Below are 57,671 nucleotides of genomic sequence, written 5' to 3'. Positions count from 1 at the left end.
TTCGTGATTTTAATTTCATCAGGTTTAACGACCACGATTTCGCCATCATGTAATTCCAAGAAATCTTTCGTTTGGTCTAACATCGCTAAACTATCTGAGCAGACCACGTTGAAGCCTTCGCCGACCCCAATTAATAATGGACTCTTATTCTTTGCGACGTATAAGGTGTCAGGATCTTCCTTATCCATCAGTAAGAACCCATATGAAGAATGGCCGAGTAGCCCTAACGTCTTACGGAAAGCGGCCAACGTACTCAAGCCTTCCTTGGTGACAAACCGATCGACTAATTGAACAATGACTTCTGTATCTGTTTGAGACTTAAAAGACACGTCACTTAAATAAGTCTGTTTTAAGTCTTCAAAGTTTTCGATCACGCCATTGTGAACTAAGTAGAAGCGGCCATCCGCAGAAACTTGAGGATGCGCATTGGCAACACTCGGTTCACCGTGAGTCGCCCAGCGAGTATGCCCAATCCCGGTCGAACCATGAACAGCTTCGCCTATTTCTTTACGTAAGTCATCGATCCGACCCTTTTCCTTAACTAAATAGTCATGACCATCTTGATCATTGACATAGATACCAGCTGAATCATAGCCTCGGTATTCCAACTTTTCCAATCCGTTCAATAAGATTGATACTGCACTATCTTTACCCGTTACACCAACAATTCCACACATAAATTAATCTTCCTTTACTGTTTGAATTGTTTCTAGCTGCGTGGTCAATATATCTGTCACCAACCTCACAGTCGGTTTTTGTAATTGACCTGTAGAGTGCAGTCCCTGACGTCACCCGTCGATTATCGATAAACGTCATCCTCGTCAACTTTAGATTCTAAAGTCCTGGCGCTATTCCGCTTTAACCAATTAACAATTGGTCTAGTCTAACCTCCAATTGGTATATTTCCTAGAAACAAGTTAACTTTACCGTTACATCTAATAAAAGTCAACAATGTATTATATTGGTATACGTGTTAGTTAGCGTGTATACCAATCTCAAACGCTTATAAATCAAGGGCATCACGAATTTTCGAATTTTTTGTAACTTTTTTGCGGTCAAATTGGTTTGGGAGGCACTGGGTCCCCTGACAGTCGCCAGTTAACCGCATTTAGCAATAACCGTTCGTTTCATGGCAACAAAAAAGTCGCAACTCTAAGAGTAACGACTTTTTTTGATGATCGGTCTGATCACTTAATTATTCAACGCCAACTTCAGCTTTGACCACATCGACGATCCGATCTACATAAGCGCTAACCAGTTCGTCGGTCTTCGCTTCTGCCATGACCCGCAATAAATCTTGGGTTCCAGAAGGCCGTACCAAGACGCGACCATCACCGGCCATTTCATCTTCAACGTCCTTGATAACTGCCTTGATCTTATCATTGTTCAAAGCGGCTTTCTTGTCTTGAACCTTAACATTCACTAACTTTTGTGGGTAAGTCGTCACTTCGGCGGCTAATTCAGAAAGCTTCTTACCCGTTTCCTTCATGACGTGCAATAACTGAATTCCAGTCAACATGCCATCACCCGTCGTGTTAAAGTCTAAGAAGACCACATGACCAGATTGTTCACCACCAAGGTTATAGCCGTCCTTCAACATTTCTTCGACAACGTAGCGGTCACCAACTTGGGTCTGCTTGCTGTGCAAACCAGCTGCTTCTAAGGCCTTGTATAAGCCCAGGTTACTCATGACCGTTGTGACGACCGTATCCTGCTTCAACTTGCCTCGTTCACTGAGGAATTTTCCACAGATGTACATAATCTTGTCACCGTCAATAATGTTTCCAAGTTCATCGACTGCGATACAACGGTCACCGTCTCCATCAAAGGCTAAACCAACTTGAGCGCCTTTTTCAACGACGAATTTAGATAATGCTTCGGGATGCGTTGAGCCGACCCCTTTGTTGATGTTCAATCCATCTGGTGCCGTAGCCATCGTATCAAATTCCACGTTCAAATCCGCAAAGATCCGGGAAACTAAGTTACTGGTAGAACCATTGGCACCATCGACAGCCAAATGAATGCCACTTAAGTCATCTGGAATCGTTTGTTCCAAGAATTGTGAATATTTAAGATTACCCTCTGGAAAATCAGCAACTGTCCCCAGACCTTCTGCTGCTGGCCGTGGTAAAGTGTCTTTCGGTTGATCCAGTAATTCTTCGATTTCTTCTTCCTTGGCATCAGACAACTTGAAGCCGTCGCCACCGAAGAACTTGATCCCGTTATCTTCAACTGGATTGTGAGAAGCCGAGATCATGACACCCGCGTCAGCATCTTGGATCCGTACTAAGTAGGCCACTCCTGGCGTCGTAATTACACCGAGACGTAAAACTTCAATTCCGGCTGAAAGCAAGCCGGCAATCAAGGCTTCTTCCAGCATTTGGCCCGAAATCCGGGTATCGCGTGCAACTAAAACGCGTGGTTGCGTACTCTTGTTTTCCGCATGTTCCGTCAATACGTAGCCACCAGCACGACCTAAACGAAAAGCCATTTCAGGTGTTAAGCCTGAATTTGCAATTCCCCGAACACCATCAGTACCAAAATATTTCATTATAATTTACCTCATTTCAAAAGTGTCATGATTAATCATTTTTAACTGTAATTTTTACTTTGACCGACGTCGGGCTAACTGACGAGATCCCATCCTCATCGCTAGTCGAAACATCGACCGTCTTAGTCGTGGTTGAATCAACATTCGTCACATCAACATTGACTGGCAAAGATTTCAACTTCGCCAATGCCGCCTTCGTGCCAGTAACCGTCACTGACTTCGTGTCAGATGAGAATGAATAACTGGTGTCCGCCGCGGTCTTGCCACTGGCTTTCAAATCGATTGGCACATCTTTCGTCGTTGTCGCCTGCGTAATGGGAATATACACCGACGTGGTCGAAGGCGTCAAGACAACGTTCAAATTTTGACCGTTGGCATCTAATGCTTCAATGATAGCCTGCTGGTTCACGGATTTCTCTAAATTCTTGTTGGTATTAACGACCGCAACGACTTTCGCGACTTTGCTAACTTCGCTGACGGCGCCCGTAACTTTGACAGATGATGTTCCGAGCCGTGCCGATCCAACTTCATAACCATCTGCTACGTTGGCTTTATTGAAGTCTGCGCTGACCTTATAAGTAGCCGTTCGTCGTGGCTGAATATTAACATGAATGTACTTTTGACTAAGTCCATAACTCAATTCTTTATTCAAGCCATCGACTTCAACTTTGACACTGTGCCGCCCAACTGCCAACTTAGATAAATTAGCATAAACTTTAAAATTCTGCGTGTTAGCCGTAGTTGTGACTAAAGCAGACGGCCCTTCGATCGTAACTTTAATATTTTCGGGATAGCCCGTTACAAAATATTTCGTACTATTCACGTTCAGTTCTAAGGGCGCGCTAATGGTCACTTTACGGTTAGATGTCAATGTCGTTTTCGATGAACTATTCGTCAAAATACTGGCGTTATGCGTTGTCTTTAACGAATTAACGTAGGCGAAGAGCACCAACGCACACAGCAGTGCTAGTAGCCGCATTGACCAATTGCTATTCATAAATTTTTTCATTTTCGGGGACCTCCTCCGAAAACTCGTCCAAACCAATTTTGAAGCGCGTTTTGCTTGGTTGAATCCTCAGGCGTTAGTAAGACTTGGCGGAAATACCGTAAGTAATTTTCACGCGTCATCCCCCGCATCAGCTCATTGTCCTTAGTAATCGACACTTCACCGGTTTCTTCCGAAATGACGATGGTGAGGGCATCCGTTACCTCACTGATTCCGACCGCGGCACGGTGCCGAGTTCCTAACTCTTTAGGAATCAGATTGCTTTCAGATAATGGCAAGTACGCCGCCGCAACCTTGATTTGATTATCTTGAATAATAACGGCACCGTCATGTAACGGCGTATTTGGAATAAAGATATTAATTAATAATTCGCCGGTGATATCAGCATCTAATGCGATCCCAGTCTCGATATAATCCTCAAGACCCGTGTCCATCTTAATCGACATTAAAGCGCCAATCCGCCGTTTAGCCATATATTGGATGGCCTTATCCAGTTCGGCAATCATCCGCTCTTCATCTTCATTCTGACGCTTACCACGCGCAAACATGGAGCCACGCCCTAAATGCTCCAATCCTCGCCGAATTTCGGGCTGGAATATAATAACCATTGCAATGACTGCCCAGTTAATAATTTGGTCCATAATCCACGATACCGTGTCCAGACCAATCAAAACACTCACAGCTTTAATAATCGCAATGACAACGATCCCGCGAAACAGTTGTACGGCTTTAGTGCCCCTTAGCAACACAATCAGCTCATAAATGACAAACCATACCGCAAGAATGTCAAGGAGTCGGACAAAGTTTTGTAAGGTCAACAAACCGCTCCAATTGAAAGTCATTAGTCTCCTCCTCATGAAAATCATTTACTTTCACATTATAGCACGGCAACCCGGTTCTCGCGGTGCGATTTCAGCAGAGCCTGCGCTTTTTAGCTAGATTTTGAATAAATATTAAGCTTGATGTTATTTAATATTGCTTGATTAATATTTCTGTTAGAATTAGTACCAGAAGGGAAGTGACTAAATGACTAAGTTACAGCGGTGGTTTGTGCGACTCGCATTCTGGGGATTTTTCATCTTCGCAGCAGTCGACTTGCACGGCGCGTTCCATTTTCTATTACTTAATTCAATTTTGGCTTATGTCCCGATCGAGCTGAGTTTTTGGCTGACACCCCGACGTAGCCCGCTATTATTTTGGCTGATTGCGGTCATTTGGTTGCTTTTCTATCCGAATGCACCGTACTTAATGACTGATTTATTCCACCTCAGCCTATTGAAGCCGTATGGCATCAACGGTCTCTTGCGCTTCGACTTACCGATGTGGCGGGATTTCGCTTACTTGGTTGGGCCAATGATGGTGTCTACAATCATTGGTACCTGGGGCGTTGACCGAATTGCCCAGCAACTGACCCAACGTTTACACTTCCAGCGACTCCCTGCTAGTCGTGGTATCATCTGTGCCGCACTCTTCCTATTTGCTAGTGTCGGTGTCTACGTTGGCCGATTCCTCCGACTGCACTCCATCTACTTACTAATTACGCCACAGTACATTGTGAAACAATTAGTTGAAATGTGGTCGCTAAAGATGCTCGCTTTTGTCTTGATGATGTGGTTACTTCAACTCCTCATCTACGCGGCTTGGCGATTCACGATGCCAACGGTTCCTTATCAAACACCGGATAAGTCCTAGCGTAATCAAAAACACCGTTTGAACTGATTTGATAATCGGTTCAAACGGTGTTTCTTATTATTAACTAAATATTAGCTAATTCTTCGTCTTAGGATCACTATATTCGGTATGCCGCCCCCGCTTATCATGCAACCCACTGAAGCCACTGAAACCCAGTTCGGTAGCCTTTTGTTCCGCATCGTTGATATAACGCAACGTATCGCTTGCCCGTTTTTCACCATAGACTTGGACCCATTGATGAAAACGTTCCTCGGAAGCCGTGGTGATTTCCTGTTCCACTTTATGACCAGCAGGTGTTAACGATAAGTACTTGATTCGGCGATCATGCGTATTCGTGGTCTGTTCAATGTACTTCAAATCTAATAACACGTTGATTTGACGTGCAATCGCACTCCGTGAAACCCGCTGCTCTTTCGCAATCTTGACCAACGTCAGCGGCTCCTCACTTGTTGCAATCATCCGCATAACCGTGTAGGCCTCAAACGTTATCTTATACGGCCGGGTCGGCACTGAAACGAAGTCCCCGACATATTTTAAAATATGCATATAAGTGTCCACGAAGCGTTCATGAATTTCTGATTCTGTCATAATGATGTTTCCCCCTGTAAGGCTGCCCTTATTCGTCCGCTTAAGTAATGATTAATTTGCAAACCTAACCATTCACCGTCAATACTACTCTAACATCATTATAACCTAGAACTACTGATTTACAATCTAAAAAGTTAACTAATCTTCATCGGCCTCAATATCATTGAGCATCAATAAGTTCTCCGAGTAATTAATGAACTGCCGTAACTTTGCCGCGGTGCGTAAACTAATTTGTCCACTCTCTAACAAATGCTGTACACCCGCACGTTCGGCACCAAGACTCTTGATGCGTAGTCCATGCAGCTGTTGTTCATAATCATCACGTGATAACGTGTGATCATTTTTCGCATTCTCGATGCGATTCCGGTAATGAACGATCAAGTGATACAGAGCCTGGCGATCAAACTGTTGCTCATCAACGTTGGCCTGTTTGAGATACTGCGACAACGCTTTAATAGCAGCTTTAGAAGCTTCACGCTGAATATCCAACAACGCCACTCGTAATTCTTCGCTATCGCCAGGTGCTAACCATAGTCGAATCCCTTGCATTGCACGCGTCAACAACAACCGTAATGAGCGCAGTGTCGGAAGCCCCTGTCGATGTGTCGCCTGTAAGAAACGTTGTTCGCGCCGATCGACACGCCGCAAGTAGACCTGTCCAGCTAACTTACTAGTTTGTTTATTGGCAATCATTTCTCTAACTGCTGCCCGTTCACCATTCAGTGCCACTAAGCGAAGTTCCAATTCATCTGTCAGCATCGGCGCCAACTCATCCGCAGTCTGCGACGCCACTTCTAGACGCCGAATCTGAAACTGCTGGTCCAGGATCAAATCATAGGCCGCACGTTGGTTAGCTGGCCGCCGATGTTCTTCAATATTTTGAATCGCTAACTGTAAGATATAAATGCGGGCTTGCTTGTATGTTAACTGTGGCAATTGCCCACTGCTATCATCACCGTCATCCGTTCCCTCTGCCAAGACCGCGTCGTCTTCATCCGGACTGGATCCCCGAGTAACAAAGGGGAGTGATTTGGCCGCCATCAATGGCAAAATAGCCGCCGCAGCAACTAAACTTACAATGATGACTCCAGCCGCAATGAACAGTACGAGCGCACGTTCCGGAAAGGCTTTGCCTGAGGCCACCACGGTTGGAATCGTGAAGACCCCAGCCATCGTAATGGCCCCCCGCACACCTGATAAACCGGACAATGCTGCAATTCTGAGACTAGGTTTGGCCTTCTTGTGATGTCGTAACCAGTTGAACAACATGTAAGCGTATGTCCAAGCAACCCGAATCAGTAACAAAATCCCCCAGACGATTAAAACGTCAAAGACCGCATGAAACGTATTTGTATGCGCGCCTTTAATGGTTGCTTGCGTTGCTGCCGGCAATTCAATACCAAGAATCAGGAAGACGATCCCATTCAATAAGTAAACAACCACGTTCCAGACCCGTTCCGTCACTAATCGTAATTCCGGCGCATCTTCACTTTCATGTGAATTTTGCAAGTGCGATAATACCCCGGCCGCAACAACGGCGACAACACCGGACGCGTGGAACCATTCTTCAGCAATGAAATAAATTGCAAACGGCGTGAGAATCTGTAACACCACGTTGAACACGATATCGTTGATACCCTCTCGTCGTAACACGTCCCGAATGAGTTGAATGATCGTGATCAGCGCCAGCCCAACGGCCAAACCGACCAGACTAATATAGAAGAAATCCCCAACAGCTTCACCGAGTACAAACGTACCGGTAACCGCTGCTGCTAACGCATATTTGAACCCAATTAACCCACTCGCATCATTAATCAGGCTTTCGCCACTGACCAAGTGCAAAATTTCTTTAGGTAACTTGACCCCTTCCGAGATCGACTGCACGGCAATCGGATCAGTTGGCGATAAAATGGCCGCCAACGCGATTCCAACAGCGAGCGGAATCGTTGGGATCAATACGTGAATCAAAAAGCCACCGAGAATGGTGGTAATAAAGACGAGGACGATTGCATTCGCAAAAATTGCCCCGCGTAGTTCCCATAATTCCTGTTTTGGAAATTCTCTGCCATCGTTGTACAGCATGGGCGCAATAAAGACGAGCATAAACCAATCCGTTTGCAATTTTACCTGTACATTTAATAATAAAGCCACTCCTAGACCCAGCCCGACTTGAATTAAACTGACCGGGATTGCGACTAGATAGTGGCTCAATACATTCGACAGCAGCACTAAACATGCCAGTAAAATCACTAATTCGATAATCGGCATCTAGTGGTTGCCCCCTTTGTTAAATTGACATAACTAACCTTGAACGACGTCTTCACCAATGATTCGGACTTCCGTCTGAAGATGGACGCCAAACCGTTCAAATACAACTTTCTGGACGTAGTGAATCATATCCATATAATCGGTCGCTGTAGCGTGATCGACATTGATAATAAAACCCGCGTGTTTCTTAGAAACTTCAGCACCACCGATTCGATGGCCCTGTAAGCCAGCATCATGAATCAGTTTACCAGTAAAATACCCAGTTGGTCGCTTAAAAACACTCCCGCATGATGGCCATTCCAACGGTTGTTTGGCTGCTCGCAACGTATTCAATTCGTCCATCCGCGCTTGAATCTTGGTCTGATTACCTGGCTTGAGACCAAACGTCACCGATACGACAATATCATCATAGTCCTGGATCGTACTGTGCCGATAGCCAAAATCTAATTCGTCATGATCCAGGGTTTTAAGCTGACCCGCTGGCGTCAAAACCGTCACCGTTTCAACAACTTCACTCATTTCGCCGCCGTACGCACCAGCATTCATGAAAATCGCACCCCCGACACTACCGGGAATCCCAGCTGCGAATTCGAGACCAGTCAAGCTAGCGCCACAAGCAACCTTAGTCGTCGCAATAATTGCGGCACCCGCTTCAGCAACAACTTTGGTGCCACTCGCATGAATTTGCTTCATGCGGGTGAGAATGATCGTTAATCCACGGATACCACCATCTTTGACAATCAAATTACTGGCATTACCAATCACGGTTAGTGGTAAATTTTGCTCATTGGCAAACGTAATCAGAGCTTTCGTCTCGCTGATTGACTTTGGAAACGCAACGTAATCGGCGGGACCGCCTGTTTTAGTATTCGTATAATGACTTAGTGATTCATTTTTTTTAATTTCGATGGCTGGAAAAGTGGCCAAGACATCTTTGGTCATGGTGAAAAGTTCCTTTCGTGTTTCGATTTAATTCACTTACGTTAATAATCACTTTAACCGCATAGCGTTTTTAATTTAGGCCGACGTATCAAGCACCGCAGCATTGAAACGCTATTGAAACGATATAATCAGGTTGAAATTTGTAAGCCTATCAGTTAATTTTAGCACTTTTTAATCACTTAATAAATGACGGCACACCGCGTGACTGGTAATTGCGCTAGTTGGGGCGATTGGATTAGGCCCGTGCGTTGTTACCGCCGTCAGAAAAGCACGGATCAGCGGTGCAAATCCTCGCTTTTCCAATGTCGGTGTCCAATCCGGAAAAGCCGTCGTGGTAGTTGTTGCCGTCGCCATCACGGTTTTAGTACTTAAATCAGTCACAATCGCACGTTGCCCCGTCGTTTGGACTGTCACTTGTTCCAGGTTGACCCCACCGTACATATTCGTGATAACTTCTAATTGCTCATGAGCCGTCTGCACCGTCAAATAGCCTTGCGCCAAAGCGCCAGTTGCCGTCGTCGTCAACCGACCACTAGTGTGTTCAAGTGGTTCATCTAACAAGAATAGCCCCGTATCGACCATGTGGATCATCAGGTCGAAAACCGCCGTTTCAGGATCTTGACTACCCACTTCGCGAACCTTTTCAGCCACTAACATCCGTTTGTCAGGCAATGCCTTCAATTGCTGATTAAAAGGAGCAAAACGCCGATTAAACCCACAAGTCAATAACAGGTGCCGCGCCGCAGCCAAATCATACAAACTTTGGACCACCTGAAGATCAGTCGCGACTGGCTTATCGACATAAACGTGAATCCCAGCTAATAACAACTGCTTGATGATTGCTGCATGCGTGTCCGTGGGAGTATGCACAAATACGGCCGCCGGTTTAACTGCCATTAATTCCTCAAGGGTCGCATGGGTGTGTTGAAGCCCATACATCGTCGCTAGTTGTGCTCGTTTTTCCGGATTACGCGTCGTTAGATGAAATTCATACTGGTCTTGCATCGCCGCCATGACGGGTAAATACGCCTTTTGAGCAATGTTACCTAAACCAATGACCCCAATTTTTAACATCGATATTCCTCCAATTTTATCATCAATCTTCTTTTAGCTACTACTGATTGCTCCGTGGCACACTGATTTAAATCATTCAGCGTCCAATTCATGCCAGTGATTGTTAGCTGGAAAAACGTGCCATCACTGAAAGTCAAAGATACCCGCTCGGACGCGCTGAAACTAGGCCAACCAAAGACACCAGCATGCTTTGTCACCCTATCGCACATCTATCCGCCGTGTCTGGCTTTAATCACGGCGCACTGATTCAATTGTCATTAAAATAACCAGTGGCTACCGTGTTACAATATGAGTAAATTACTTGAAAGGTCTGAAACTCACGTGAAACTTATCTCTTGGAACGTTAATGGACTGCGTGCTGCTGTCAAACACGGCTTTGTCACGACTTTTAATGAGCTCGATGCCGACTTTTTCTGTGTACAAGAAACGAAATTGCAGGCGGGCCAAATTGAACTGGACTTCCCAGGTTATTATCAATACTGGAACTATGCCGAGCGCAAGGGTTATTCCGGTACGGCGATTTTTACCAAACACGAGCCGCTTAATGTAACTTATGGTATCGGTGTGCCGGAATTCGATGACGAAGGTCGCGTCATCACCCTTGAATATGCGGACTACTACGTCTTGACGTGTTACACCCCTAATTCAGGCGGTGAATTAAAACGTCTCGACTATCGGCAACAGTGGGAAGATGCTTTTCTCACATATATTAACAGTTTGAGTGCCAACAAGCCGTTGATCTTTTGTGGTGATCTTAACGTGGCCCACGAAAACATCGACTTGAAGAACTGGCATAGCAATCACCATAGTGCCGGCTTCACTGACGAAGAACGGACCAAGTTTGACCGCCTCCTTGCAGCGGGCTATACCGACACATTCCGGCATTTCTATCCTGACCAAACCGACATTTACTCATGGTGGAGTTATCGTGGGCATGCACGTGACAACAATTCTGGTTGGCGAATTGACTACTTTATTACGTCACAGCAATTAGACAGTCAGCTCCTAAACGCCCGCATTCATAATGAAATTTTTGGTTCCGATCACTGTCCAGTGGAACTCGATATTATCCTTCCGAACCATTAACTTGAAAATTAACGAGATTCTTTGTACGATAATCCTATTCTTTAGAAACGGTGGTGGCAACTTTGAACTTTGTCGCAATGGACTTTGAAACGGCGAACGCGAAACGCGACAGTGCTTGTTCACTGGCGCTAACGGTTGTCCGTAATAACCAAATCAGCGATGAATTTTACACACTCATCAAACCAGAGAGCGATTTTTTCTGGCGGAACGTCCAAATTCATGGGATTCATGAAGCAGATGTTGCAGACGCACCCAAGTTTCCAGACGTTTGGCAACACATTGAACCATTCTTCCAACGCGACCGCCTCGTAATTGCGCACAACGCGCCTTTTGATATTGGTGTGTTACGCAATACGCTTGCCCACTACGGCATCAGCGCGCCGGAGTACCTATCCATGGACACCGTCAAGACCAGTCAACGGTTCTATCCAGAATTGCCTAATCACAAGCTGGATACAGTCTGTCAAGCACTGGATATCGACCTGCAGCATCATCATAATGCACTAGATGACAGCCTAGCTTGCGCCAACATTTTACTCACCGAAGCGCAAGCTTTTGGAACTGAGCAACTCAAACCTTTCGTTCGCGTTCAGGGTTAAAATTAAATTTATGCAAGTCCAGCAATAAGATGCTGGACTTTTTTGTTTACGCATCGCTACCGATTATCAATACTCGTAGACAGCTTATCAATTCCCCCAACCGACTGGGGGATGAGCCAATCATTCACAAGCAGTCGTCGGTTAGGCCTGGTTCGTCAACGCTTAAATTCCGGCCCATCTACTATCAGAACCTGTTTGCCGTCAGTTCAGCGAATCCCGGATTTCAAACCCAGATTCCCATATCAATAGCTGGAACCCGTTTGCCGGTTGGGTCAACGACATCATAGCTCGTTGCCGTACAATTTTCGAACCCAAGATGCTGGTACAGCTTAACGGCACGCACATTTCGTAACTGGACCGTCAACACGAGGCGTTCCAATGAGCTATAGTTACGCGCCCAATCTAAGACTTCCTCAATCAAAGCAGTCCCCAGACCCATGCCCCAAAATTCTTTAAGTACCGCTACGCCAACTTCACCTTGCGCCGCACTAAAATCCGTACTAGCTTGCACGGTGCTCACACCAATCAACCGTGAATCTAATGTCGCAACGAAAATAATGTTGGTCGTTGTGCCATTGATACGCTCAATTTGCGCCTGTTCATCCGTTTCACTCAAATCCTCAATGCCTTCATCAACAGTGAAAGTATTACTTTCACGTCCGAGCTGAGCTAGTAGCGCTAATAATTGTGCTGCATCCGCGACTTCAGCAGGCCGTACATCAACAACTTCTTCTGCCATGGTTGTCACTCCTTCAATTGATCAACCAGTCGTTGATAGTGTTCACCAATGGGCTTGAAGGTTATTACCCGCTGGTCATCGGCATCAGTGTCCCGGCTAATTGCAATTCGCAAGTAAGTCGTCGGTAAGAGGTCGGCAATAAACTGTGACCATTCCACAACACTAACGCCATCACCATCAAAGTATTCATCTAAGCCTAAATCTTCCGCACCGCCATCTTCCAAGCGGTAAACATCCATATGATAGAGCGGTAGTCGCCCCTGACGATATTCCCGGATGAGCGTAAAAGTCGGACTCTTAACGTTATTAGGAATGCCCAGGCTTTTTGCTAACCCCTTTGTAAAAGTTGTCTTACCAGCACCTAAATCACCATCTAGTAAGATTAAATCACCAGGTTGCACTAATTGGCCAAGTTTGGCCCCGATTGCCATGGTTGCTTCCGGCGACGTTACCGTGATTGATTCCATATTCTTCCAACTCCTCATCCAAATTAACTGTTCTTATTATAGAAAAAACGAAGGAAACTTCAAAGTACAAGCTCTGAAGTTTCCCTCGTTTAACAAACTAAGTGACCGTTTAAGCTAATCCTTGGGCTGCTGTAATAATCGCAACCTTATAAACGTCTTCTTCACTGCATCCACGTGACAAGTCGGAGACCGGCTTGTTCAGGCCTTGCAAGACAGGACCCACCGCTTCAAAATGACCAAATCGTTGCGCAATCTTATAGCCAATATTACCAGACTGAAGCTCTGGAAATACAAAGACATTGGCATGACCAGCTACTTTGGAACCAGGAGCCTTTTGCAAACCAACTTTTTCAACGAAGGCCGCGTCAAATTGAAGTTCACCATCGATAGCCAATTCCGGTTCAGCAGCTTGCGCCTTGGCCGTTGCTTCTTGCACTTTAGTGACCATTTCACCCTTAGCCGAACCCTTAGTTGAGAAGCTGAGCATCGCAACTTTCGGGTCAATATCGAAGACCTTAGCAGTAGCCGCACTCTGAGTGGCAATTTCCGCTAACGTATCGGCATCGGGATCAATATTGATGGCACAGTCAGCAAAGACGTAGCGTTCCTCACCCTTTTGCATGATAAATGCACCCGAGATTCGGTGTGAACCGGGCTTGGTCTTAATAATTTGTAACGCTGGCCGTACCGTATCACCAGTTGGATGGATTGCACCTGAAACCATCCCATCCGCTTTGCCCATATAAACGAGCATCGTGCCAAAGTAGTTTTCATCTTCCAGCATTTTAGCCGCTTGTTCTGGCGTATTCTTACCTTTCCGCCGTTCAACGAGGGCATCAAGCATTGCTTGCTTATCTTCAGCCGGGTATGTCGCAGGATCAAGGACTTGAACGCCTGTTAAATCCGCATTCAAATCGTTAGCCACAGCCTGAACTTTGTCCGTTGCACCTAAAACAATCGGCTTAACCAAGCCGTCTGCAGCTAATCGCGCTGCCGCACCGACAATTCGGGGTTCAGTTCCTTCAGGGAAAACAATTGTTTGATCTTTACCAGTAATTTTTTGTGCTAATGACTCAAATAAATCCATGTGATAACCCTCCAATAAATTAATTAATGCTCAAGATTGACGTGCTCTGGTAACTGCCAATTGATTGGCTGTTCGCCGAAGGATGTTAACGCAATGTTCGTTTTTGAAAATGGTTTGGACCCAAAGAATCCGCGATAAGCTGAAAGCGGACTCGGATGAGGTGCTTGTAGCACGACATTCGTCTGGGTATCAATCAGCTTAATCTTGGACCGAGCCGCCTTACCCCACAAGATAAAGACAACCGGCGTCGATCGTTCCGATAAACGCTGAATGGCAACGTCCGTAAGTCGTTCCCAGCCCTTACCAGCGTGTGAAAAGGCCACACCATTTTGAACAGTCAGCACGGAGTTCAATAACAAGACTCCCTGCTTGGCCCAACTTTCCAAGTAACCGTGGTTGACGGGCGTACACCCAACATCATCTTGCAATTCTTTATAGATATTGACTAGTGATGGGGGCACTGCCACGCCCGGTAACACTGAAAAACTCAGTCCGTGTGCCTGACCAGGACCATGATACGGATCCTGACCTAAAATAACGACCTTCGTGTCAGCAAATGGCGTCCATTCAAAGGCCTGAAAAATATTATACATATCTGGGTGAATATTTTTCGTTCGGTATTCATTTTTCAAAAATTCGTGTAATTGGTGGTAATACGGCTTCTCAAACTCTGGTTTTAAGACGTCCCACCAGTCCGTGTGAATAAACGCTTTCATCCTTAACACCTCTCGTTTTATTGTATCATAACCAAAACCACTAATGATAATAATTCTGTATTCAGACGTAAACATGTTAGAATGTAATTATTAAAACAACTAAGGATGTGACAACATGATTTCGATTATCGCCTCTGATATGGACGGAACGTTACTCAACAATGAAATGGTCGTTTCCGATTTTAACGCTAATGCCATCCGTCAAGCACAACAGCAAGGCGTGCACTTTATCGTCTCCACCGGCCGCCGATTTTCTGAAGCTCAGCCACTACTGGCCGCTCAAGGCATCACGGCACCCTTGATTACGTTAAACGGTGCCGAAGTATACGACGCTTCTGGCAAAATGCTCGACATGGTGCCCATAACCAATAGCGTGGCCCGCACCGTTTTTCACACGCTAACCTCACAAGGTTACTATTTTGAAGTCGTAGGCAACGATGGTATTTACTCTAACAGTAAAGCCAAGCGAATCGAACAAATTGCACATCTCCTAACTAACCTGAATCCAGATACAACGTTCAAAATTGCGGTATCGCTCGCGTCAGCCCGCTTAGAACTTATGGACATCAATTACGTGGACAACTATAACGAGTTATTGGATGATCCGACTAAGCATGTCATGAAGATTATCGCTTTCAGCGAAGAAGGGCCCGCTAAGCTAAAACCCCTTAGTGATGAAATTCTGGCAAAACATTCGTCCCTCAAAATCACATCTTCATCCGCATCAAATATCGAAATCAATAATATTAATGCGCAAAAAGGGATTGCAGTCGAGCGCTATGCGAATATGCTGAATACCCCAATGAGCGATGTCATGGCGATTGGTGATAATAATAATGACGTCTCCATGCTCGAATTAGCTGGCGTAAGTTACGCTATGGGTAATGCCAGTCCCGAAGTCAAACAGTTGGCCCGCTATATCACTGATACAAATGTCAACGATGGTGTCGGCAAAGCAATCTTAGAAGTGCTTGCCAAACAATAGTTTCCGGAAAACGGAGGTTGAAGATGCGTAAATTATATTTCAGCCGCAATAGCTTCGCCCAAGGTGCCCGGATTGTTCGCGATGCGCACAACCAATCTCACTATCTCTTAGTTGGTCGGTGGGGGCGGCGCCAAGACGCGCTCAGTTTATACGCGATCCAAGGTGAGCTACTTGCCGAAATTCGACAAACAACCCTCGGATTGTTGCCAAAATTCGATTTATACTATAACCGTCAAAACGTCGGTTCTATTAGTAAAACGCTGGGCTTCTGGCATGAAATGCTCTATGTTCGCAAGCTTCGCTGGATTATCATGGGAAGCTTGAGTGCCGAAAACTACCGCGTTTATCATGGTACTGAATTAATCATGACGATGCGACCAGTTGTCACCACTAACGGTGAAGCATTTGAATTAGCAATTACTGATCAATCCACAGAACCACTGTGTATTTGCATTGCGGCGATCCTGGATCACTGGCAAAAGCCGATCAACCGCGCGCGGACACCAATTGCGAAAAAGGGACTCAATGTTAGCTTTGGTGAAAGTAATTATACATTGACACCCCGTAATAAGGTGCCCCAACACTAAATAGAACTAGCCATAAAACAACGGCCACCCCTGTTTCGGGATGACCGTTGTTTTTAGTTAAGTTGGCATAACTAGTTTGCCAGCTTAACACCCTATCAAAGTTGACGTGCCGATCAAGTTGCCCATATCACGGTATTCACTAGTTAATCGTCCTCAGAGCAACACCGCTTCATCTGCTATGCAAGCACGTTACTACAGAATAGGCGCGCCAAGAATTAAACCAATTCTTAGCGCGCCTATTTGACGGGTTATTTTATTATGACCAGCCGATACTTAAACGTTGATCACTTTTTGTAAGAAATCTTGTAACCGGGGACTTTGTGGGTGTTCGAATACATCCTCAGGCTTCCCCGTTTCTTGAATCAACCCATCCGCCATAAAGACGACCCGGTCGGCCACTTCCTTGGCAAAGCCCATTTCGTGCGTGACCACAATCATCGTCATACCATCTGCGGCTAATTTCTTCATAACATCCAACACATCCCCGACCATTTCGGGATCCAGTGCTGAAGTTGGTTCATCAAACAACATGATTTTCGGATGCATGGCTAGCGCTCGAGCGATGGCCACCCGCTGCTTTTGCCCACCAGACAAGGACTTAGGCATGGCATCCGCCTTATCGGACAAGCCGACCGTGGCAAGTAAGTCACGCGCTGTTTTCTCAGCTTCCTGTTGACTTTCCTTTTTGAGTTGAGTCGGTGCTAAGGTAATATTTTGTAACACTGATAGGTGTGGAAATAAGTTAAAGTGTTGGAACACCATCCCAATATTTTCACGGACCAAATTAATGTTAGTCCCCTTGTCAGAAAGATCATAACCGCTAATGACAACTTGCCCTTGTGTTGGAACTTCCAAGTCATTTAAGCAGCGTAAAAACGTACTCTTACCAGAACCAGATGGTCCAATCATGCAGACTACTTCGTTATCTTGAACTTCAAGGTTTAACCCTTTCAAGACTTCGTTATCGCCGTAGCTTTTATGCAAATCTTTGACAATTACTTTCGCCATGCTTAGTTAATCCTCCTTTGAACCCAGTTAGATAACCATGTTAATAACGTAATGATAATCAGATAAATAATCGCAATCATTAACCAAATCTTAAAGCCTTCGAAGTTCCGGGCAATAATCAACGTCCCAGTTTGGGTTAATTCAACGATCCCAATAACGGATAGAATTGACGTATCCTTCAGCGTGATAATAAATTGGTTAATGAACGACGGAATCATGATTCGAATTCCTTGGGGCATAATAACCTTGCGCATAGCCGTCCAGTATGGCAACCCGAGTGAACGGGCCGCCTCCATTTGACCATCGTCGACCGCGGCAAAGCCCCCCTTAACAAAGGCTCCGGTATAGGCCCCTTCGTTAAGCATCAACGTAATCATCCCAGCAACGAACGCGGGAATCTTAAAGCCGTGCCCAATCAGGTCTGGGAACCCAATGTAAATAAAGAAGGCCAACACCATCAATGGCATCCCACGGAAAATATAAATAATCGTACTGGAGATGGCCGGACCAAGTTTACCCGGCATAACGCCTAAGACCCCAAGAATCAGTCCGAGGATCGTCGCTAAAATAATTGAAATAACCGTTAATTCCAAGGTCATCCATAACCCTGAGCCAATCGTATCCAAGTTTTGGGTGAACAAGCCAATAAAGGTCCGACTGCTTGCGTCTTCACCCGTTAAGGATGCTTCACTAGACTTCAAGTACTTGTTAATGATCTTTTTGTAAGTACCATCCGCTTTAATCGCTTTGAGACCCGCGTTAAATTTCTTTAACAGTTCCGCGTTTTTACCTTTTTTAACCGCGAAACCATAGTCGCCGGCCTCGTGTTGCTTGGAAACAATCTTCAACGCGATGCCATTCTTGATTCCGTATGACATCACGGGATAGTCTTCAAAACAAGCAGCCGAGTTGCCGACCTTAACATCGTTATACATGTTATTCGAGTCATTGAAATACTTGATTTTGAAGCCGTACTTGCTCTGAATCGACTTCGCATAGGTTGCACCAGCTGTCCCCGTTTTAAGGGCCACGGTCTTACCTTTCAAATCTTTAAACGTTTTGACCTTGCTATCTTTAGCCACAGCCATAACCACCCCGGAAGTATAGTAAGCGTCTGAAAAATCAAACGTCTGCTTCCGTTCAGCCGTAATATTCATTCCGGCAATTACCCCATCAACTTGGTTCGCACTAAGCTGCTGAACAGCGGCACCGAAACTAAGCGCTTTTAATTTATAATTGAAATTTTCTTTTTTGGCAATTGCCTTCAAAATATCGATATCAATTCCCTTATACTTACCACCCTTGACCTGAAATTCGAACGGCGCAAAGGTTGTATCCGTCGCAATCGTATACGTCTTAGCCTGGGCCTGGGTACCAATCGCAAACCAGCTTCCCAACGCTGCTAACAACATGACAACTGCAACTTGCCACTTTCTCATCGACGAGACCTCCTCAAATAGTTTACCGGAACGGTATGTCATAAAATATAACATAATTCATGTCTCGCGACCAATTCAATTTTTTATACTTTTTTAATTTAGCTTTAATGATGTCGCTATCATCAGCTGTTTACTTAATAAAATAAAGTAAATAGTCATTTCTAGCAAAGATTCTGATGAAAGTACCCCCTTTTTATGTTTTAAAATTTTGTTCAAGCATTAATCACTGCTTAACTGAATACTTGACACTAGATTCATCAACCCGCGCAACCAGCCATTAAGTCCAAACAGCAGCAGTTAACAAAACGGACCAATTCAAAATGAATCGGTCCGTTGCAAGAAATCGCTATCAATTTTAGCTAATCGATGGACTTAACACGCCAATCGTACGCTTAATCCTCATGCGTATGCCGCCGACGTCCTAATCCCATTAACCCTAATAATCCCGTTAATCCGAGTACTACCGCGCCTTGTTGTGCTGAGCGGTCGCGCTCGCCCGTCTGTGGCAGTGTGTCAGCAGTCGTGTCAGTTACTCGTGTCACAGGTGTCGCTGCTGCTTTGGCTGCGCTAGTATGCTCATTGTTGGCCGGTAGAGCTGGCTCAGCGGTCGTCTTGACCTTAGTCTGTGCACGAGTAGCCGCGGCCGGTTGTTGCTTTGTCGTAATCCGATCATCAACGCCCCAGTCGACGGTATGACCATCCGAATCGTTAGGTCGCTCACTCGGCTTCGGTGTTTCACTAGGATCAGCGATACCTGCATGATCATTGTTGTCAGGGTTAGTCGTCTCACCATGATCATTGTTGTCAGGGTCGGTCGTGTTAATGTGATCATCTTCCGGCAAGACAACGGTCACCACAGCCGTTTTAGTTAACTGATTACCGGCAACATCAGTATAGTGGTAAGTCAACGTGTACTGGCCAGCGCGTTGCGTGTTGACCGTACCATCGACCGCGATATCGGCTAATGTCAGTGCTTGGCCCTGGGCATCGGTTGCACGTTCAAAATTATCCTGAGCAGTCCAAGCGTTTCCAACGGTCAACTGACTATCACGCACTTGTAGCTGGGCCTGACTAGCCAATACATTGATGCTCGTCGTGACAGTAATCAAATTACCCGCACGGTCCATGTAACTTAGTGTCAGTGGGTAATTGCTGGCCCGCCGTAAGTTCAAGGTACCATCTACAGTCACCCGCTGGCGCTGCGCCGCTGTCAGCAACGTGCCATCCGCTGCCAAACTCGTTGACCAGTCAACACTATCATTCAGTGACCAGGTCGTCTTAGGGCCGGCAATCACGGTAACTGGCCGCGTACTGATTTTAGCCTGCGTGGCAACGGTTGTCACTTGGACCAACGCCGTTTGTTGTTGTCCCAGCGAGTCCGTGTAAACCAGTTGCACAGTTTGTGGCTGCCCAATATGGGCAACCGTTAAGTCTGGCATCGCCACGACTGTAATAGCGGCATTATTGACCGCAATCGGCTGGCCCCAGGCGTCCGTTAAACCAGTGACTAGATCCGCAACCGTTAATTTTCCGACAACTGCAGGCCAGATCACCTGATCAGCACTAGTCGTCATGTGCGCCCGTGAGGCGACTGTTGTGACCTCCGCCGTGGTGGTTTGGGTCAATCCTAATTCATCAGTGTAACTGAACGTAACGACTTGAGGCCGCCCCACCATGGCTGTACTCAAGTCCGGGCCTGTCAAGACTTTAAGATTGGCATCACCGACATTAATCACTTCACCGGCAGCATTCGTCACGGTTTTAAAGTTCGTCTGATAATCCCAATGGGCAGTCGGCCCGGCAACCGGTCGAGCGGTTTGGGTCGTTAAGGCGGCTTGATCAACCGTCACTTGGGCAGTTGTTGTCACCTCGTTGCCGTAATCATCGGTATACGTTAGAGTCACCGTTTGGGCACCAGGCTGGCTGGCATCGACCGCACTCATCTTGACATTGGTCAAAGACGACACTTGAGTGCCATCCGCGCCGGTAATCGTTTGCAAAAAGTTGGCTGGCGTCAGTAGCCCCGCATCTTTGGCCCATACAATCTGTGCCGGACGTGGCACGAGTGCCGCCTGTGATGCCGTTAAGGTCAAAGTAGCTGACACAGTATGTGTCTGTTGTAGATCATCTGTGTACATCAAGGTAACCGTTTGCGGCTTATCGATCATTTTAGCCGTTAGTTGCGGGCCGGTTATGACCGTAATCTTAGCTTGATCAGGATTAAACTGGTGGCCTTGCGAATCCGTAACAGTCGCCAATTGTTGCCGATAATCCCAAGTCATACTTGGCCCCCAGATTTGAGTCCGGTTCTGACTATCAATCTTGGCCTGATCAACCGTTACTTTTACAACGGTACTTACTTCGTTACCAGCCGCATCCGTATAAGTTAATGAGACGGGTTGAACACCTGGCCAGGTCGCGTCTAGCTTAGACATCCGAACGATTTGATAATCAGTCACCTGTTGTCCAGAGGCGTCCGTTAAGCTCGTTACAAGGTCATTAGCCGTTAGCTTCGCCGCGGCATCCGGTTGCACGATAACTGCCGCCTTGGCCGTTAACATAGCTTGTGAGGCCTCAGCTGTCACCATTGCCGTGACCGACTGGGATTTCCCGAGCTCATCCGTATAAATCAGTGTGATCAGCTGTTGTTGCCCGACTGAATCAACATTCAGATCTGGCCTGTTCAACACTTTAATTGTCCCCGGTTGGACGGTAATAAGTTGCCCAGTTGCATTCGTCAACTGACTAATACCGGCTTCGTAACTCCACGTTGCCGTCGGGCCGGCAATTACCGTACTTGGTTTTGTCACTAGCTTTGCCTGGTCGACTGTCACATTGGCATACGCGACGGATTGATTACCCGCAACATCCGTGTAAGTCAACGTCAAACGTTGCTGCCCCGCTAACTTGGAATCCAGCACACTCATTTTGACATTGTCGCGATTTGTAATCAGATGACCTTCAGCATCGTATAAACGATCAACTAAGTCCGTTGCCGTCAGTTGTTTAGCTTGATCAGGCCAAATAATCTGGTCAGCAACAGCCGTGATCTTCGCCTTTGAAAGCGTCGTCGTTACAATCACGTCGGTCGTGTGAATTTTACCCAGACTGTCAGTATAGGTCAACGTAACCGTCTGTGGCTTGCCAGCCTTTGCCGGAGTTAAATCAGGCGTAGTAGCTGTAATGTCAGCAGTATCGACATCAATTGTCTTTCCGTTGGCATCGATGACTTGAGTGACGCTGTCCCGGTAATCCCAAGTCGCCGTTGGGCCGGCAATTGGGTGTGTCGCTTGACCAGTGATTGTGGCCAAATCCACGGTGACAGTCGTCTGAGCAGTCGTCTGATTGCCATACGCATCCGTATACGTCAGTGTCACGGTTTGCGGCCCGATAGCTTTAGGATCAAAACCACTCATCGTCACATCATCAAAATTATGAATTTGAACGCCATCCGCATCGTACAGTGCCGACACTAGTGACGACGCAGTAACCATGTTCGCGTTTTCCGCTAAAATTACTTGCTTGGAAACGGCAGTAATGGCCGCTTTTGAAGCCGTGGCTTCAACATTGGCAGTCTCTGTGTGCACTTGCCCTACATCATCAGTATATTCAAGTACAATTTTATAAGTTCCAGCCACACTTAAATCTGGATGTTGAACGACCGTAATCTTAGCATTGCTTAATGTTAGCGATTGTCCCTTAGAATCAGTGACGGCTTTGATGTTATCAGCATAGTTCCAAGTCGCCTTAGATCCCGCCACTTGAGTGTGATTTTGAAGCGTTAGCGTTGCGAAATCCACGGTTACAGTCGTCGAAACAGTCGTTTGATTGCCATACGCGTCCGTATACGCTAACGTTACTGTTTGTGGTCCGATAACTTTAGCATTAAAGCCACTCATCGTCACATCATCAAAATTATAAATTTGAACGCCATCCGCATCGTACAGTGTCGACACTAGTGACGACGCAGTTACCATGGTCGCTTTTTCTGCCAAAATCACCTGCTTAGAAACGGCAGTAATGGCCGCTTTTGAAGCCGTCACTTCAACATCGGCAGTCTCTGTGTGCGCTTGCCCTAAATCATCAGTATATTCAAGTACAATTTTATAAGTTCCAGCCACACTTAAATCTGGACGTTGCACGACCGTAATCTTGGCATCGCTTAATGTTAGCGACTGGCCCTTAGAATCAGTGATGGCTTTGATGTTATCAGCATAATTCCAAGTCGCCTTAGGTCCTGCCACTTGAGTGTGATTCTGAAGCGTTAGCGTTGCGGAATCCACGGTTACAGTCGTCGAATCAGTTGTTTGGTTACCATACGCATCCGAATACGTCAGTGTCACGGTTTGTGGCCCGATAGCTTTAGCATCAAAACCACTCATCGTCACACCATCAAAATTCGTGATTTTGTTTCCCGCCGCATCAATTAACTCGCTGACCAGGTCAGTTGCCGTCAGCTTTTTGGCTTCATCAGGTATGATAATCTGGTCAGCAACAGCCGTGATTTTCGCCTTTGAAAGCGTCGTCGTTACAATCACGTCGGTCGTGTGAACTTTACCCAGACTGTCAGTATAGGTCAACGTAACCGTCTGAGGCTTGCCCACCTTTGCCGGAGTTAAATCCGGCGTCGTGGCTGTAATGTCAGCATCGCCGACATCAATTATCTTTCCGTTGGCATCGATAACTTGAGTGACGCTGTCACGGTAATCCCAAGTCGCGGTTGGACCGGCAATTGGGTGTGTCGCTTGACCAGTGATTGTGGCGAAATCCACGGTGACTGTCGTCGAATCAGTCGTTTGGTTACCATACGCATCCGAATACGTCAGTGTCACGGTTTGTGGCCCGATAGCTTTAGCATCAAAACCACTCATCGTCACATCGTCAAAATTCGTGGCTTTATTTCCCGCCGCATCAATTAACTCACTGACCAGGTCGGTTGCCGTCAGCTTTTTGGCTTCATCAGGTATGATGATCTGGTCGCTGACAGCCGTAATCTTCGCCTTCGAAGCCACCGTGTTGACAACCGCAGTGACTAAGTGTTCTTTGCCCAACTCATCCGTATAACTGAGTGTCACCGTTTGGTCATGGCCGACCATCGCAACACTTAAATCAGGTTCAGTAACGACTTTAATATCAGCGGTTGCGAGATTATCAAGCAACTTTCCATTTGCATCCTTGACCCATTCCAAACCAGCTAGATAGTCCCATTTAGCTTTAGGCCCCGCAATTGGATTCGTTAGCTTGGTCTTCAAATCTGATTGGTCAACCGTTACTTTGGCATAAGCTGTCACTAGATTGCCAGCTTCATCCGTATAAGTAATAGTAACGGTCTGCGCGCCACCCTTGCTCGTGTCAATTGAACTCATTGTGACATCTGTTAGGTTGGTACTAGTATCGACGGGGTTCCCGTTGGCAGCCGTGATTGTCACCAAATCGGCGACTTTTAATTGAGCAACCTCACTGGGCCAAATCGTTAACGGCGCCTTGGTTGTAACTTGTGCCTGAGAAGCAACGACTGTTACTTGAGTTGGGACGCTGATGACATTGCCCAACGCATCCGTATACGTGAGTGTGACAGTTTGCGACCCAATTTGCGTTAAATCAGGTTGCTGATCAACCACAATGTTAAGTCCATCTAAACTAACCGGGTTCCCATCAAAATCAGTGACACTCGTGACATACTGGCGGTAGTCCCAACTTGAGTTTTTGGGTCCTTTAATGATAGTACTATTACGCATTGTTAAGTCGGCCTTAGTTGCGACCATCGTCACCGTGGTGGTTGTCGTGTGGACCATGCCAGTAGCATCATCCGTATACGCCAGCGTAACCGTTTGTGCGCCAGCTTTACTCGTATCCAAGCCTGTAACCGTAGCCGTCGCGAGTTCGTCAGCACTTAGCTTATCGCCGGCCGCATTGCGGGAGTTGTCCGTGTCGATTAAATCATTAATCGTATACGTTGGCTTAGCACCCATTTTGATCGCCAACGGTTTACCAACTAGTTTGCCTTGATTTACCGCTACCGCAACCGTACTAGTTTGCTGCCATACTTTGCCATACGCATCCGTATACTGCAAGTCAACTTGATAGGTACCGGCAGTTTGAGTGTCGACCGTCGTTACAGCAGTATCGCCGTTCACGCTAATCACTTTGACGACTGTGTCAGCGGTCGCATAAATATCGGTCCCATTCACATCTTTTAGTGTTGCAACACTATCGGCAACTCGCCACGTCGTCTTCGGCCCGGCAATTAATCCGGTTACATTCTTGGACGTGAAATCAGCATAGGATGGGCTAGTTTCCCAGACCCAAGTGATTGTATCGGCTGGATTATCGACGCCATTATACAAAGCCATTAACTCACTCGACGTATACGTCTGGGTGGCATCAGCTTGATTGACCCATTTACCGGTATAGCCAGTTCCAGTTGGAATGTCTGGCAATGAACTACCGACTAAATATGTTTTTGACCCAACCGTTAATGCGTTTAGGTTCATGGGCAACGGATTCCCGCTACTATCTTGATTCAAAAACATATCATGATCTGCAGGTTCCTTATTCATATCAGCTTCAGTGACTGCTGCAAAGTTAGACATGTCCAAACTCGCAATGTTGATTGCCTTTAATCCAGGGGTTCCCTCAAACATAAACTTAGTACTAGTTAACGTACTGCCCGTCTGCCAGCCCGTTATATCAAGATCAGTGAGATTGGTATCATTTAAAAACATCGATGACAACGCTGTAACATTCAACAAGTTCCAGCCATGTAAATCCGCCGTTGTTAAACTCTTATCTCCATTGAATAACCCATCTATATCCGTGACCATCCGCACATTCCAAGTACTTAGATCAATACTGGTCAAGGCCGTGTTAAATGAAAACATTCTTTTTAAGCTCACTGGTTGAACCGTATTCAACTGCCACTGACTTAAATCATAAGATTGAACTCGCGAGTCACTGGCGAACATAGAGTCAAAGGACGTACCAGAACTGACATTCCAATGCGCTAATCCTGAGAAGTCAGCAATCTTAGTTCCCATAAACATCATTGAAAAGTCAGTGACTTTCGAAGTATCCAGATTTTCAAGGCCATCAATACTGGCCAAATTTGGATTATACCGGAACATATAACTAGTATCAGTCCCCGCATTAATTGGACCATCAATCACTACTTTCGTTAACTCACTGCCAAAATCCCCCGGTACGTCGCTGACATCACCCACTCCGGTCCAATCACCAGCATGAATCGTCAACACACCATCATCTGTGTACTGCCAGGCACTTGTTCCCAGAGTCCCAGTTGAGACAACAATTGCGGGTGTGGCGGCTCGCGCTAATAGTGCCCGATTTAACTGGACTTTATCGTTAGTCGTCGTAATTGTATTAGTTGTGGCAGTTACAGCTATCGGACTAGTTTCTGAATCCACAACTTTTTCAGTTTCATTAGAATCTTTCGAGTCTGAGTCACCAATACTGGCCATTGTGCTAGTACTTGGCGATGCGACACTTGAACGATTAGTTTGTAGTGATTCATCAGCCACCACCGTGTCCGTCACATTAGATTGAATGCCACTCTCAGAGCCCGTTCCTTGATCATTTTGATAATCAGAATTTTGTGTTGTGACTTTCTGTGAACTCGATGCGACACTTACTGAGCTGTTTGACGTTTGGTCCAAACTGTCGCCAGAACCAGTTTTAGCCTGACTGCTTGCTGATGCCGAATCAGAGGTACTGAGATTACTGGTTGCGTTTTCATTTTCTCCTACTGCCGTAACCGGTTGTTCAGCCTTGGAGTCAGTAGTGGTGCCACTAACCGCCTGTTTTTTTTGAGCACTAGTATTTGTTGTTGCCGCATTAATCGCCGTCGCACTAGACTGAGTCGTTGCCCCTGTTGTACTAGTCGTAGTAGTCCTTAAAACCTGTGAGTTGGATGATGAGGATGCCCCAGCAGTGGTCGTAGCTGCGGTGGCTGCGGTCGTCGTTTCCGTATCTGCCCGACTTATCAGTGGATTCAGAGTAAAGGTAGCCACGGTAATACCAGCAAATACCCAGAAACGTCCCTTTTTATACATTTTATAATGCTGCTTGCTCGTTATAAATCTATTCATACATGTCCCCCCAAGAATCCATGCAATAAATCATATCAAAATTAACTTATTATCAATTTGAGTTATACTAAATCTGATTAATATCAGAATAATAACATTCTCCAAAGTTTAGTATCAATTATATTTATTGAATCAATTAATAAATAACGCGTTTAACTATCAATACAATTATATGCTAACATAATTACCAGCTAAGTCGCAAGTGCTTGTACCCGACCTTTCGCAAAATATTTATAGCCTGATAACCATTTTGCTAGTATCTAGAACATTTATAACAGTGAGCACTACATCAGTACATATAAAATATATGCTTGCCGTCGTCCGTCCACGGCACAGAACCACCAACAACACATACTAAAAAAGGTCTTCCAAGAATCGAATTAATTCTTGGAAGACCTTTTTATGACGCTGCCATACTCGTTGTATGGTGCAGCGATGCAACGCTAACGTAATCGATGCCTAGTAATGTTTCATAACCCGGTCGATTTGACGCTGTTGTTCGCGTTTCTTGATATCTTGCCGTTTGTCGTATTCCCGTTTCCCGTGAGCGACTCCAATTAAGACTTTCGCAAATCCATGCTTGAGATACATCTTAAGTGGAATAATCGTCACACCCTTAGTCATCGTTGCTGCACCTAGCTTACTGATTTCTTTCTTGTGCAACAAAAGTTTCCGGGACCGCAACGGGTCAACGTTATAACGGTTACCCTCTTTAAACGGACTAATGTGAACGTTTTGCATCCAGGCTTCACCGTTGCGAACTTGAACGAAACCATCCTTTAAGTTGACCCGCCGATCGCGAACGGATTTGATTTCCGTCCCCGTCAGCGCAATGCCAGCTTCATAGGTTTCCTCAACAGCGTAGTCATGGCGTGCTTTCCGATTTTGAGCGAGGGCGGTATCTGGGTGCTTACCGTGTTGTTTGGCCATTGCCGCACATCCCCTTACTTAAAAATTAACGCCGACGATCAGTTGATGACCGCCGATTGTTGTTAGTACTATGATTATTATTGTTGCTATTATGATTATTATTGTTCCGGCGACCATTGCTATTGCCATTACGATGGTTATTGTTGTGGCCACCACGATGGTCGTTATTCCGGTTATTATTGTTCCCATTTCGCCGGTAGTTACCGTTATTGCCACCACGCCGGTTATTACCACGATAGTTATCATGATGTTCCCGCTTTGGCAATAAATCAGTCTTTGGCGCTTCTTCAGGATTCAATAACTTAAAGTCGACTTCTCGTTGATCCTTATCGACCCGCATTAGTTGAACTTTGACGGGCTGGCCGATTCTAAATGTCCGTTTCGTCTTACGGCCAACCAACGCTAATTGTTTTTCAACGTATTCGTAGTAGTCGTCGTCCATCGTACTGATATGAACTAAGCCTTCAACGGTATTTTCTAGTTCAACAAACAGACCGAATTTCATAACGGAATCAACAACGGCTTCAAACGTCTCACCAACGTGATCAGCCATATATTCAGCCTTCTTCATCGAATCAACGTCGCGTTCAGTATCAATCCCCCGCCGTTCATGATCAGAAGTCGTTTCCGCAATATTTGGTAGGTTATCCCGATAACGTGCCCGGGCTTCTTCACCAGTGCCGTTTTCAGCATAATGGCGAATCAAACGATGAACCATCATATCTGGATACCGCCGAATTGGTGACGTAAAGTGAGTATAATACGGTGCCGCCAATCCAAAGTGACCAAGCGACTGGTCAGCGTATCGGGCCTGCTTCATGCTCCGCAGCATCATGACTGAGACCATGGCTTCTTCGGGCTTACCAGCAACCTTCTTCAAAACGTCTTGAAGCATCTTCGGCTTAACATCCTTAGAACTCCCCTTGACACTGACACCAAAGTTAGTGACGAATTCAAAGAAACTAAGCATCCGGTCACTATCAGGCGTTTCATGTACCCGGTAGATAAACGGTACCTTAAGTTGACTATAGTTTTTTGCAACCGTTTCGTTGGCTGCCAACATGAAACTTTCGATCATTCGTTCAGCTAAGCCACGTACCCGTAATTGAATGTCAATTGGGTGACCGGCTTCGTCAACGATAATTTTAGCTTCGTTATCATCAAAATCGATCGCACCACGATGCCGCCGATGCTTGTACAAGATACGGTGTAAGTCGCCCATCGTATCAAACATGTCGACCAAGTCCGCGTACTTTTCACGCGTCTTGGGGTCATGGGCTTCGAGAATCTGATTAACAGCGTCATAAGTCATCCGGGCATGTGACCGAATCACACTTTGGAAAATCTTATGGTTAACGATTTCCCCCGTTTGATCAATCTCCATCTCACAACTCATGGCTAATCGTTCAACATCAGGATTTAAGGAACAAATCCCGTTTGATAGCCGCCGTGGCAACATTGGAATCACACGGTCAGTTAAGTAAACTGACGTCCCACGTTTGAATGCTTCCCGGTCTAACTCAGAGTTCTCGGTGACATAATGGCTAACATCCGCAATGTGAACGCCTAGATGGAAGTTCCCATTTGGCAAGCGCCAAGCAACAACCGCGTCATCCAAGTCTTTAGATTCGGCGCCATCAATCGTTACTAATGGCTGGTCCGTAATGTCGACCCGACCAACTTTTTCTTCATCAGTCACGTAATCCGGAATCCGGTTGGCTTCATCCGTCACTTCTTCTGGAAACACTGATGGGACATCGTGTTGGTAGACCACTTGTAAGACGTCCATCCCAGGATCATCAACACTCCCAATGACCTGCTTGGCAATCCCAATCATCCGCGTTGGATGCTGAGCGTCAGGATAAGCAGCCACTTCAGCAATGATGACTTCCCCCTCAGTGGGGTGTAAGCCCTGATCAGTGATTAATAACTGATATTTGGATAATTTCTTATCCTTAATTTCCACAGAACCAATAATCCCGTCTTCATCCGTACTTGGTGTATACGCACCGACAATCTGGGTATAGTCCCGTTTAACGATGCTGACAATTTTACCTTCAGGGCCGCGGTCGGAACCGGGACGGGCTGGTCGAATGATTTCAACCGCAACATCGTCACCGGTAATGGCAAACTGCGTGTTGTCCGGATTAATGTAAATATCAGGCAAATCGGGATCGTAACGAACGAAACCAAAGCCCTTGTCATTACCATGAAATGAACCTTCAACAGTCTTCGTTTCCTGGACCAGCTTGAAATGATCATGATCATCGGTACTAACTAATTTTTTACGTTCCATATTCGCAAGTTCCTTTACTAGAAAAGTAAACGCCGTTGCGCCTGTAAAATGCAATTCATCCGTTAGTTGTTCAACACTATACGTGCGATCGGGATGAGCTTGCAAAAAAGTCAGGATTTGTTCTTGTAAGTTTGCTTCTGACATTATTTACCTCATTTATAAATAGTTTTTAAATATGTTAAAACATCTTGTTCCAATTGGTGATGCGCACTGTTGACGGTAATCACGTGTCCAGCATCAGCATACCAATGAAAATCAACTGGTACTTGTGGTAATTGATCACGTAATTGTCGCGCCACCGTCGCATCAATTAATTCATCTTGCCCACCCTGACCAATGAAGAAAGGTTGGGTCACAGCGCTGAGGTGACTCGTAACCTCTGTCGTAGTAAAGGTATTGACTGCCTGCAATTGCCGCTGAACCAGTTCCGGCAACGTCATTAAGATCTGTTCACGCTCGGCAATTGAAAATTGACTGTGCGCCAGTTGATGGTGACTCAGCGTGATAAACATTTCAGCAACGTCACTACGATTACCAGCAAATAGTGGTGAACTAAACGTGCCACCACCTAGCAACTGAGGATCACGCTCCAAGGCCGCCGTCGCAAAAATACCACCTAATGATAAGCCAAAGATACTAATTTTAGTATAGCCTTTTTGCCGCATAAATGATATTGCTTGTTGCGTATCTTGCCACCATTGCGCCGGCGTCTGTGCGAGAATATCTCGTGGATCATCAGTCGCGTGTCCACTGAATTGGGGGCCATAAACTGTATAATCTTCCCGTTCTAATGCTCGTGCTAACATCCGCACATCATTGGCACTTCCCGCATAGGCGTGCAATAAAATGACGGCATGTTGGCCATGTTCAAAGAAAAACGGTTCCGGTTGTTTCAGCATCATTACACCACCTTAAAAAAAAGCCTCCTGAAATCACAGGAGGACGGTCAATTACTTCGATGAGTACCATGCTAGAGCTAACGCCAGGATAAAGAATGCGATTCCTAATACCACGGTTACCTTCTGCATGAACGCTTCAAAACCGCGGGGCTTCTGCTTGGCAAACAAGTCATCAGCACCACCGGTTAATGAAGACATGGCATCATTAGTTTTGGATGGTTGCATCATCACCGCAATGATAATCAAAACGGAAACAACCAGTATTAACGTTAACAATAAATTATACAAGAAATGTGCCTCCTAAAGCCTCCGCTATGTCTATAACAATTTAACATATTTTGCCTTATTTTTCCAGTATCCTGAACAATTCGTTGCTTTGTTTAGTGCTCAGGGCGTCGCGACCGTTAAATGTGCGATTTGATGGCGCACCCACGCACGGTTATCCCGGTCAGTCAAGATAATTAAGGTATCACCAGCCCGCATCAAGGTGTCGCCATGCGGGATCACTTGACGCTCCCCGCGGCGAATAGCGATCAATAATGACTCTGCTGGCCATTTAAAATCACGAACTTGATGGCCCTCTAACTTAGAGCCTTCAAAGATCGGCAATTCTAACCGATCCTGGATACCGCTATGTTCCGGTAACCGCGGCTGAATTAACTTCTCTAGCAAAGCCTCATAAATCGGAGCGCCGCCTAAGAGATCCACGACTAAGTAGGCCGTCATCGAAACGACTGCTAATGGCATCAAGTGGTGTAGTGTCCCGACCATTTCAGTAATCAATAAAATTGCGGTAAACGGTGCTTTACCAATGCCGGCAAAGTATCCAGCCATTGCAAAAATAATAAAGTTCGGAATCAAGTTCGTCGGCATCCAACCAACGGCAACCATGAACTGGGCATAGATTGCACCTAAGATGGCGCCCAGTGACAAGATTGGCAAGAAGATGCCCCCCGGCAAACCAGAACCATATGAAATGGTAGAAAAGGTAAATCGTAACACGAAAATTCCTAACAAGGCGAGTAACGCTGGCGTTACCGCGGCCAAATTCAAAATAACAGCATTGCCGCCTCCTAATAGCTGCGGCCACATTAATCCAATCGGAATCACCAGTAAAAATGGCACCAAGCCATCCAACCAACTGGGCAACCGCAACTTGGCATACCAATTTGGCATCGTCAGCGTCACGTTTTGATATAGATAACCGAAAATACCGAGAAAAATCCCGAGCCCAATCAGATTGCCATATTGACTCAACGGAAGGTTATGGCCGTACGGAATGTGTAATACTGGTACAAGGCCAAAAAAATTGAGCGAAATAAAATTACTGGCCATCGCGCTAACTAATGCGGTTGTCCAAATGATTGGTGAAAAATTATGATAAACCTCTTCCAGAACAAATAACGTACTGGCAATCGGTGCGTTGAAGGCCGCTGAAAGGCCAGCTGCTGCACCACCGGCAATCAAGGAGCGTCGATCTGATCCCGTCTGTTTGAGTTTCGACGCGACACCCTGACCAATCGTAGCTCCCAATTGAATCGAGGGGCCTTCGCGGCCGAGAAACAGTCCAGAACCAATGCCCAGAATACCACCGACAAACTTGCGCCAGAGCACTGACCACCAACTATAATCAAGCTCGCCAGCTAATTGACCCTCAACTTGTGGAATGCCAGACCCTTTAATATTCGGTTCATTCTTAACTAACCAACCCACAAAGAACGCCACAGCCACAGACAAGCCTATCCATGGAAAGAGCAGTAGCCAATTTGTATGAATTTGTGCGTACACCCATTGAACGAACCTCAGTCCCTGCTCGATGCTGAAACGAAAAATACTAACCACGATCCCAGCAATCACACCGACAATTAATGCCCGGCCAATCGAGCTGAACCGTGTAAAGTCAAAATGTTGTTTTGCAATGTGCGGCCGCTGTGCCACCATGAGTTCCCCCTCTTAATCATGATAATCGTTGTGCAATCACTTGCTGGACGGCCGCTAACGTCACGGGCGCTCCAGGATGTAATGCCTGAATCTGCTGTGGTCCATCTACGCGTAATAACAAACCTAATAACAGATCCTTTTCTAAGTCGTCAGTTTGATAAGTTTCCTTAAATCCAGCCAATAAGTCAGTATCATCATTAAATGCTTGCAAAATTAGCGGGACTAATTCCGTTTGTTTTGCAGCTTGATGGGCGGCACTGAATCGCTGTAAACCTAATTCACCACTAGTCACAATTAAATTCTCGCCCACTAGATTGCCATGAACAAATTGATTAGGCGTTACGGTGTGTACTTGTAGCCAGGCCGTACGCTCGGCAACAAAGTCGGGGCCCAGTGTATCCCACTCGGTTGATTGGGCAGCGGTTGGCCCAAATGCAGGAACTTCAGTATTAAGTCGCGTCAACATCGTCCCAATCTGGCGCCCCAGTGTTGACTTAGCAAGGGGCTTAGCCGTTGCGCAAAATTCAGTTAGCGTCAGACCTTGTAGTGGCTGATAAATCACGTAGTAGAACTGGTACTTATCAAAAATGAAGCCCGCATGCAATAGACGCGGAGCACCCAAGCTCAATCGAGCCATCCGGGTCAGTCCAAAACGTTCCGCCTGATAATAGGCCCGAGTTTGGGGGATAACCTCACTGGGTGGAAAAATCGCGATTTGGGTGGGTCCGACCGTAAAGTGGGCGGCCAACTTATCCGCAACGGGTTCTGGCGTTTTATAAGGCTCATTTTCACTGGCATAAATTTTTTGAATCACCGGTTCAAAAGCACCGGCATTCAGTTGCAGTCCTTGCCAATCAGACCACTCATTAATTTGTTGCTGAAAGTCATCCATTCTGCTCGCTCCTTACTCAAAATACGCATGTTTCTATTCTACCACGACTCGTCCGTCCCTAGACCCTAAACTCAAACAGATGTTCCTTAAATTATGTATAATAAAAACGCCGTCCCATCGGAACGACGTTTTCATTAGAACTTCAAATTACTTGCTAGTAATGGTGTTCCGTGCAGCTTCGTCTAAGTTGTAGAAACCGTGGATACCTTTGTATTCTGAAGTGCTTTCAAGTTGGTCTTCGATCCGCATTAATTGATTGTATTTAGCAATCCGTTCAGTACGGCTCATTGAACCAGTCTTGATTTGGCCAGCGTTCATTGCGACAACTAAGTCAGCAATGGTCGTGTCTTCAGTTTCACCAGAACGGTGAGAAACGATGGCAGTGTAGCCAGCTTCTTTAGCCATTTCGATAGCTTCAACAGTTTCAGTTAAAGTACCAATTTGGTTAACCTTGATTAAGATTGAGTTAGCAACGCCCATCTTGATACCCTTTGCAAGGTAGTCCGTGTTCGTAACGAATAAGTCGTCACCAACGATTTGAACTTTCTTACCAAGCTTGGCAGTTGCCATTTGCCAGTCTTCCCAGTTGTTTTCATCCAAAGGATCTTCGATAGAAACGATTGGGTACTTGTCAACAATGCTGTCAAGTAAATCAACGAATTCTTCGGCAGTAAATGATTGACCATTTTCGCCTTCACCCTTTAAGTCGTACTTGCCAGTTTCTTCGTTGTAGAATTCTGAAGCGGCACAGTCAAAGGCAATGGCAATATCCTTACCAGGCTTGTAACCGGCACGTTCGATAGCTTCAACTAAGATTTCGAATGGTTCTTCGTTGTTCTTCAAGTCAGGTGCAAAACCACCTTCGTCACCAACAGCAGTTGAGTAACCGCGTTCGTTCAAGATCGCTTTCAAGTTGTGGAAAGTTTCTGAACCCATCCGGATAGCTTCTTTAACTGAAGAAGCACCAACAGGCATGATCATGAATTCTTGGAAGTCAACGTCGTTGTTGGCGTGGGCCCCACCATTGATAACGTTCATCATTGGTGTTGGTAAAACGTGAGCGTTGAATCCGCCAAGGTAGTTGTATAAAGGCATTTCAAGTTCGTCAGCAGCAGCACGTGCAGCGGCAATGGAAACACCTAAGATAGCGTTAGCACCTAACTTAGCTTTGTTAGGAGTACCATCTAACTTGATCATAGCTTGGTCAATGGCACGTTGGTCAGTTACATCGTAACCAACAATTTCCTTAGCAATTAACTTGTTAACATTGTCAACGGCTTTAGTAACACCCTTGCCCATGAAACGGCTCTTGTCACCGTCACGTAATTCAACGGCTTCATGTTCACCAGTTGAGGCACCTGAAGGAACGATACCACGGCCAAATGCGCCACTTTCAGTATAAAGTTCAACTTCAACAGTTGGGTTACCACGTGAGTCTAAGACTTCGCGAGCATAAATATCTGTAATAATAGACATTAATTTCTCTCCTTAAAATTGGCTTGTTATTTGTTTCACACTTATTGTAGAAGTTTGTCAATCAACTTGCAATAACTATTATTAGTTATTTTGGTAATTAACAAGTTCCAAGAATGAATCAGGTTGTAATGAAGCACCACCGACTAAACCACCGTCGATATCATCTTTGCCCATTAATTCGTTAACGTTGGCTGGTTTAACACTACCACCGTATTGAATCCGAACTTTATCAGCAACTTCTTGTGAGTAAAGGTCAGCAACAGTCTTACGAACAACCGCACAAATTTCTTCAGCTTGGTCACTCGTAGCAGTCTTACCAGTACCGATGGCCCAGATTGGTTCGTAGGCAATAACCAATGAACTTACTTGGTCAGCTGATAAGTCCTTCAAAGCAGCCTTGATTTGGCCTGAAACCCATGATTCTGCTTCGCCGGCTTCACGTTGTTCTAATGATTCGCCACAGCAAATGATTGGCTTCATGCCGTTCTTGAAGATAGCGTGTGCCTTTTTGTTAATGTCTTCGTCAGTTTCGTGGAAATAACCGCGACGTTCTGAATGACCAATAACAACGTAATCAACGCCTAAGTCAGCTAAGGCAGCTGGTGAAGTTTCACCAGTAAATGCCCCAGCATCTTCAAAATAAGCATTTTCAGCAGCAATCTTTAAATCAGAACCCTTGGCAGCTTCAACCATTTCCTGTAAGAAAAGGGCTGGGGCAGCAACGACTGATTCAACTTTTGATGGATCTGGTAATTGATCCTTAACAGCATTAACGAAAGCTAAAGCTTCGCTAGCTGTTTTGTTCATTTTCCAGTTACCGGCAATAATAGGTGTACGCACGATAAACCTTCCTTTCGGAGAACAGATTATTTTTCAGAAATAGCAGCAATACCAGGTAATTCCTTACCTTCAAGGTATTCAAGTGAAGCACCGCCACCAGTAGAAATGTGGGTTAACTTGTCGCCAACGCCAAGTTGCTTAACAGCGGCAGTTGAGTCCCCACCACCAACAATGGTCGTTGCGTCTGATAAGGTTCCTAAGAACTTACCAATTTCAAGCGTACCCTTGGCGTAGTTGCTCATTTCGAAGACACCCATTGGTCCGTTCCAAACAACGGTCTTAGCGTCGCGTAAAACATCTTCGAATTCTTCGATTGACTTAGGACCAATATCTAAGGCCATGTAGCCATCAGGAATTGAACCTTCAACAACCTTGCTAGGAACATCGTTATCAAACTTTTCAGCAACGATTGAGTCGCTAGGTAAGACTAACTTGTCGCCAGCTTTTTCGATGATTGACTTAGCCAATTCAATCTTGTCTTTTTCAACAAGTGAGTTACCAATGCCCATGCCTTTAGCAGCATAGAACGTATAAGTCATCCCACCACCGATGATGATCTTGTCAGCTTTGCTGATTAAGTGATCGATAACACCGATCTTATCAGAAACCTTGGCACCACCTAAGATAGCAACGAATGGGTGCTTAGGATTGTCAACCGCGTCACCTAAGAACTTGATTTCCTTTTCCATTAAGAAACCAGCGGCAACTTGATCCATGTTTGAAGCAATCCCAACGTTAGAAGCATGGCTCCGGTGAGCAGTCCCGAAAGCATCGTTGACGTAGACATCACCAAGTGAAGCCCAGTACTTGCCTAATTCAGGATCGTTACCAGATTCGCGCTTAACTTGTTCGCCGTTAACAACGTCTTCAAAACGAGTGTTTTCAACAACTAAGACGTCACCGTCGTTCATGTTGTTGATGGCAGTTTCAAGTTGTTCGCCTTCAGTAACAGGTACGAAGGTAACAGGCTTGTTTAATAAGTTTGAAAGACGTTCTGCAACAGGACGTAAGCTTAAGCCCTTCTTGTCGTCTTCGCTCTTAATCCGACCTAAATGTGAGAATAAGATGGCTTTGCCATCATGTTCAATCACGTATTTGATCGTTGGTAAGGCAGCGACGATCCGGTTGTCGTCACCAATTTTGCCGTCTTTAATTGGAACATTAAAGTCGACACGAATTAAAACTTTTTTATCTTTAACATCTAAATCTGAAACGATTAATTTAGCCAATGTTAAAATCCTCCTAGAATTCGTGACTGCTGAAATTAAAAAAACGGCAAGAGGAGTTTTGCCTCCCCCCGCCGTCAAAACCATATGCGGTTTTAAAGTTCTTAACTATCTAATCAAATATTAGAGAGTGGCGAACTTCAATAAAGTACGTACCATTTGGCAAGTGAAGCCGTATTCGTTATCGTACCAAGCAACAGTCTTAACTAATTGGTTGTCACCATCAGAAGTAACTTCTGTTTGAGTAGGATCGAAGATTGAACCGAAAGTAGTACCGATAACATCAGATGAAACGATTTCGTCATCGTTGTAACCAAATGATTCGTTACCTTCAGTATGCTTCTTGATTGCGGCGTTAACTTCGTCAGCAGTAACTTTCTTGTCTAAGATAGCAACTAATTCAGTTAATGAACCATCAACAACACCAACACGTTGTGCATGGCCTTGTAATTTACCGTTCAATTCTGGGATAACTAAGCCAAGAGCCTTAGCAGCACCAGTTGAATGAGGAATAGTGTTTACACCGGCAGCACGGGCAGCACGGAAGTTACCACCACGTACAGGGCCGTCAAGTAACATTTGAGTTGAAGTGTAAGCATGGATAGTAGTCATAGTACCAACCTTGATACCGAATTCTTTGTTTTCAAAGAATGCTAATGGTGCAAGGCAGTTAGTAGTACATGAACCAGCAGAAACGATACGGTCATCTGCAGTCAAGATGTCATCGTTAACGTTGTAAACGATGGTCTTCAAGTCTGAGCCAGCAGGAGCAGAAATCAAGACACGCTTTGCACCAGCGTCCAAGTGAGCTTGTGACTTAGCCTTTGAAGTGTAGAAACCAGTACATTCGAGAACGAAGTCAACACCGTCGTTCTTAACCCAAGGAATATTTTGTGCTTGTGGTTCAGCATAAACACGGTAGTTCTTACCGTTAACAACGATTGAATCGTCGGTTGCTGAAACGTCAGCGTTCAAAGTACCATGAGTTGAGTCATACTTCAAAAGATGAGCCAACAATGCAGGTGAAGTTAAATCGTTAATAGCAACAACTTCGATATCACTTGACTTTTCACCAAGTTCTAAGATACGACGGAATGCTAAACGACCGATACGTCCGAAACCATTAATACCAATTTTTACAGACATACTAGAATTTCCTCCTTGTGGAAATAAAAATAGTTTTATTTTAAAAAGCAACTTCACTATAGAAGATTACTTTTTTAAAATCAAGTTAGCCGCACCCTCATCCGTGATCAAACACGTCTGTTTAGGTGCAATGTTCTTCATATACGCGGCAATTGCGGTGGCTTTTGAAGCCCCACCCGCAATGGCGAGTATAATCTCCCGATGGGCCAGTTCTCCGATTTGCAATCCAATCCGCGGAATCCGGTAGACCACGTTACCCTTCTTATCAAAGAAGTAACCAAAGGCTTCACCAATCGCTTCACGACTGCGTAACACCTTGATCTGATCCTCAGACATATTCCGGCGATGGGCCATTGAAATGGCTTCACCGATACTATGCACGACCACGTTAGCTTGCCCGATAATCGCCAGCACCTCTTGAATACTTGGTTCTTTGAGGAGTGGTTCATACGTTCGTTCACTGACCTGTTCTGGTACAAACAACGAGCGGAACTTACCGCCAGTATGTTGTGCCATTTGTGACGCGATGGTATTTGCTTGAATCGCAACCGATTCACCAACACCACCACGCGCCGGAACAAATAACAAATCACGTTTATCACCTAATTTATTAGTTAAGTGACTTGCCACATGTTCCATGGTATGCCCACCCATAACAGCAATAATATTACGCCCTTCCGGCAATAATTGCTGTAATAGCTGGTTCACTTCTTCGCCCATGGTCCCAATAACTTTCAACTGTCGATCGGAATCACCAGAAACGATGATGCAACGCTTAATATTAAAGTATTGCGCCAACTGTCGTTCTTTCTGGCGAATGCCCATTAGCTCATCCATAAAATGACTTAGTCCTACTAACACGTCCTGACCTTGCTGGGTAACTTGCATGCCCGATTTGTTTGTCATAATCAAATCTAGCTTCCGCAATGTATCCGTTTCGGTCCGTAACGTCCGTTCGCTAACACCTAACGTCTGAGCTAATAGCCGACGTCCAACTGGGGCCATCCAATTAATGGTTCTTAATACTAAGTAACGACGACTCAGCATGTCAACCATATCTGGGGCAATTGCCTCAATCCATTGAATATCTGAATGCATGGCATCCAACCTGCTCTCTAGTGGGACGGGTCTGGTCCAGCTATGTCGAAAAGCGACCCAAAGACTTCAAAAAACAAAGCACACAACGCAAATTCACTAAGAAATCAATGTTGCATACCTCTCTTACCACAACATGAATTATAACAGGTTCATAAGGTGGTTGCAAATGAAACCCCAATTAAGCTTATAACCGACTGGTCCAAATGGCGCGTTAAATTATCGTTCGGTTCTCAAGTATTGTTTTCGCCTTGATGACGACGGAATATTAAGATTTTCGCGATATTTCGCCACTGTCCGCCGAGAAAGTTCGACATTTTCCGCATTAAGAATCTGAACAATTTTTTGGTCTGAAAGCGGTTTTTCTTTATTTTCCTGTTCGATCAAGGTCACAATTCGGTGTTGAACACTGTCGGCCGAAACGATTTTGCCACCAGTGGGACGTTTACTGACCGCTTTGGTAAAGAAACGTTTAAGTTCAAACATACCGAAGTCCGTTTGAATGTACTTTCCATTAATACTTCGACTGATTGTTGATTCATGCACTTTTAACTGTTGGGCAACATCTCGTAACAATAGTGGCCGTAAATCCGTCGTTTTTTCCAAGAAGAAGTCTGCTTGACGCTCGATAATGGCCGTTCCCACTCGAAAAATGGTTGCCTCGCGTTGCTGCAAACTGTTAGCAATCCAGTCATACTCACTTTTCTTTTCTTTCAAATATTCCGTAACTTCCTGATCATCATGCTGCCCCATCTGCTGATAATACCGACTGCGGAATTTAACCACCGGTTGAGCCATGGATGCGGTTCGCAATGCCAGCTGGCCTCCCTGATTCGTCACCACTAAATCGGGAAAGATGTACCCGGTCGTCTCCTGCCCGATTGCCGCACCGGGTACGGGTGTTAGTGTTCGCACATAATCATAAATACTTGAAATGTCCGCAAGCGTCACCTGATACTTCTTAGCCAACAAGTCCCATTGTCGATTAACCAGCTCGTCAAAACTTTCTTCTAAGACAATATAGGCTAAGTTCGGTGCATGGTCATCATTTTCTGTCTGCAACATCAGCGCTTCTTGCAAGCTCCGGGCCCCAACACCCGGCGGATCAAGTTGTTGTAATAAGGTAATTGCATCCAACAACTCAATTGGCGTTGCCTTAGTTTCTTGCCGAACCTGCCTCTCATCAATCCGCAAATAACCATTCACGTCAACGTACTCAATTAAATAAAGGACAATCTGACGCAAATGGGTATCACGCATCGTTAGGTGAATCTGATCCAACAAGTATTCAAATAACGAATGCTGATTAGAGGTCGACACACGCTCAATGAAATCCGCCTTAGTGGTTACATTTTTGGCTGCGTTCAAACTGGCGTGATTATTATTCCAATTTGTATCCACATCGATCAATGGGTTTTCTAATGCTTTTTGCGTTAGAAAATCTCTTAGTTCTTCCACATTAAACTGCAACATCTGAATGGATTGTTGTAGTCGCTGGGTCATCGCTAACTTCTGTGATTGCCGCTGTTGCTGGCGAAATCCTGGTCCCAGTGCCATAAAAATACCTCCCTGAATAAATTTTTATGTAAAACCCTTGTGTTTTTATCCATTATTCGCTAGAATATAATATGTTGTTTAGGCGCCCGTGGTGTAATGGATAGCACGTAAGATTCCGGTTCTTGAGATGGGGGTTCGATTCCCTCCGGGCGCATCAGTAGCTGAGAAATGATTCTCAGCTTTTTTTGTGCATTTATTTAAGTGACAACTACTGGACTATACCAGTCACATCTCCATATAGTAACTTAATTTAAACCAAACAACAAGTAATATCCTTTCGGGGTCAGTAATAGTACCTATACCCGCTCGTCCAAGTAAAAATAATCAAAAAGTAATCAGTTCAAGTAAACCATATACCAGTGTAGTCGTTTAGTAGATTTAATAACAGCTAAACTTACACTATTCAAATAATAATTACTACAATTGTTATTATATTATAGAATCGTTTTAATCATGGTAAATTTCATTCATGCATCCGATACTGATTAATTCGTTGCGAGCAACTTGAGTCCAGCAACAAGGTCAAGTCGTTTAATATGTCGGCTCACGTGCGAATTTCCAACTTCTATTAGACTCATCGTTGTGGGTCACTATCAGTAAATTGATTCACCTACTATCGCGATAATAAAATTATGCGGGTCGACTACTTTTAAATCACCACATTAGTGCTGAATATGCAAGTTCATTACTGCTTAATCTTGAATCATTATTATAAGAGAACATCGTTTTCAAGCCAAGGTAGACGCAACACTTAATCCAAGGCCTACTAACTAAAATCGTCGAAAAAAAAGAGATTGGGTTCACCCAATCTCAAGCCGTATTATGATAGAAACCTAAGTATACCACGTTAACTGCATAAACGGAATTCTGTTTTTGAGGTTTTTCTTTTGACCTTCACTGACCTTAGCGGTAAACTACATTTATATTAGCAATCAGCTAATCAAATAATGCAACCTTAGGAGGCTAACAAATCATGTATCCAGTTCCTACAGTTATTGAACAGTCATCACGTGGCGAACGTGCTTATGACATCTATTCACGACTATTAAAGGACCGTATCATTATGTTATCCGGTCCCATTGAAGATAACATGGCAAACGCCATTATTGCCCAACTACTCTTCTTGGATGCCCAAGATTCAGGTAAGGACATCTATCTCTATATCAACTCACCAGGTGGTGTCGTTACTGCCGGCTTAGCAATCTACGATACGATGAACTTCATCAAATCTGATGTTCAAACCATCGTTATGGGGATGGCTGCTTCCATGGCCAGCGTCTTAGCTTCATCTGGTACTAAGGGCAAGCGTTTTGCTTTACCTAACTCTGAAATCTTGATTCACCAACCATCTGGTGGTGCTCAAGGTCAACAAACGGAAATTGAAATTGTTGCGGAAGAAATCTTGAAGACTCGTAAAAAGATCAACCAGATTTTAGCTGACAACTCGGGACAATCCGTTGAAAAGTTGAACCATGATACTGAACGTGATAACTACTTAAGCGCACAAGAGGCTAAAGACTACGGTTTGATCGATGATATTATGGAAAACAACAAATTAAAATAAGCTAATATCTTTGACTGGGCTAACTAGACGTTGGCCCAGTTTTTTTGCTCGTTTTCTTGTCATTCGTTTTGCAATAGCCCATACTGCACATAAGCAGGGATTACTACCCGGACAATATTACTTGTCCTTGAACTTAAAAGTAAAAAGGAGTCTCTATAATGACAAAAGTCTTTATTGCTGGTCAGCTTCCAGCCCAAGCTAATACGTTACTTTTACAAAGTCAGTTAGTCATTGATACTTATACCGGCGATAACCTGATCAGTCACGCGGAACTCATCCGTCGAGTCGCTGATGCCGACTTTTTGATTACCCCACTCTCAACTCAAGTAGATCAAGATGTCTTAGACCACGCCCCACACCTTAAACTGATTGCTAATTTTGGTGCTGGCACTAATAACATCGATATCGCGGCAGCAGCTAAGCGCCAGATTCCAGTCACGAACACGCCAAACGTTTCGGCGGTCGCAACCGCTGAATCAACGGTCGGTTTGATTATCAGCCTAGCGCATCGTATCGTGGAAGGCGATCACTTAATGCGAACTAGCGGCTTTAACGGTTGGGCGCCACTGTTCTTTCTCGGCCACAACTTACAAGGCAAGACACTCGGCATCTTAGGCCTTGGCCAAATTGGTCAAGCCGTTGCCAAACGATTACACGCCTTTGACATGCCCATCTTATACAGCCAACACCACCGCCTACCGATTAGCCGTGAAACGCAACTTGGCGCAACCTTTGTCTCCCAGGATGAACTTTTACAGCGTGCCGACATCGTCACTTTACATCTGCCGCTTACCACACAAACAACGCATCTAATCGATAATGCTGCTTTTAGCAAAATGAAGTCCACGGCGCTCCTCATCAACGCCGCACGGGGGCCAATTGTCGACGAGCAAGCACTTGTGACGGCGCTGCAACAACATCAAATTGCTGGCGCTGCACTCGACGTCTACGAACATGAACCGCAAGTCACACCTGGTTTGGCCACGATGAACAACGTCATTTTGACACCTCATCTTGGCAACGCAACGGTCGAAGCTCGCGATGGCATGGCTACCATTGTCGCGGAGAATGTGATTGCGATGGCCCAACATCAGCCAATCAAGTACGTGGTTAACGACGTAACACCAGCATAGACCAATCAGTGTAGTTGTCTTGCGTGACAACTCAAGCACTGTAGAACCATTCGTCGAAATAAATAAGCGGTCCACTTCGATTCGTCAAGACACTCTGACAAGTCGAAATGGACCGCTATTTTGTTTTGATCAAGGCAACGTATGGACCTGGCGCTCCTACTAAGGTAACAGCTAAACGACCAGTTACCATGAACGTCCCTAAATCAGTTAATTATTTGGCAATATAAGCATACTTATAATTCCACTGTGTCCCAGCAGTATTATGAATAATACCCTTTACCTTTGGATTTTGTAAATAAGAGTATACCGTCTGATACAATGGCGTAATTCCTTGATCCTTCATGATCGTCTTCTCAGCGTTGATCATATCTTGCCAACGAGCACTAGTATCATTGGCATCCTGGTTTTGAGCCTTGTTAACCAACGCATTGTACGTGCTGCTGTTATATTTTCCGTAATTATAACCACTATTATTAGTCATAATTTGCAAGTGCGAGATTGGGTCGTTGAAATCAGCACCCCAACCACTGAGATAAAGGTCAAAATCACCACTTTGAGCACGACTTGAAGCTACCTTTGATGGAATGTTGGATAAGTTGACCGTCAAACCATCGAGATTCTTTTCTAATGCTGATTTCAAGTATTGTGAAATCGGCTTATTAGGTTCGTCATTAGAAGCTAATAACTGAATGGACAATTTCTTAATTCCCGTTTCCTTAAGGCCTTGTTTCCATAACTTTTGTGCCAGCGCTTTGTTATATGACGTTGAATTCTTAACCGTTGATTCATCTGCAAAATCCTTACCAGTTTTAGCGTCTTTAACTAAATCCTGAGGAACAAACGTCTTTGAGACCGTTGATGCGTCACCAATCACATTCTTTACTAACGTCTTGCGATTGATCGACAATGAAATTGCTTGACGAATCTTAGCGTTATTGAGCGCCTTTTTGATTGTCGCATTACTGTCTTGGAAATTATAAACCAGAAACGCGGTGATAGAATAAGGGTACGTGGTATAGTCAGAACTGCTCTTCATATTCTTAACTTGTTCACTCGCTAATTGCGTTAGATCAAGTTTCTTTTCTTGGAACAAGTTCAATGTTGTCGTAGTACTCTCATTGACCGTGTAGTTGATCTTTTGTAGGTGGACAGCTTTCTTATCCCAGTACTGATTATTTTTTACAAACTGCCAGCTATTATTAGTTCCAGTCCAGCCAGTCAACTTAAACGGCCCACTGTAGAGCATGTACTGAGCCTTAGTGGCATATTTATTACCCCACTTTTTGACCGCTTTCTCACTAATTGGTCCAAACAACGGGTAGGTCATTAACTTCTTAAAATAAGTAATTGGCTTATCAAGAGTCACAATAAAAGTATGTTCGCCTTGCGCCTTGACGCCCAATGTACTTGGTGACTTTTTCCCAGCGACAATTTCATCCGCATTCTTCACCCCTGAGAAGAGGTAGGCATACTGTGACTTAGTTGCTGGGGTGACGGTCCGTTTCCAAGAATAGACAAAGTCTTGCGCGGTTATCTTCGAACCATCGCTCCACTTTGCATTGCGAATCGTAAAGGTATACGTCTTGCCATCCTTTGAAACCTTAGTTGACTTAGCTAATCCCGGTGTAATGCTACCATTCTTTCCTAACCGGTATAAGCTTTCAAAAATATTACCCGTACTGCCATATCCCGACATATTGGAAATATCGATTGAATCCAATGAACTAGGGTACGACAAGTTTAAAACCTGACTACTTGCATACTTGCCATTACCAGAAGACTGGCTATTGTGCTTCCCACACGCAGCCAGCACCGTCACTAATACTAGGCTCATTACCACTGCTAACACTGATCGCTTCTTCAAACTTCTCGCCCCTTTACATTCCCATTTTGATGTGTTGATCTACTTATTCCCATCGGTTGTAACAAAAAACGCCTGTTCAGAATCTCGTCAGATTCCAAGCAGGCGTTTCAAAATTAACGATTTGAGCTCAATCCCGTTATTTTTGATGCAGAGACGCTTGTAATTCAACGCAAATAGCCATGTTGTTTGATTCACAACATGGGCAGCACATCATCATTTGCATTGTTGATTTTTGCATAATTACGTCTCTCCGATTTCAATAAGATGTGTTCAGTATAAATAGTTGCACTTACTTTTGTCAAGTGCTTTTCGAGTATGGCGAACGACAATCAATCCATTTCAACCAAAAAAAGCCGCTAACACCATCTAAAATGGTTAGCAAGCTTTTCAACAAAACTCATGCTTAAGCCATCCTTATCGACAACTAAGCATCTTTTTGTAATTGTTCCGCAAATTGATTGATTTTACGCAGCCGATGATTGATTCCAGACTTAGAAATCGGCCCGCCCGGAACAAGGGTTCCTAGTTCCTTGAGGCTAACTTCACGATGTTCCAACCGGGCAACAGCGACTTCTTGTAATTTTGGTGGTAACTGTTGTAATCCCACCGTAGCATCGATCAATAAAATATTTTCAATCTGTTTGCTAGAGGCATTGGCAACCTTATCCATGTTGGCATTCTCACAGTTAACCAACCGATTGACCGAGTTACGCATGTCCCGCATGATTCGAATATCTTCAAACTTAAGCATGGCATTGGTCGCACCAACCAACGACAAGAAGTCGGCAATTTTTTCCGCTTCCTTGATGTACGTAATGAAACCACCACGCCGATCAGTCGTTCGTGAATTCAAGCCATACTGATTCATCATCTCGGAGATCATATGATTATGTTCCTCATACAGTGAGTAAATTTCCAAATGATACCGGGAAGTTTCAGGATTATTAACCGAACCGCCCGCTAAAAAGGCGCCACGCAAATAAGAACGCACCGCAGCATCATCCGTTAACACTTCAGTTGGTGCCACTTCAACGATTTGATAATCCTTTAAAATACCCAAATCAGCGAGTACCATGTCCGTACCGGTCTTCAATCGTACGATGTACAAATTATTCTTATTTAATTTCATTTTGCGCCGAACAATCAATTCACTATCGACGTCATAAAATTGTTTGAGTAGCCGGTAAATACGCCGCGCGATGGCCGGATTTTCCGTCTGAATATTCAAAATGAAGTGATGATTAGCAATGCTGATCGCCCCATTCATTCGAATCAAAGCCATTAATTCAGCCTTAGCATTCTCGCGATGGACAGCGAGGTTAGTCAATTCTTTCTTAACGTCACTGGCGTATGACATGCCACGACCCCCTTATCTGAAAACGTCGGAATGACCGACTAGATTCATTAATTCAGCGACAACTTGGTCGCCATCATGAAAGGCCCCATTATCACGGAGTTTCAAGAAGTTCGATGAGATTACGCGACAGTTTTGTTCACGTAACCCCCGGAAGTCATGACTCACTTGCTTTGAAACTTCGTTAAACTTATGAAAATCCATGTAATCTTCTGGCACTTTTTCGGTGTTAACTAACACCGTATTAATAAAGTTTTGCCCCAAATGACGGTTTAAGACCCGCACATGATCAGCATCGGAGAAATTATCCGTTTCACCTTTTTGAGTCATAATATTACAAATATAAACCACTTCTGCATCAGACTCACAGACGGCCCGACCAATATTTCCAATCGTTAGGTTCGGTAGAATACTGGTAAACAAACTACCGGGCCCCAAAACAATCTGATCTGCCGCCATAATCGCATCAATAACTGGTTGAACTGCTTGTGGTTCCTTACCATTCTTGTCAGTGACCCAAACACGTTCCAATGACTTATGGGCAGCGGTAATTTCGGCTTCACCTACTAACTCGGTACCGTCACTAAACTTACCATGTAGCGTGAGTGCCTCGTTGGCTGCCGGGTAAACATGACCATCTACTTGCATCATATTTGATAATTCCTGCACCGCGTCAAACACCCCGGATTTCATTTCCGTTAGTGCCGCAATAATTAAATTACCAATCGCATGACCTGCAAAAAATTGATCATCACCCTGGAAACGATACTGAAAAATATCTTTATACAAATCCGGCCAACTCGACAACGCCACCATTACATTACGAATATCACCAGGTGGAACCACGTTAACATAATTGCGAATAATGCCGGATGACCCACCATCATCAGCCACCGTCACCACTGCGGTAATATCGACTGCCTGCTTACGCAAGCCGTTCAGAACAACCGGCAAACCGGTTCCTCCACCAATCACCACAATTTTAGGCCGCTGGGTCTTAAATGTGTATTTTCTCATGAGCGATTAACAGTTTCCTTTCGTTTCTCAATATCACGATGACTGATGTGAACCTTGTAGTGCTTAGCCAGCGCTTCACCGATACGTTGCGTCAAGGCAACGGACCGGTGTTGACCACCCGTACAGCCAATCGCAATTGTCAAACTACTCTTGCCCTCGGCTTCATAGCCGGGCATAATGCTTTCCAGCATACTCAAGAACTGCTGGTAGAAAGCTTCCGTAGCTGGTTGCTGCATAACGTAATCCGCCACAGGTTTATCTAGTCCCGTCAGCTTCTTTAATTCAGGAATGTAGTATGGATTAGGCAAGAAGCGCACATCCATAACGATATCTGCATCAATCGGGAGTCCGTATTTAAAACCGAATGATAGCATTTCAATATGAAAAGTCTCATCCTGATCCGTTTCGAATTTATCAAAAATCGATTCGCGTAATTCACGTGGTGTCAACGTCGACGTATCAATGACGTATGAAGCCCGATCTTTCAATGGCGCCAATAATTCTCGTTCTTTGCGCACGCCTTCCATGACGCGACCTTCCATGGCTAATGGATGGGAACGCCGCGTCTCTTTATAACGTGACACTAATTCTTCGTTGGAAGCATCTAAAAACAGAATCCGGGTCGACACAAAGTCCGTGTTGTCTAAGTTAGCCAACATATCCATAATTTCGTCGTAAAAAGCCCGCGAGCGTAAATCAATCACTAACGCTACTTTCTTTATTTTACCCGACTCCTCAACTAATTCTGAGAACTTCGGTAATAACGCTGGTGGCATATTGTCAATGCAAAAATAGCCCAGGTCTTCAAAGCTTTGAACCGCAACCGTCTTACCGGCACCGCTCATCCCAGAAATAATTACTAGTTGTAATGATTCTGCCATGCTGTATTGGCCCCCTCTAGTCCATATTGTTGGTAGTATAACACACCGGGTGTGTCATTTCTACTGACGTGCCACTTCGACCCGCCATTTGATTCCAAACAGTATTACATTAACGCGCAAAAAAAGACCCCTTAACAACACCCTGACACCACCAATAGTGAGCGCCAAGTATCGCTAACGAGTCAATACTGCCAAGCTAGTTACGCCGAGCAAAAGCAATCAAGATTGCGTTGATGCCAAAAACTGCAAAGTAGAAACTAACCAGTACGTTGAAACTAATCACAGCAATCATTGGATTGATTACTAATAAGATTCCCAATGCCAAACTAATAATATCCAAGATTAAAGATAGAACAAAATACCCGGTTCCAAAGACGCGTAGATGTGAGACTACGGTCAGCCGTTCAATCGAATCGATCAAGAACCAAAAGGCAAAGACGTAACCGAGTACCAGTACCCCAGTCGGTGCGTGGAATAAAAATAATAACCCCACTAAAATATCAATAATCGCAAACACAAGGGCAAAGTTTGCCCGCAACCCTGTTTCACGGCGTAGTTTTGTGTACCCACCGATTGTGGTGACCCCGCTAATAATTGCGGCGATGGCAAATAAAAAGACTAAACTTAAAAGTGCTGCTTGTGGTTGCTTGATGACAAAGTAAGCGGCGATCAAGAAAACGATCCCCGTCATGAATTCAGTCCAATCAAACCCCCAGCGATGATCATTAAACATACATCAACATCTCCCATATCCGATATTAATTCCATCTTACCAGTTAATGTAAGAGTTTCCAATTTTTCTGATAGACTTTATGTTAGCTTAATGCTTTTTCAAAATGTCGATAGCACTAAAAACGACCTCTAAATGCCGAGGCTCCGCCACTTAGAGGTCATCTTTAAAAATAATATCAATGGTCAAATTGATAAGCATTAATTAATCAGTGGTTTCAGATTGATAGGCTGACAATTGCGTTTGTGCCCGTTGCAATTCTTGTCTAATCTGATCAAAACCAGTACCACCTAGCGAATGCCGCCGTTCCACCGCAACTTTTGCGTTCAAATCATGGTAGACATCTTCTTGGATCAGCGGTGAGATTGACTGATATTCTTTGAGTGGAATATCCTGCAACGGCCGCTGTTTTTTCAAGCCATCCAAGACGAGCTTCCCCACAATGGCATGGGCCTCCCGAAATGGGATTCCTTTGTTTGCAAGGTAATCGGCTAGTTCGGTCGCATTTGAGAAATCGTTAGTCGTGGCATCAGCCATCCGATCTTCATTAACGGTCAGCGTTGCCAACATGCCGGTGAAGACGTGGAGACTCGTTAACACGGTCGTGACCGTATCAAACGCCCCTTCTTTGTCTTCTTGCAGATCCTTATTGTAAGCGAGCGGAATCCCTTTCATGACAGTTAGCAATCCCATCAAGTTGCCGTAAACCCGGCCGGACTTGCCCCGAATCAATTCGGCCATGTCAGGGTTCTTCTTTTGCGGCATAATCGAACTACCCGTTGAAAACTGATCGCTCAAACTGATGTACTTGAATTCATAACTGCTCCAGCTGACAATTTCTTCACAAAACCGTGAGAGATGCATCATCAGGATCGAAGCATTGCTGAGAAACTCAAGCACGAAGTCCCGGTCAGAAACGGCATCCAAACTATTATGATAGACTTCACTGAATCCTAATAGTTTCGCACTATATTCCCGGTCGATTGGGAAAGTCGTTCCAGCAAGTGCAGCGGCTCCCAATGGCGAAATATCGGTATGCTTCAGGTTAAACTCGAAGCGTTCCATGTCCCGCTTGAACATTTGGTAATAAGCTAACAGGTAGTGCGCGTACGAGATGGGTTGGGCGTGTTGCAAATGCGTGTACCCCGGCATGACCGTCTCCACGTTCTCACTCGCTTTATCGACCAATACCGTTTCCAGTTCATGTAGCCGGTCCAATATTAGTGGTAATTGATGCTTCAAGTACAAGTGGAAATCCGTGGCAACTTGGTCATTCCGCGACCGGGCCGTGTGCAACTTCCCAGCGACCGGCCCAATCTCTTCGGTCAATAATGACTCAATATTCATATGAATGTCTTCGTTGACCGTTGAAAATTCCAACTCACCTTGTTTTTGACGCTCAGCCAAGGTTTCCAAACCAGCAACAATTTGATCAACATCAGCGGCGGGCAAAATACCAGTTTTCTTCAACATTTTAACGTGTGCCAGTGAACCAGCAATATCTTCTGCGGCAAGCAACTGGTCAAAGCTAATTGATGCCCCAAAGTCATCAACATACTTAGCACCCGTTTCGGTAAACCGGCCACCCCATAGCTTCTGGGTACTCATTAGGCGTGTGCCTTATCAGTCTTAGCTTCGGCCTGAGCCTTCGCTTGGACTTGGGCATTAACTTGCGTTGGTAGGCCCCATAGCTTAATGAAACCAACTGCCGCTTGTTGGTCAAATGAATCCGCTGATGTATAGGTTGCCAAGTTCGTATCATATAGTGAGTTGGGTGACTTCCGCCCCTCAGTAATAACGTTACCCTTGAAGAGTTGTACCCGAACTACCCCATTGACGACTTGCTGAGTTTGCTTTAAGAAGGCAACCATCGCTTCCATCAATGGTGAGAACCAAAGACCGTTGTAGATCGTATCCGCAAGCTTTTGTTCAATGATTGGCTTGAAGTGAGCTAACTCACGCTCAAACGTCAAATCTTCCAAATCTTTATGTGCTTTGAGCAATACCGTTGCAGCTGGTGCTTCGTAAACTTCCCGTGACTTGATACCGACCAACCGGTTTTCAATATGGTCGATCCGACCAATTCCATGTTCACCAGCAATCTGATCCAACTTGATGATTAAATCAGCTAGGTTAAGTGATTCACCATCTAAAGCAACTGGCACCCCAGCTTCAAAAGTGATTTCCAAAGTCGTTGGCGTATCCGGCGTATCAGCTAAGGCCTTCGTCCGGTCAAACGCATCGGCAGGCGCGCCCTGCCATGGATCTTCTAGAATGCCACATTCATTAGCCCGGCCCCATAAGTTTTCGTCAATCGAGTAAGGGCTGTCCAAATTGATTGGTACGGGAATATTGTGTTCCTTAGCGTAATCGATCTCTTCTTCCCGTGACCAGTGCCAATCACGTACAGGCGCTTCGATCTTGATATCCGGTGCAAGAGCGTGGATGGCAACCTCAAACCGAACCTGATCATTACCCTTCCCAGTACAGCCATGGGCAATTGCAACAGCGTGCTCTTGCTTGGCTAATGTGACTAACTTCTTAGCAATTAAAGGACGTGAAAGTGCTGAAACCAGCGGGTATTCACCTTCATACAAGGTATGACCTTGTAAAGCAATTAACGCATATTCTTCAGCAAATTCTTGCTTAGCATCAATCATATATGATGAAACAGCCCCTAATTTTAGGGCCTTTTCTTTGATTGCATCCATGTCCTTGCCTTCACCAACATCAATTCCGCAGGCCACAACATCATAGCCCTTATCCTTCAACCAACTAATTGCGACCGACGTATCTAAACCACCAGAATAAGCGAGAATAATTTTATCATTTTGTTTGACCATTGATTTGTACCTCCGAAATTTTTATCTTTGCTTTTATCAATGACAGTATCGTACCACCCAATTTAACTTTATTCAATAACATTTTAAATATATTCATAATTTGCACAATATTCACTAAAATATAGAATTTTTATGCAGATATTCACCAATATCAGTATATTTTTTGTTATTTTTGAAACACTACCTTAATCTAATCTTAGATTGTTTTCCCACGATTCAGGACCGCTAAGCTCGCACAATGTCAGTAAACAGCAAAAAGAGCCTAGCTTTTCGTTATGAAAAGCTAGGCTCTTTTTAATTGGTGGCCGGCACCACCATTACTTTTTATATTTTGGTCTATTCAACGACTTTGCGTACAAATGGATCCGATGAAATTCCTTGCGATAAAATCAACTTGGCCCATTCCTTAGCTGAGAATAAAGAATGATCCTTGTAATTCCCACAGCTATCGATGGTCGTCCCTTGTACGTCTTCCCACTTAGCTGGGCCAGCAATGAATTCTAATGAGGACTTCAATGCCTTAGCAACTTCAACGGTGTCATGTTCACCCCAAGTAATCAAATGAAAACCAGTCCGACAACCAAATGGTGAGCAGTCAATCACGCCATCCATCCGATCACGTAATAATCCAGCCAACATATGTTCAATCGTGTGTAAGCCCGCCGTATCAATAGCGGTCTTGTTAGGTTGAACTAACCGCAAATCAAAATTAGTGATGGCATCACCCTTAGGCCCATTTTCCACCGTAATTTTACGAACGTAAGGTGCTAAAACCTTGGTATGATCTAATGTAAAACTTTCTACTTTAGCCATGTACAAACAACTCCTCTAAATTAAAATTACATTACAAACTCAAGTGTAGCACATTGCCCGTTATTTAGCAGGTGCAGTTGCTTCACGTGCTCGATCCCGTTCTAGAACGGGCTTCAAGTATTGGCCAGTATAACTTTCAGCCACTTCAGCGACCTGTTCTGGTGTCCCAGTAGCAACGATTGTTCCGCCGCCGTCACCGCCTTCTGGGCCCAAGTCAATCAAATAATCCGCCGACTTCACAACATCCAAATTATGCTCGATGATTAACACGGTATTACCCGCATCCACCAACCGATCCAAGACACCAATCAAGCGCCGAATATCTTCACTGTGCAACCCAGTCGTTGGTTCGTCCAAGATGTAGAAATTCTTCCCCGACTGTTGTTTGTGCAATTCGGAAGCTAACTTCATCCGTTGGGCTTCTCCACCTGATAAGGTCGTGGCGGGTTGGCCTAACTTAACATAGCCCAAACCAACGTCAACCAAGGTCTGTAGTTTCCGTCGAATCTTTGGAATTGGTTCAAAGAACTTAACAGCTTCTGAAGCGGTCATTTGAAGAACATCGGCAATATTTTTGCCTTTGTATTCAACTTCCAGCGTTTCAGAATTGTATTGCTTACCATGACACACTTCACAAGGTACAAAGACATCGGGCAAGAAATTCATTTCAATTTTTAGAATCCCGTCACCGTGACAAGCCTCACAACGACCACCCTTAGTATTAAAACTAAAGCGGCCCTTCTTGTAACCACGTAATTTAGCTTCATTCGTTTGTGCAAATAAATCACGAATATTGTCAAAGACACCAGTATATGTGGCCGGATTACTGCGTGGTGTTCGGCCGATTGGACTTTGGTCAATATTAACTAACCGTTCAATATTCTTAATACCACTGACACTCTTATACTTACCAGGCTTTTCAGAATTACGATTCAACTTCTGTGCCAATACGCGTTTCAAAACATCGTTAACCAAGGTCGACTTACCAGAACCGGAAACCCCCGTTACCACGACAAATTCGCCTAGTGGAAAATCAACGTCAATTTGCTTGAGGTTGTTTTCGGCCGCACCAGTGATACGAATCTTCTTACCATTACCCGGACGCCGAGTTTCAGGTAGTGGGATAAACCGTTTGCCCGATAGATATTGGCCGGTCAGTGACTTCCGCGAGCGAGCCACTTGCTTGGGCGTTCCGGCCGCCATGACCTCACCACCGTTTTCACCGGCACCCGGGCCGATATCCACGATATAGTCAGCGGCCCGCATCGTGTCTTCATCATGTTCGACCACGATCAACGTATTCCCCAGATCGCGCATCTTCTTAAGTGAACCAATCAAGCGGTCGTTATCCCGCTGATGCAATCCAATTGATGGTTCATCCAAGATATAGAGCACGCCGGACAAGTTCGATCCGATCTGTGTTGCTAACCGGATTCGCTGGGCTTCCCCACCAGACAGCGTCCGTGCAGAACGGCTGAGCGTTAAGTACGCCAGTCCCACATTTTGCAAGAATGATAACCGGTCGCGGATTTCCTTCAAGATTGGTTTAGCAATCACGAGACTTTGTTCTGATAAGCTCAACTCGTTAAAGAAATCGAGTTCCTTACCAATGGCTAAGTCAGAGACCATCCCGATATGTTCGCCACCAACTTTGACAGACAGGGCCTTGCGATTTAAGCGGAACCCATGACAAGTCTGACAAGTGAGTTCCGTCATATACTTTCGCATCACATCGCGGGTGAAATCACTATTCGTTTCGTGGTAGCGGCGGTCAACATTGTTGATAACGCCCTCAAACACAGCGTCAACATCGCGAACACCACCAAAGTCGTTCTGGTAGTGGAAATGGAACGTCTTTCCGTTAGACCCATACAAAACCGTTTGTTGATCAGCTTTTGATAAGTCTTCATACGGCACATCCATCGGAATTTCTAACTGTTCACAAGCTTGCTTCAACATTTCAGGATAATACTGTGAACTGATTGGATTCCAAGGCGCTAACGCACCTTCAGCCAACGTCAACGACTTATCAGGTACGACAAGGTCCTCATCGACTTCTAGCTTGATTCCGAGACCTTCACAGTCTGGACAAGCTCCCTGAGGCGCGTTAAACGAGAATAACCGTGGTTCAAGTTCTCCCACAGTAAACCCACAGATAGGACAAGCATAATGTTCTGAGAACATAATGGGTTCGCCACCGATCACATCCGCAATCGCATAGCCCCCACTTAATCGCAACGCCGCTTCAAAAGAATCAAATAACCGAGAACGGTCACCTGACTTCACAACGATCCGATCAATGACGATTTCAATCGTGTGTTGTTGATTCTTGTTCAGTTCAAAAGTTTCACTGATATCATGAATATCACCATCAACACGGACCCGCACGAAACCTTCACGCTTGATCTTTTCAAAGATCTTTTTGTGCTCGCCCTTTTTCTGGCGGACAATTGGTGATAAAATCTGCAACTTCGTTCGTTCCGGTAATTTCTGAATCCGATCAACCATCTGTTCAACGGTTTGACTCGCAATCGGTGTCCCATCGTTCGGGCAAATCGGTTCACCGACTCGGGCCCACAGTAACCGTAAGTAATCATTGATTTCTGTAACGGTTCCGACCGTTGAGCGCGGGTTTTTGGATGTTGTTTTCTGATCGATCGAAATAGCCGGACTAAGCCCATCAATTGAATCAACGTCTGGTTTTTGCATCTGTCCTAAGAATTGACGCGCGTACGCTGACAAACTTTCCACGTAGCGACGTTGTCCTTCCGCGTACAAGGTATCGAACGCTAACGAACTCTTACCTGAGCCAGACAACCCCGTAATCACGACTAATTTGTCGCGCGGGATGGTAACGTCGATATCTTTTAAATTATGGGCTCGCGCACCGTGAATGACAATCTTATCATTTGCCAAAAAAAGGCCTCCTCAATCTCAAGCCAGCAACCTGCTAGCTAATTTGTGCTTTCAATTCCATGACCGTATCACGCAGCGTTGCGGCTTGTTCAAAGTCGAGCTTCTTAGCGGCGGTCTTCATCTGTTCTTCCAACTTACTAATCATATCTAATTGTTGTTCACGGGTCATATCATCAAAGTCGGTTTCTAAGAAGTCATCCTTCTTGCCCGCGTCTTCAGTGGTCTTCGTCGAAGCAATTAGCTCTGGAATGGCCTTCTTAATCGTATGTGGCGTGATGTGATGATCTTCATTGTACTTCATCTGTACGGCACGACGACGTGCAGTCTCATCCATCGCGGCCTGCATCGAATCAGTCGTGGTGTCAGCATACATAATCACTGAACCGTGCTCATTACGAGCCGCCCGACCAATCGTTTGGATCAACGAACGCTCGTTACGAAGGAAACCTTCCTTATCCGCATCCAAAATCGCAACTAGTGAAACTTCGGGAACGTCAATTCCTTCCCGCAACAAGTTGATCCCGACCAACACATCGAACTTGCCCAGACGCAGGTCGCGGATGATCTGCGTTCGTTCCAACGTCTTAATATCACTGTGCAAGTACCGTACCTTGATGCCTAAATCCTTAAAGTAGTCGGTCAAATCTTCCGCCATCTTCTTAGTTAACGTGGTGATAAAGACCCGTTCGTTGACCTCAATGCGCTTATTGATTTCACCCACTAAGTCATCGATCTGACCCATAATCGGTCGAACCTCAATCGTAGGATCCAATAAACCAGTTGGTCGAATAATTTGCTGGACGACATGCTTGGTCCGATCCATTTCGTAAGGGCCCGGCGTTGCGGACATATAAACCACTTGATTAATATGCTGTTCAACTTCTTCAAGTTTCAATGGCCGGTTGTCCAACGCACTTGGCAAACGGAAGCCATAATCGACTAGCATTTGTTTACGTGCTCGGTCCCCATTATACATTCCCCGAACTTGGGGCATCGTCACGTGTGACTCATCGACCACGAGCAAAAAGTCCTTCGGGAAGAAGTCCAGTAACGTATACGGTGGTTCGCCAGGTTTACGGCCATCCATAAAACGTGAATAGTTCTCGATACCACTAGTGTAGCCCATTTCTTTGAGCATTTCGACATCATAGGTCGTCCGCTGCTTGAGTCGTTGCGCCTCTAACAATTTGCCATCGGCAGTCAATTCTTTCAGGCGGCCATCCAACTCATCTTCAATGCCCTTGATGGCGTGTTCCATAATCGCATCATTCGTCATAAAGTGGGTCGCTGGGAAGATCGCAACATGTTCACGATCAGCC

General features: G+C 45.0%; 44 protein-coding genes and 1 tRNA gene (2 of these 45 cut by a window edge). 8 read left to right on the top strand and 37 right to left on the bottom strand.

Translation table 11 applies throughout. The features are described from left to right. The 4 genes from glmS to cdaA all read right to left on the bottom strand — a co-directional run. Positions 1–677: the 5' end (the start) of a glutamine--fructose-6-phosphate transaminase (isomerizing) gene (gene glmS / locus MZO41_RS07980; protein WP_013355267.1), read on the bottom strand. The gene continues 1,141 nt to the left of window position 1, outside the view; only the first 677 of its 1,818 coding nucleotides appear in the window; its start codon is at positions 675–677; the stop codon falls past the left edge of the window. Between the two features lie 518 nt (positions 678–1,195). Continuing rightward, a complete protein-coding gene (gene glmM / locus MZO41_RS07975) occupies positions 1,196–2,551 on the bottom strand; it encodes a phosphoglucosamine mutase (RefSeq protein ID WP_003643988.1) in 1,356 nt (451 codons plus the stop codon). Positions 2,552–2,582: 31 nt separating this feature from the next. Then, a complete protein-coding gene (locus MZO41_RS07970) occupies positions 2,583–3,560 on the bottom strand; it encodes a CdaR family protein (protein WP_003641072.1) in 978 nt (325 codons plus the stop codon). Beyond that, a complete protein-coding gene (gene cdaA, locus MZO41_RS07965; RefSeq protein ID WP_003643987.1) occupies positions 3,557–4,399 on the bottom strand; it encodes a diadenylate cyclase CdaA in 843 nt (280 codons plus the stop codon). Before cdaA ends, MZO41_RS07970 begins: the two co-directional genes overlap by 4 nt. Positions 4,400–4,583: 184 nt before the next feature. On the opposite strand from cdaA, the gene MZO41_RS07960 reads away from it, so the two are divergent. Then, positions 4,584–5,249 (top strand): DUF1361 domain-containing protein, encoded by a 666-nt coding sequence (locus MZO41_RS07960; RefSeq protein ID WP_003643986.1) that lies wholly within the window; start codon positions 4,584–4,586, stop codon positions 5,247–5,249. A 75-nt stretch (positions 5,250–5,324) separates the two neighbouring features. Here MZO41_RS07960 and MZO41_RS07955 read toward each other — a convergent pair whose 3' ends face one another. The 4 genes from MZO41_RS07955 to MZO41_RS07940 all read right to left on the bottom strand — a co-directional run bounded on the left by MZO41_RS07955 (position 5,325) and on the right by MZO41_RS07940 (position 10,121). Then, on the bottom strand, positions 5,325–5,837 hold the full coding sequence (locus MZO41_RS07955; protein WP_003641069.1) for a MarR family transcriptional regulator: 513 nt from the start codon (positions 5,835–5,837) through the stop codon (positions 5,325–5,327). A gap of 138 nt (positions 5,838–5,975) precedes the next feature. Next, on the bottom strand, positions 5,976–8,105 hold the full coding sequence (locus tag MZO41_RS07950) for a cation:proton antiporter (protein ID WP_011101165.1): 2,130 nt from the start codon (positions 8,103–8,105) through the stop codon (positions 5,976–5,978). A 33-nt stretch (positions 8,106–8,138) separates the two neighbouring features. Continuing rightward, a complete protein-coding gene (gene murB, locus MZO41_RS07945) occupies positions 8,139–9,047 on the bottom strand; it encodes a UDP-N-acetylmuramate dehydrogenase (RefSeq protein WP_003641067.1) in 909 nt (302 codons plus the stop codon). Between the two features lie 171 nt (positions 9,048–9,218). Continuing rightward, on the bottom strand, positions 9,219–10,121 hold the full coding sequence (locus MZO41_RS07940) for a Gfo/Idh/MocA family protein (protein ID WP_013355265.1): 903 nt from the start codon (positions 10,119–10,121) through the stop codon (positions 9,219–9,221). 321 nt (positions 10,122–10,442) lie between these two features. Here MZO41_RS07940 and MZO41_RS07935 point away from each other — a divergent pair, with 321 nt between their 5' ends. Both MZO41_RS07935 and MZO41_RS07930 read left to right on the top strand, forming a co-directional pair. Further along, the gene (locus MZO41_RS07935) at positions 10,443–11,207 is read left to right on the top strand and encodes an exodeoxyribonuclease III (RefSeq protein ID WP_013355264.1); all 765 of its coding nucleotides are present in this window, start codon (positions 10,443–10,445) and stop codon (positions 11,205–11,207) included. Positions 11,208–11,269: 62 nt separating this feature from the next. Next, entirely contained in the window at positions 11,270–11,806 is a 537-nt protein-coding gene (locus tag MZO41_RS07930) for a 3'-5' exonuclease (RefSeq protein ID WP_011101164.1), read from the top strand. 223 nt (positions 11,807–12,029) lie between these two features. On the opposite strand, the gene MZO41_RS07925 is transcribed toward MZO41_RS07930, so the two are convergent. From MZO41_RS07925 to MZO41_RS07910, 4 genes are all read right to left on the bottom strand, one after another. Continuing rightward, the gene (locus tag MZO41_RS07925) at positions 12,030–12,545 is read right to left on the bottom strand and encodes a GNAT family N-acetyltransferase (protein WP_003641062.1); all 516 of its coding nucleotides are present in this window, start codon (positions 12,543–12,545) and stop codon (positions 12,030–12,032) included. Between the two features lie 5 nt (positions 12,546–12,550). Further along, a complete protein-coding gene (gene tsaE / locus MZO41_RS07920; RefSeq protein WP_003643982.1) occupies positions 12,551–13,012 on the bottom strand; it encodes a tRNA (adenosine(37)-N6)-threonylcarbamoyltransferase complex ATPase subunit type 1 TsaE in 462 nt (153 codons plus the stop codon). A gap of 109 nt (positions 13,013–13,121) precedes the next feature. After that, on the bottom strand, positions 13,122–14,099 hold the full coding sequence (gene pta, locus MZO41_RS07915; protein WP_003641060.1) for a phosphate acetyltransferase: 978 nt from the start codon (positions 14,097–14,099) through the stop codon (positions 13,122–13,124). A 23-nt stretch (positions 14,100–14,122) separates the two neighbouring features. Beyond that, on the bottom strand, positions 14,123–14,815 hold the full coding sequence (locus MZO41_RS07910) for a uracil-DNA glycosylase (RefSeq protein WP_003643980.1): 693 nt from the start codon (positions 14,813–14,815) through the stop codon (positions 14,123–14,125). A gap of 115 nt (positions 14,816–14,930) precedes the next feature. Here MZO41_RS07910 and MZO41_RS07905 point away from each other — a divergent pair, with 115 nt between their 5' ends. Further along, the gene (locus MZO41_RS07905) at positions 14,931–15,800 is read left to right on the top strand and encodes a Cof-type HAD-IIB family hydrolase (protein WP_003641058.1); all 870 of its coding nucleotides are present in this window, start codon (positions 14,931–14,933) and stop codon (positions 15,798–15,800) included. A gap of 23 nt (positions 15,801–15,823) precedes the next feature. Further along, positions 15,824–16,387 (top strand): LURP-one-related/scramblase family protein, encoded by a 564-nt coding sequence (locus MZO41_RS07900; RefSeq protein ID WP_128650884.1) that lies wholly within the window; start codon positions 15,824–15,826, stop codon positions 16,385–16,387. A 273-nt stretch (positions 16,388–16,660) separates the two neighbouring features. Here MZO41_RS07900 and MZO41_RS07895 read toward each other — a convergent pair whose 3' ends face one another. The 15 genes from MZO41_RS07895 to rpoN all read right to left on the bottom strand — a co-directional run bounded on the left by MZO41_RS07895 (position 16,661) and on the right by rpoN (position 41,237). Further along, on the bottom strand, positions 16,661–17,395 hold the full coding sequence (locus MZO41_RS07895; protein WP_003641056.1) for an amino acid ABC transporter ATP-binding protein: 735 nt from the start codon (positions 17,393–17,395) through the stop codon (positions 16,661–16,663). A gap of 2 nt (positions 17,396–17,397) precedes the next feature. Beyond that, the gene (locus MZO41_RS07890) at positions 17,398–18,834 is read right to left on the bottom strand and encodes an amino acid ABC transporter substrate-binding protein/permease (protein ID WP_003643977.1); all 1,437 of its coding nucleotides are present in this window, start codon (positions 18,832–18,834) and stop codon (positions 17,398–17,400) included. A 392-nt stretch (positions 18,835–19,226) separates the two neighbouring features. After that, positions 19,227–26,939 (bottom strand): bacterial Ig-like domain-containing protein, encoded by a 7,713-nt coding sequence (locus tag MZO41_RS07885; protein WP_058906923.1) that lies wholly within the window; start codon positions 26,937–26,939, stop codon positions 19,227–19,229. Between the two features lie 459 nt (positions 26,940–27,398). Next, the gene (gene smpB / locus MZO41_RS07880) at positions 27,399–27,869 is read right to left on the bottom strand and encodes an SsrA-binding protein SmpB (protein ID WP_003641053.1); all 471 of its coding nucleotides are present in this window, start codon (positions 27,867–27,869) and stop codon (positions 27,399–27,401) included. 25 nt (positions 27,870–27,894) lie between these two features. Next, complete coding sequence (rnr, locus tag MZO41_RS07875) at positions 27,895–30,309, bottom strand: ribonuclease R (protein WP_013355261.1); 2,415 nt, start codon at positions 30,307–30,309, stop codon at positions 27,895–27,897. 8 nt (positions 30,310–30,317) lie between these two features. Further along, positions 30,318–31,067, bottom strand: a complete 750-nt coding sequence (locus tag MZO41_RS07870) for an alpha/beta hydrolase (RefSeq protein WP_003641051.1) — start codon at positions 31,065–31,067, stop codon at positions 30,318–30,320. 48 nt (positions 31,068–31,115) lie between these two features. Then, positions 31,116–31,352 carry a preprotein translocase subunit SecG gene (gene secG / locus MZO41_RS07865; protein WP_003641050.1) on the bottom strand — a complete coding sequence of 79 codons (237 nt, stop codon included), beginning with the start codon at positions 31,350–31,352 and terminating at the stop codon, positions 31,116–31,118. Positions 31,353–31,451: 99 nt separating this feature from the next. Continuing rightward, positions 31,452–33,005 carry a ClC family H(+)/Cl(-) exchange transporter gene (locus tag MZO41_RS07860; protein WP_013355259.1) on the bottom strand — a complete coding sequence of 518 codons (1,554 nt, stop codon included), beginning with the start codon at positions 33,003–33,005 and terminating at the stop codon, positions 31,452–31,454. Positions 33,006–33,021: 16 nt separating this feature from the next. After that, positions 33,022–33,897, bottom strand: a complete 876-nt coding sequence (locus MZO41_RS07855) for a hypothetical protein (RefSeq protein WP_033098999.1) — start codon at positions 33,895–33,897, stop codon at positions 33,022–33,024. A 147-nt stretch (positions 33,898–34,044) separates the two neighbouring features. Continuing rightward, positions 34,045–35,373, bottom strand: coding sequence for a phosphopyruvate hydratase (gene eno, locus MZO41_RS07850; protein WP_003643976.1), 1,329 nt, complete (start codon positions 35,371–35,373; stop codon positions 34,045–34,047). An 81-nt stretch (positions 35,374–35,454) separates the two neighbouring features. After that, entirely contained in the window at positions 35,455–36,213 is a 759-nt protein-coding gene (gene tpiA, locus MZO41_RS07845) for a triose-phosphate isomerase (protein ID WP_003643975.1), read from the bottom strand. A 26-nt stretch (positions 36,214–36,239) separates the two neighbouring features. Continuing rightward, positions 36,240–37,442 carry a phosphoglycerate kinase gene (locus MZO41_RS07840; protein WP_003641045.1) on the bottom strand — a complete coding sequence of 401 codons (1,203 nt, stop codon included), beginning with the start codon at positions 37,440–37,442 and terminating at the stop codon, positions 36,240–36,242. 120 nt (positions 37,443–37,562) lie between these two features. Further along, positions 37,563–38,585, bottom strand: coding sequence for a type I glyceraldehyde-3-phosphate dehydrogenase (gene gap, locus MZO41_RS07835; protein WP_003643974.1), 1,023 nt, complete (start codon positions 38,583–38,585; stop codon positions 37,563–37,565). A 66-nt stretch (positions 38,586–38,651) separates the two neighbouring features. Then, entirely contained in the window at positions 38,652–39,683 is a 1,032-nt protein-coding gene (locus tag MZO41_RS07830; RefSeq protein ID WP_003641043.1) for a sugar-binding transcriptional regulator, read from the bottom strand. A 216-nt stretch (positions 39,684–39,899) separates the two neighbouring features. After that, complete coding sequence (rpoN, locus tag MZO41_RS07825) at positions 39,900–41,237, bottom strand: RNA polymerase factor sigma-54 (RefSeq protein WP_003641042.1); 1,338 nt, start codon at positions 41,235–41,237, stop codon at positions 39,900–39,902. Between the two features lie 82 nt (positions 41,238–41,319). Between rpoN and MZO41_RS07820 the strand changes: the two genes are divergently transcribed. From MZO41_RS07820 to MZO41_RS07810, 3 genes are all read left to right on the top strand, one after another. After that, positions 41,320–41,391 (top strand) — tRNA-Arg (locus MZO41_RS07820). An 819-nt stretch (positions 41,392–42,210) separates the two neighbouring features. Continuing rightward, the gene (gene clpP, locus MZO41_RS07815) at positions 42,211–42,801 is read left to right on the top strand and encodes an ATP-dependent Clp endopeptidase proteolytic subunit ClpP (RefSeq protein ID WP_003641041.1); all 591 of its coding nucleotides are present in this window, start codon (positions 42,211–42,213) and stop codon (positions 42,799–42,801) included. A 158-nt stretch (positions 42,802–42,959) separates the two neighbouring features. Then, positions 42,960–43,934: a 2-hydroxyacid dehydrogenase family protein gene (locus MZO41_RS07810; protein WP_013355257.1), complete on the top strand. Its 975-nt coding sequence runs from the start codon at positions 42,960–42,962 to the stop codon at positions 43,932–43,934. Between the two features lie 211 nt (positions 43,935–44,145). Here MZO41_RS07810 and MZO41_RS07805 read toward each other — a convergent pair whose 3' ends face one another. The 10 genes from MZO41_RS07805 to uvrB all read right to left on the bottom strand — a co-directional run. Continuing rightward, complete coding sequence (locus tag MZO41_RS07805; RefSeq protein ID WP_003643972.1) at positions 44,146–45,798, bottom strand: peptide ABC transporter substrate-binding protein; 1,653 nt, start codon at positions 45,796–45,798, stop codon at positions 44,146–44,148. 424 nt (positions 45,799–46,222) lie between these two features. Beyond that, a complete protein-coding gene (gene whiA, locus MZO41_RS07800; protein ID WP_003641038.1) occupies positions 46,223–47,155 on the bottom strand; it encodes a DNA-binding protein WhiA in 933 nt (310 codons plus the stop codon). A 12-nt stretch (positions 47,156–47,167) separates the two neighbouring features. After that, positions 47,168–48,169, bottom strand: coding sequence for a gluconeogenesis morphogenetic factor MgfK (gene mgfK, locus MZO41_RS07795; RefSeq protein WP_003641037.1), 1,002 nt, complete (start codon positions 48,167–48,169; stop codon positions 47,168–47,170). Next, the gene (gene rapZ / locus MZO41_RS07790) at positions 48,166–49,050 is read right to left on the bottom strand and encodes an RNase adapter RapZ (RefSeq protein WP_128650883.1); all 885 of its coding nucleotides are present in this window, start codon (positions 49,048–49,050) and stop codon (positions 48,166–48,168) included. Before rapZ ends, mgfK begins: the two co-directional genes overlap by 4 nt. A 196-nt stretch (positions 49,051–49,246) precedes the next feature. Then, complete coding sequence (locus MZO41_RS07785; RefSeq protein WP_011101155.1) at positions 49,247–49,783, bottom strand: HdeD family acid-resistance protein; 537 nt, start codon at positions 49,781–49,783, stop codon at positions 49,247–49,249. 201 nt (positions 49,784–49,984) lie between these two features. Beyond that, on the bottom strand, positions 49,985–51,388 hold the full coding sequence (gene argH, locus MZO41_RS07780; protein ID WP_011101154.1) for an argininosuccinate lyase: 1,404 nt from the start codon (positions 51,386–51,388) through the stop codon (positions 49,985–49,987). Next, positions 51,388–52,623, bottom strand: coding sequence for an argininosuccinate synthase (locus tag MZO41_RS07775; protein WP_003641033.1), 1,236 nt, complete (start codon positions 52,621–52,623; stop codon positions 51,388–51,390). The genes argH and MZO41_RS07775 overlap by 1 nt, the downstream gene beginning before the upstream one ends. Before the next feature lie 336 nt (positions 52,624–52,959). Beyond that, complete coding sequence (locus MZO41_RS07770) at positions 52,960–53,436, bottom strand: S-ribosylhomocysteine lyase (protein WP_003641031.1); 477 nt, start codon at positions 53,434–53,436, stop codon at positions 52,960–52,962. A gap of 60 nt (positions 53,437–53,496) precedes the next feature. After that, positions 53,497–56,352, bottom strand: a complete 2,856-nt coding sequence (uvrA, locus tag MZO41_RS07765; RefSeq protein WP_003643969.1) for an excinuclease ABC subunit UvrA — start codon at positions 56,350–56,352, stop codon at positions 53,497–53,499. 34 nt (positions 56,353–56,386) lie between these two features. Continuing rightward, positions 56,387–57,671: the 3' portion of an excinuclease ABC subunit UvrB gene (gene uvrB, locus MZO41_RS07760; protein WP_003641029.1), read on the bottom strand. The gene runs 719 nt beyond the window's last position; the window shows 1,285 of its 2,004 coding nt (coding positions 720–2,004); its start codon lies beyond the right edge, outside the window; it ends in the stop codon at positions 56,387–56,389.

The organism is Lactiplantibacillus sp. C232, from assembly GCF_023806725.1.
Taxonomy (GTDB): Bacteria; Bacillota; Bacilli; order Lactobacillales; family Lactobacillaceae; genus Lactiplantibacillus; species Lactiplantibacillus plantarum.
This window is presented reverse-complemented; position numbering and strand designations above follow the sequence as displayed.

Coding starts and splice junctions, on each gene's coding strand:
- clpP (WP_003641041.1), top strand. CDS start 42,211: ATGTATCCAGTTCCTACAGTTATTGAACAGTCATCACGTGGCGAACGT.
- MZO41_RS07950 (WP_011101165.1), bottom strand. CDS start 8,105: ATGCCGATTATCGAATTAGTGATTTTACTGGCATGTTTAGTGCTGCTG.
- MZO41_RS07810 (WP_013355257.1), top strand. CDS start 42,960: ATGACAAAAGTCTTTATTGCTGGTCAGCTTCCAGCCCAAGCTAATACG.
- MZO41_RS07905 (WP_003641058.1), top strand. CDS start 14,931: ATGATTTCGATTATCGCCTCTGATATGGACGGAACGTTACTCAACAAT.
- murB (WP_003641067.1), bottom strand. CDS start 9,047: ATGACCAAAGATGTCTTGGCCACTTTTCCAGCCATCGAAATTAAAAAA.
- MZO41_RS07830 (WP_003641043.1), bottom strand. CDS start 39,683: ATGCATTCAGATATTCAATGGATTGAGGCAATTGCCCCAGATATGGTT.
- MZO41_RS07770 (WP_003641031.1), bottom strand. CDS start 53,436: ATGGCTAAAGTAGAAAGTTTTACATTAGATCATACCAAGGTTTTAGCA.
- MZO41_RS07970 (WP_003641072.1), bottom strand. CDS start 3,560: ATGAAAAAATTTATGAATAGCAATTGGTCAATGCGGCTACTAGCACTG.
- MZO41_RS07900 (WP_128650884.1), top strand. CDS start 15,824: ATGCGTAAATTATATTTCAGCCGCAATAGCTTCGCCCAAGGTGCCCGG.
- argH (WP_011101154.1), bottom strand. CDS start 51,388: ATGAGTACCCAGAAGCTATGGGGTGGCCGGTTTACCGAAACGGGTGCT.
- MZO41_RS07855 (WP_033098999.1), bottom strand. CDS start 33,897: ATGGATGACTTTCAGCAACAAATTAATGAGTGGTCTGATTGGCAAGGA.
- MZO41_RS07785 (WP_011101155.1), bottom strand. CDS start 49,783: ATGTTTAATGATCATCGCTGGGGGTTTGATTGGACTGAATTCATGACG.
- whiA (WP_003641038.1), bottom strand. CDS start 47,155: ATGTCATACGCCAGTGACGTTAAGAAAGAATTGACTAACCTCGCTGTC.
- MZO41_RS07860 (WP_013355259.1), bottom strand. CDS start 33,005: ATGGTGGCACAGCGGCCGCACATTGCAAAACAACATTTTGACTTTACA.
- cdaA (WP_003643987.1), bottom strand. CDS start 4,399: ATGACTTTCAATTGGAGCGGTTTGTTGACCTTACAAAACTTTGTCCGA.
- MZO41_RS07885 (WP_058906923.1), bottom strand. CDS start 26,939: ATGAATAGATTTATAACGAGCAAGCAGCATTATAAAATGTATAAAAAG.
- MZO41_RS07870 (WP_003641051.1), bottom strand. CDS start 31,067: ATGATGCTGAAACAACCGGAACCGTTTTTCTTTGAACATGGCCAACAT.
- pta (WP_003641060.1), bottom strand. CDS start 14,099: ATGGATTTATTTGAGTCATTAGCACAAAAAATTACTGGTAAAGATCAA.
- rnr (WP_013355261.1), bottom strand. CDS start 30,309: ATGTCAGAAGCAAACTTACAAGAACAAATCCTGACTTTTTTGCAAGCT.
- gap (WP_003643974.1), bottom strand. CDS start 38,585: ATGTCTGTAAAAATTGGTATTAATGGTTTCGGACGTATCGGTCGTTTA.
- MZO41_RS07960 (WP_003643986.1), top strand. CDS start 4,584: ATGACTAAGTTACAGCGGTGGTTTGTGCGACTCGCATTCTGGGGATTT.
- MZO41_RS07940 (WP_013355265.1), bottom strand. CDS start 10,121: ATGTTAAAAATTGGGGTCATTGGTTTAGGTAACATTGCTCAAAAGGCG.
- MZO41_RS07955 (WP_003641069.1), bottom strand. CDS start 5,837: ATGACAGAATCAGAAATTCATGAACGCTTCGTGGACACTTATATGCAT.
- glmM (WP_003643988.1), bottom strand. CDS start 2,551: ATGAAATATTTTGGTACTGATGGTGTTCGGGGAATTGCAAATTCAGGC.
- MZO41_RS07890 (WP_003643977.1), bottom strand. CDS start 18,834: ATGAGAAAGTGGCAAGTTGCAGTTGTCATGTTGTTAGCAGCGTTGGGA.
- tsaE (WP_003643982.1), bottom strand. CDS start 13,012: ATGGAATCAATCACGGTAACGTCGCCGGAAGCAACCATGGCAATCGGG.
- MZO41_RS07775 (WP_003641033.1), bottom strand. CDS start 52,623: ATGGTCAAACAAAATGATAAAATTATTCTCGCTTATTCTGGTGGTTTA.
- rpoN (WP_003641042.1), bottom strand. CDS start 41,237: ATGGCACTGGGACCAGGATTTCGCCAGCAACAGCGGCAATCACAGAAG.
- rapZ (WP_128650883.1), bottom strand. CDS start 49,050: ATGGCAGAATCATTACAACTAGTAATTATTTCTGGGATGAGCGGTGCC.
- MZO41_RS07895 (WP_003641056.1), bottom strand. CDS start 17,395: ATGGCGAAAGTAATTGTCAAAGATTTGCATAAAAGCTACGGCGATAAC.
- smpB (WP_003641053.1), bottom strand. CDS start 27,869: ATGGCCAAACAACACGGTAAGCACCCAGATACCGCCCTCGCTCAAAAT.
- eno (WP_003643976.1), bottom strand. CDS start 35,373: ATGTCTATTATTACAGATATTTATGCTCGCGAAGTCTTAGACTCACGT.
- MZO41_RS07925 (WP_003641062.1), bottom strand. CDS start 12,545: ATGGCAGAAGAAGTTGTTGATGTACGGCCTGCTGAAGTCGCGGATGCA.
- mgfK (WP_003641037.1), bottom strand. CDS start 48,169: ATGAGAAAATACACATTTAAGACCCAGCGGCCTAAAATTGTGGTGATT.
- MZO41_RS07910 (WP_003643980.1), bottom strand. CDS start 14,815: ATGAAAGCGTTTATTCACACGGACTGGTGGGACGTCTTAAAACCAGAG.